The sequence below is a fragment of the Stenotrophomonas sp. STEN022 genome, assembly GCF_056760155.1.
On sequence record NZ_JBRREG010000016.1, the window covers coordinates 1 to 56,612 of the forward strand.

A 56,612-nucleotide genomic window follows, 5' to 3' on the forward strand; every position below is an offset into this window, starting at 1 on the left:
TTTACCCAGTTCCCCTAATCAAAACCGCAGCCTAACGGCCCCTTTTTTAATTCCACCTGTAGGGCCGCGCCAGGCGCGGCAGGGGCTCTACCGGCGATCCATCAGCATTGTTTGTTGGTTGTGGGAGCGGTGTGAGCCGCGAAGCTGACATCGCCGAAATTGCAGGGATCTTGGCGATCTGATTCATTTGTGGCTTCGCGGCTTACACCGCTCCCACAAGGTGGTTATTGCTGGTAAGGCCACTGCCGAGCATGGCTCGGCACTACAGGTGGAATGAAAAACGGAGCCTTTCGGCTCCGTTTTTCATTAGGTCAACTGCTAAAAACTCAAACCACCGGCTCACGCAGTTCTGGCATCTCCCAGCCATTGCGCGGTGCGAAGCGGTCGCCATGGCGTGCCTGCAAGGTCTTCAGTTTCTCAACCAATACGTCTACACCAGTCGCGCGGATGTGCTGGATCGGGCCGCCACGGAACGGGGCGAAACCGGTGCCGAAGATCACCCCTGCATCGAGCAGGTCGGCATCGGCGACAACGCCGTCGTGCAGGCAGGCCACGGCCTCGTTGAGCAGCGGCAGGATCAAGCGGTCTTCCAGATCCGACGGCGGCTGGTAGTCCTTGGCCACCTCCGGCTTCACCGCGCGGCCGTTCTCCCACTTGTAGATGCCCTGGCCATCCTTCTTGCCGCGCTTGTTCGGCTCGACGGTCGCCAGTGCGGCCGGGATCTGCAGGCCGAGGAAGGGAGCCAACTCCTTGCCCACGCCTGCGGCCACGTCCAGGCCAACCGTATCCAGCAGCTCGATCGGGCCCATCGGCATGCCGAACTTGACCGCCACCTTGTCGATCACCGGGCCGGGGATGCCTTCGGCATACGCGGTGGCGGCTTCCAGCATGTACGGGAACAGTACGCGGTTGACCAGGAAACCGGGCGTGCCGGCCACCGGCACCGGGAACTTGCCCAGCGCCTTGCAGAACGCAGCCAGACGCTTCTCGGTTTCCGGCGCCATGCCGTCGTGGTGGATGATCTCCACCAGCGGCATCTGCGCGACCGGGTTGAAGTAATGCAGACCGGCGAATTGTGCCGGGCGCTGGATGTGGTCACGCAGCTCGACCAGCGGGATCGAGGAGGTATTGGTGGTCAGCAGCGCATCGGCCTTCATCTTGGGCTCCAGCGTCTGGTACAGCGCACGCTTGGCTTCCGGGTTCTCGATGATGGCTTCGATGACCAGGTCAGCCTGCGCCACGCCGTCACCGGCCAGATCGGCCTTCAGTCGTGCGGCCACCTCCGGGCGTTTGCTCTCATCGCGCACCTTCTTGTCGAACAGCGCCTGCGCGCGGGTCATGGCCGGGTCGATGAAACGCTGCTCGCGGTCCTGCAGGGTCACGTTGAAGCCCTTGTAGGCCGCCCAGGCCGCAATATCGCCGCCCATCACGCCGGCACCGACCACGTGCACGTGCTTGATGCCCGAGTCCTTGCCGCCCAAGCCCTTGAGCCGTTCGGTCAGGAAGAAGATGCGGATCAGGTTGCGCGCGGTCGGGCTGCTGGCCAGCTTGACCACGGCGCGGCGCTCGGCGTCCAGGCGCTTCTGGATCGGGCTGCCGCCGGTGCGCTCCCAGGTGCTGATCAGCGCGTAGGGCGCCGGGTACTGGTCCTTCTTGGCCTTGCGTGCGACCTGCTTGGCCATCTGCGGGGCGAGGATCTTGCGGGCCAGGAAGGTATTGGTGGCCCAGGCAGTCGCACGCTGCTTGAACGGGCGGGTCAGGCCGGTCTGCAGCAAGGCGATGGCCGCATCGACCAGCACCGCCGGGGCGGCGACCTTGTCGACCAGGCCGATAGCACGCGCGGCCGAGGCCGACAGGGTGCGGCCGGTCAGCATCATGTCCATCGCCGCCGGCGCACCGACCAGCTGTGGCAGGCGTGCACTGCCGCCCCAGCCCGGGAAGATGCCCAGCTGGGTCTCGGGCAGGCCGATACGGGTGGATTGATCGTTGGAGGCCACGCGGTAACGGCAGGCCAGCGCCAGCTCGGTGCCACCGCCCAGGCAGTGGCCGTGGATCGCGGCGACGGTCGGGCAGGGCAGTTCGGCCAGCTTCTGGTAGACGCTCTGGCCGCGGCGAATGGCGTCATTGACGGTGCCGCGGCGGTCGAACTCCTGGAATTCCTTCAGGTCGGCGCCAGCGATGAAGCCGGCTGCCTTGGTCGAGCGCACCACCACACCCTTGGGCGGGTCGATGGCCAGGCGCTCGACGATGTCGCCCAGTTCCAGCAGCACGTCTTGCGACATGGCATTGACCGGGCTGTCCTTGCGGTCGAGGCTGAGCACTGCCACGCCATCCTCGCGCAGCTCGGTTTGCCAATGATTGAAGCGGAGCCCGTCGAAGCCTGAGAGCATGGGACGTTCCATCCGGTTGTGTATGGAGAAGGCCGCTATGATCCAGAGGTTGTTTCCCTGCCGTCAAATCCCAATGTCAGGAAATGTGTTGTGCTTATCTGGTCAACGCCCCTGCAGGTTAGCCGAACGGGAGTTAAAAGCTGGTGCGGTGCCGCTGGGACAGGGTGCTGAACTTTTGCCGCGAACAGCGGTCTTATTGCCCGACGTCGGTTGGGCTGACAGGAGTGCGGCCCGTTATGGCCGAGGTTGAAACACCGCAGGAGCTGGACCTGGAACTGGTCCGGCGTGTGCAGCGCGGCGAAAGCGCGGCGTTCGATGTGTTGGTACGCAAGTACCAGCATCGGATCATCGCGTTGATCGGGCGCTACATCGCCGACTGGAGTGAATGTCAGGACGTGGCCCAGGACACTTTCGTGCGCGCTTACCGTGCGCTCGGGAATTTCCGTGGCGACGCCCAGTTCTATACCTGGTTGCATCGGATCGCAGTGAATACCGCAAAAAACTACCTGGCAGCACACAACCGGCGCCCCCCCACCGACGACATCGAGATCGGTGACGCCGAGCAGTTCGACAGTGGGGTCCGCTTGCGCGACAACGACACGCCCGAGCGTGAGTTGATGCGCCAGGAACTGGAACAGACCGTGATGAAGGCGGTTGATGCGTTGCCCGAAGAGCTGCGCTCAGCCATTACGTTGCGAGAGGTGGAAGGCATGAGTTACGAGGATATCGCGCAGAAAATGGGATGCCCGATCGGCACTGTGCGGTCGCGGATCTTCCGTGCCCGCGAGGCCATCGATACACAGCTGCGTCCCTTGCTGGATACCCCCAGCGCTACCCGTGAACGGAGTCGCGTATGAACCCGCAAGACCGTAACCCGGTGTCGGCCGGTGCTGCGCCGGACAAATTCGAATTGCACTACCGCCAGCAGCTGTCGGCGTTGGTGGATGGCGAGCTGGCTGCCGATGAGGCGCGCTTCATGCTGCGCCGCTTGGAGCACGACAGCGAGCTTTCGGCCTGCCAGGAGCGCTGGCAGGTATTGGGCGACGTGATGCGCGGCCAGGCCTGCGCACCGGCTCCCCTGGATTTCAGTGCGCGCGTGCGTCAGGCCGTGGACGCGGATGCGTTGCAGAATGGGCCGCTCGTGGCTGCGACCGCAGCACAACGTGCGCCGCAACGTGCCGCGCGGACAGGTTGGCGGCGTTGGGGCGGCGGTGCCGCTCTGGCTGCCTCGGTGGCTGCCGTGGCCTTGTTCATGGCCCGCGAACAGCTGCCTGAAACGAATGCACCGACGCCAGTCATCGCGACCACGGCGGAAGTTGCTCCCGCACCTGTGCAGCCTTCGGCCCCTACCGCGGCTGATGCCGGCAATGTCGCCGGTCTGGTTGCGGCGGCACCTGCGGTTGCTGCAGCCGTGACCCGTCGACAGGATGCCAGCGCCCGCCGCGGCAGTGCGACCCGTACCCAGCAGGCAGCGCGGGCCGGTACCGCACGCATGGTCGAGCCGCAGCGGGCGATTGCTTCCGCGCCGGTACTGCCGGCAACCCCGGCGCTGCGCCAGGACCCATTTGCCACCGGCAATGGTGTACTGCATGCACGGCCGTGGCCACGCTCGTCGGTGGCACCTTCGCTGTCGCAGGGGGCGCTCAACGCCAGTTTCCCTGCGCAGGAGCAGGGTGGGGCGACGTTCTACCCGTTTGAACCGCGCATGCCGGCACAGGGTGCCGACGATGCCGAGTCGCGCAGGCTGTTGCCGCGTCAGTGAGTGTTGCTTGCCGGTCGTCCGCCTCAGGGCGACCGGTTTTTCCCGGATTCCAGGTTTGTGCGCTGTTGGCTGGCGTACCGGGCTTGGCTGTTCTTTCCCGCTTTGACTGAATTGGAGGCTCGAAGCTGATGACCCCACGTATCCAAAACAAGGTGTTTGGCCTGCTGGCGATGACCCTGCCGTTGGTGGCCTGCGCGCAGAGCCCGGCACCGGATGCGCCCGCGGCGCAGGCGACCGCTGCCCGTGCCGCCCCCGCGCCGCAGCTGGTGCAGGGCCTGCCTGACTTCACCCAGCTGGTCGACCAGGTCGGCCCGGGCGTGGTCAAGGTCGATACCGTGATCGGCGCGCGCCGCAATCCGCGCGCTGCCCAGCAGGGCCCGGACATGGACCAGATGCCGGAGTTCTTCCGCCGCTTCTTCGGTCCGGATTTCCAGATGCCGGGGCCGGGCCAGCAAGGACCGGACAGCGGGCCGCGTGGGCGCAGTATGGGTTCGGGCTTCATCATCTCCAATGACGGCTATGTGCTGACCAACCACCACGTCATCGACGGTGCCGAGTCGGTCAAGATCACCTTGAGTGATCGTCGCGAGTTCACCGCCAAGGTGGTCGGCAGCGATGCCCAGTACGACGTGGCGTTGCTGAAGGTCGAAGGCCGCAACCTGCCGACCGTGCGGGTGGGCGACTCCAATACGCTCAAGCCGGGGCAGTGGGTGGTAGCGATCGGCTCGCCGTTTGGCCTGGACCATTCGGTTACTGCCGGCATCGTCAGTGCGCTTGGCCGCAATACCGGTGGTAACGAGCAGCGCTATGTGCCGTTCATCCAGACCGACGTGGCGATCAACCAGGGCAACTCCGGCGGCCCCTTGCTGAATACGCGCGGTGAAGTGGTCGGCATCAATTCGCAGATCTTCTCCGCATCTGGCGGCTATATGGGCATCAGCTTCGCAATCCCGATCGATCTGGCGATGAATGCGGTTGAGCAGATCAAGAAGACCGGCAAGGTCAGTCGCGGCCAGTTGGGAGTGATGGTCGGTGCGGTTACTGCCGATGCCGCCGAAGGCCTGAAGCTGCCGGATAGCCGTGGTGCGCTGGTCAATGAGATGGTGGCCGATAGTGCTGCCGCCAAGGCCGGGATCGAGGTGGGTGATGTCATCCGCTCGGTCAATGGCACCCAGATCAATGACGCCAGCGAGCTGCCGCCGATGATTGGTGCGATGGCGCCGGGCAGCAGGGTGCGGATGGGGATCATCCGTGAAGGCAAGCCGCGTGAGATCACTGTGACCCTGAATGAGCTGGCTGAGGATGCGGCGCGGCCGGGTAACACTGCCGCCGCTGGCGATGATGCCAAGCCGCAGGCCGGTGCCAACGCCCTGCTGGGCCTGGAAGTGGCCGATCTCACCGCCGCCGAGCGTCGTCAGCTCGGCCTGGAGTCGGGCGAGGGCGTGCGTATCACCGGCGTCAACAGCCGGTCCGGGCGTGAAGCGCGTCTGGCCCCGGGCATGGTGGTGCTGCAGGTCGGGCGCGCCCCGGTGGGCAGCGTTGCCGCCCTGAACCGGGAGCTGGCCGGCTACAAGAAGGGTGACGTGGTCATGTTGCTGGTCCGCGCCGGCGCCAACAGCGCCTTCGTCCCGGTTCGCGCCGGCGAATAAGCCCGCCAGACCTTGCGATAGCAACGGGAGCCGCCTTCGGGCGGCTCCTTTCGTTCAGCTGCTGGCCAAACCCTGTGCGGGGCTTGGCTCCGGCATGCGATAATGGCCCGTTATCCTGACGACGCAGCGCCGCCGCCGCCACCTATGTCACATGATTCGATGCGGATGATCCGCAACTTCTCCATCATTGCCCACGTTGACCACGGTAAGTCCACCCTGGCCGACCGCATCATCCAGTTGTGTGGCGGTTTGACCGCGCGCGAAATGGAAGCGCAGGTCCTGGACAACAACCCGATCGAGCGCGAGCGTGGCATCACGATCAAGTCGCAGTCGGTGTCGGTGCCGTATACGGCCCGCAACGGCCAGACCTACTTCCTGAACTTCATCGACACCCCCGGCCACGTCGACTTCTCCTATGAAGTCAGCCGCTCGCTGGCCGCCTGCGAAGGCGCGCTGCTGGTGGTCGATGCGGCCCAGGGTGTGGAAGCACAGTCGGTTGCAAACTGCTACACGGCCATCGAGCAGGGCCTGGAAGTGGTGCCGGTGTTGAACAAGATCGACCTGCCGACCGCCGATATCGACCGCGCCAAGGCCGAGATCGAGGCGGTGATCGGTATCGACGCCTCCGACGCGGTTGCCGTCAGCGCCAAGACCGGCCTGAACATGGAGGAGGTGCTGGAGGCCATCGTGCACCGCATCCCGCCGCCGGCCGACCGTGGCAGTGACAAGCTGCAGGCGCTGATCATCGATTCCTGGTTCGACAATTACCTGGGCGTGGTCTCGCTGGTGCGCGTGATGCAGGGCCAGATCAAGGCCGGCGACAAGATCCAGGTCATGTCCACCGGCCGTTGGCACCTGGTCGACAAGGTCGGCGTCTTCACCCCCAAGCGTAAGGAAATGCCTGCGCTGCGTGCCGGTGAAGTGGGCTGGATCAACGCCAGCATCAAGGACGTGCACGGCGCGCCGGTTGGCGACACCCTGACCCTGCAGGCCGATCCGGCTTCCGAGCCGCTGCCCGGCTTCCAGGAAATGCAGCCGCGCGTGTTCGCCGGCCTGTTCCCGGTCGATGCCGAGGACTACCCGGACCTGCGCGAAGCCCTCGACAAGCTGCGCCTGAACGACGCGGCACTGCGCTTCGAGCCGGAAAGCTCCGAGGCGATGGGCTTCGGCTTCCGCTGCGGCTTCCTCGGCATGCTGCACATGGAAATCGTGCAGGAACGCCTGGAGCGCGAGTACAACCTCGACCTGATCAGCACCGCACCGACGGTGATCTACGAGGTGCTCAAGAGCGACGGGACCATCGTGATGATGGACAACCCGGCCAAGCTGCCACCGGTCAACCAGGTGGAAGAAATCCGCGAGCCGATCATCCGCGCCAACATCCTCACCCCCGAGGAATACATCGGCAGCATCATCAAGCTGTGCGAAGAGAAGCGCGGCAGCCAGATCGGCATCAACTACATGGGCAGCCAGGTGCAGATCAGCTATGAGCTGCCGATGGCCGAAGTGGTGTTGGACTTCTTCGACAAGCTCAAGTCGGTCAGCCGTGGCTACGCCTCGCTGGAATACCACTTCGTGCGCTTCGAGGCCGGCCCGTTCGTGCGCCTGGACGTACTGATCAACGGCGACAAGGTCGACGCCCTGTCGCTGATCGCCCACCGCAGCCACGCCGATCGCCGTGGCCGCGAGCTGTGCGAGAAGATGAAGGACCTGATTCCCCGGCAGATGTTCGACGTGGCCATCCAGGCCGCGATCGGCGCGCAGATCATCGCCCGTACCACGGTCAAGGCCATGCGCAAGAACGTGCTGGCCAAGTGCTATGGTGGCGACGTTTCGCGTAAGAAGAAGCTGTTGGAGAAGCAGAAGGAAGGCAAGAAGCGCATGAAGCAGGTGGGCCGCGTGGAGATCCCACAGGAAGCCTTCCTTGCTGTGCTGCAGATGGACAAGTAACAGTGAATCGAGAGTAGGGAATGGGGAGTCGTAATGGCAGAGCGGACCCGCTTTGGACTGCGCGATTCCCTGCTCCCCATTCCCCATTCCCATTCCGAAGGAACTTGAATGAAATGGTTTGAAATCATCCTGGTTGTGCTGACCCTGGGCTCGGGCCTGGTGGTGCTGCTGGACAAGCTGTACCTGCGCAAGCGCCGTGCCGAGAAGGCCAGCCTGCTGGACAGCGAAGAGCCGGCGGTGGTGGATTACTCGCGCGCGTTCTTCCCGGTGCTGGCGGTGGTGTTGATCCTGCGCAGCTTCGTGGCCGAGCCGTACAAGATCCCCTCCAGCTCGATGATGCCCAACCTGCTGATCGGCGATTTCATTCTGGTCAACAAGTTCTCCTACGGCTTCCGCCTGCCGATCACCAATACCAAGATCATCCCGGTAGCCGAGCCCAAGCGCGGTGACGTGGTGGTGTTCAAGCCGCCGCATGCGCCGGACCAGAACTGGATCAAGCGCGTGATCGGCCTGCCGGGTGACCGCATCGGCTTCCACGGTGACACCTTGTCGATCAACGGCGTGCCGATGGTCTACGAAGACCGCGGCGAGTACGTTGGCAAGGGTCCGGGTGCGGAAATGACCGGTGCCTCGCTGCTGACCGAGCAGCTGCCGGGCCGCAGCCATACCGTGCTGGAGCTGCTGGGTCGTGCCGACCCGCGGGGCCAGGGCGACTGGGTGGTGCCGGAAGGCCAGTACTTCGTGATGGGTGACAATCGCGACAACAGCGAGGACAGTCGCTTCTGGACCCAGACCCACTTCCTGCCGGAAGAGAATCTGCGTGGCAAGGCGTTCCTGATCTGGCTGAACTGTGAAGGCTGGTTCTGCAAGGGTAGTTTCGAACCGTCGCGTATCGGGGCGGGCATTCAGTGAGTGGACAACGCGTTTCTGGGGAGATCGCAATGAAGCACAAGCAAGCAGGTATGACGCTGACCTCGTTCCTGATGGTGTTGGCGGTGGTGGGCTTCGGGCTTTACATCGGCATGAAGTTGTTCCCGATGTACCAGGAGTTCTACTCGATCAAGGTGGCGATGAAATCGATGGCCAACGAGTCGACCGGAGAATTCAATCCTTCGACCGCCACCCAGGCGTTTTTCAAGCGCATGGATATGAATTACTCCGACACGGTCAAGCGCGACAACATCAAGTTCGAACGCACCGACGGTGGTTGGCGGATGAACGTGACCTATGAGGTTCGCAAGCCGCTGATCGGCAATCTGGACATCGTAGGCAATTTCACAAACTCCCAGGATTTCACCTCAGGCAGTGCTCAATAAGACGTTCCAACGGGGTGACCTGATCGGTCATCCATTCAAGGACCAGGGTCTGCTGAAGCAGGCCCTGACCCATCGCAGTGCCGGCGCGCCGCATAACGAGCGCCTGGAGTTCCTCGGCGACAGCATCGTCAACATGTTGATTGCCGAGGCATTGTTCACCCGTTGGCCGAAGGCGGACGAGGGCGCGCTGACCCGCGCCCGCTCGGCGTTGGTCTGCGAAAGCGCGCTGGCGGTGATTGCACGTACGCTGCAGCTGGGTGACCGGCTTACCCTGGGCCCGGGTGAGATGAAGTCAGGCGGCCATCGCCGCGACTCCATCCTCGCCGACACCTTCGAGGCCGTGGTTGGCGCCATTTATCTGGACGCCGGTTTTGAAGCCTGCCGCGAGCGGATAATGCCGTGGTTCGAGGCCTCGCTGTCGGCGGTGCCGGCAGGCAAGCCCGAGAAAGATCCCAAGACACGCCTGCAGGAATGGTTGCAGGCCCGGCAGAAGACCCTGCCGGTATACGAGCTGGTATCGGAGACCGGCGACGACCACGCCAAGCACTTCCATGTGCGCTGTTGCGTGGCTGACCCCGCCGTAAGTACCGAAGGCGAAGGCACTTCGCGACGGCTGGCCGAACAACAGGCGGCAGCCGCCGCAATAGAGCAATTGGATTCCAAGTGAACGACACCTCCTCTCATCGCTGTGGCAGCGTCGCGGTCATTGGCCGCCCCAACGTTGGCAAGTCGACCCTGACCAACGCCCTGGTCGGCGCCAAGGTCAGCATCGTCTCCAACCGTCCGCAGACTACCCGCCACCGTCTGCTCGGCATCGCCACCTACCCGGAAGGGCAGCTGGTGCTGGTCGATACCCCCGGATTGCATCGCCAGCAGAAGCGCGCGATGAACCGGGTCATGAACCGTGCCGCGCGTGCCTCGCTGGAAGGCGTGGACGTTGGCTTGCTGGTGATCGAAGCCGGTCGCTGGGACGAAGAAGACACCCTCGCGTTCAACGTGCTGAGCGATGCAGGCGTGCCGGTGGTGCTGATCGTCAACAAGGTTGATCGGCTGAAGGACAAGGGCGCGCTGCTGCCGTTCCTGCAGGAGATCACCGTCGGCCGCGAATTCGCCGCCGTGCATCCGATCTCGGCGCTGAAGCGCAATGGTCTGGACGCGCTGGTGCGTGACCTGATCGGGCTGGTGCCGGAAGGCCCGCCGATGTTCGGCGAAGACGAAATCACCGACCGCAGCCAGCGCTTCCTCGCCGGCGAGCTGGTCCGCGAGCAGCTGATGCGCCAGCTTGGCGAAGAACTGCCGTACGCCACCACCGTGGAAATCGAACGCTTCGCCGAAGACGGCGCGCTGCTGCGTATCGGCGCGGTGATCTGGGTCGAGCGCGAAGGCCAGAAGGCGATTGTCATTGGCAAGGGCGGCACCCGCTTGAAGGAAATTGGTGCCAAGGCGCGTCTGCAGATGGAGCGTCTGTTCGGTGCCAAGGTGTTCCTGGAAACCTGGGTGCGCGTACGTGAAGGCTGGTCCGATGACGAGGCCGCGCTGAAGGCCTTTGGTTACGGCGAGCAGTAAGTTTCCACCCGGGAATCAGGAGTAGAGAATCGGGAATGGAAACTGCCTGGTTCTGCTGCAACTTGCGACCCCGGCTGTTGCCTGACGATGTGACAGGTCAGGTTGCGCGATGAAGGCCTTCGCTGCGACGGCGCAGTTTTGCAGTGAAGGTCGGGCGCCCGGGAGCCTGAAGAGGGCTGCCCAGATCACGGTGACCGGCGATTCCAACTCCCGTTTCTCCATTCCCGATTCCCCGCCTTAGATGCGCATCGAAGACCAGCCCGCTTACGTGCTGCATGCCCGGCCTTGGCGCGAAACCAGTCTGCTGGTCGAGGTGCTGAGTCTGGAGCACGGCCGTTTGGGTCTGCTCGCACGCGGCGTGCAAGGGCCGAAGAAGCAGGCGTTGCGTGCAGCCTTGCAGCCGCTGCAGGCGATTCGCTTTGACGCACGGCAAACCGGTGAGTTGGCGCAGCTGCGCCGCGCCGAGAGTCAGGACGTGGCGCCGCGTCTACACGGCCACGCGATGCTGGCCGGCTTCTATATCAATGAACTGGTGATGCGCTTGACGCCGCGGCAGGACCCGTTGCCTGAGCTGTATGTGGCTTACGGCGAGTTGCGCGGGCAGCTTGATCAGCCTGATGCGTTGGCGTGGTCACTGCGGCGCTTCGAGCGTGACCTGCTCAACGCATTGGGCTTTGGTCTTGACTGGAGTTGCGGCGCCGACGGTGAGCCCATCGATCCGGCTGGACGCTATCGGCTGGATCCGTTGCAGGGACCGCTTCGATTGCTCAGCGAACGTAGTAGCAACGAGCGGCGCACGCTGGCTACCGGCAGCGCGCTGCTGGCATTGGCCGGGGATCAACAGCCAGGCAGCAGCGATGTCGCCAGCCTGCGCCTGCAGATGCGTGCAGTACTGCTGCATCACCTTGGCGGTCGCGGACTCAAATCCTGGGAAATGCTGGGTGAACTGGCCCGTTCGCAACCGTAGTGCCGAGCCATGCTCGGCAAGATGTTTCCCGGTAGAGCCCCTGCCGAGCATGGCTCGGCACTACATCTGATCAGCGAAGCAGGGCGCTGACAGCGCTGCCGAATTGTTGCCGCGCCTGCATCGATGCCGGATCGTGATTCAGCTGGCGCACTGCAACCGCCAAGCGCGAGGCACCAACAAAACCACAGCTGGCCTGCAGTTTGTGCAGCTGTGCATGCAGGGCTTTGTCGTCATGTTCTTCAAGTGCATGGCTGACCGCATCGCGGGTGCCGGGTAACTCGGACAGGAACAGTTCGCGCAGTGCACGTACATGCGCCTGCTGCCCGTTCAAGGCATTCATTGCGGCGGATTCGTCCCAATCCAGGGCAGCCTCGGCAACGTTGCCATCGGTTTTTGCTGTGGACCTGCTCAGCGCACGGCGCACGCTTTTGAGCAGCGCATCGCGACTGATCGGTTTGACAAGGGTTTCGTGGAAACCGGCCTGTTGCAGCGTCGTCTGCATTTCCTGGCTGGTATCTGCGGTATGCGCCAGTGCAATGGTGTGCGGATGGCGTTCACGCAGACTACGCAGCAGGTTGGCGCCGTTGCCGTCAGGCAGGTTCACATCGAGCAGCCACAGGTCGTAGGTGCCGCTCTGTGCCAAGCGCAGCGCGCTGGCACATGATTCGGCGATATCAACCTTGGCCGGTAGCGATTCCAGTACAAACTGGAAGAAGCCCTGGCTGGTCATGTCGTCCTCGACCAACAACAGGCGCGGCAGGTTTCCTTGGTGATGCGTATTCATCTGCTGCCTCCATGTCAGCTACTGCCCGCATATTAGCGATGGCGCTGCGATCTGCAAGTGATCGGGGTGTTCACGTTAAGCATCTGCGACAATGGCCGCCCTTTTGCCCGCAGCCTGTTGCCACGTGGCCCGATCCAGATCCCCCCGCATAGACAAGACCCCGTTCCAGACCGACATCCTCGACCTGAGCCACGACGGCCGTGGCGTTGCACGCCGTGAAGGCGAGGGTGGCAAGGTCACCTTCATCAGCGGCGCGCTGCCGCAGGAGACGGTGATGGCCGAGCAGACCGGCAAGAGCCGTCATTTTGATGAGGCCAAGACGGTCGAAGTGCTCAAGGCCTCGCCGCACCGCGTCGAGCCGCGCTGCCCGCATTTCGGCGTGTGTGCTGGTTGCGTGTTGCAGCACCTGGAGGAGTCGCAGCAGATCGTGGCCAAGCAGCAGGTGCTGACCGACAACCTGACCCGCATCGGCCACGTCAGCCCGGGCGAGGTGTTGCCGGCGCTGGTGGGCGACAGCTGGGGCTATCGCCGCAAGGGCCGCTTCTCGGTACGCCGCGTCGAGAAGAAGGACAAGACGCTGGTTGGTTTCCGCGAGCTGGATCCGCGCTTTGTCGCCGATCTGTCGCAGTGCCTGACGGTGATCCCGGAGATCGGCAGCAAAGTGGGCGTACTGTCCACCTTCATCGAGACGCTGGACGGCAAGCGCGACATCCCACAGATCGAATTCATCGCTGGTGATGCGGCCATCGCCCTGACCGTGCGCCATCTGCAGCCGCTCAGTGATGCTGACAAGCAGGCGTGGATCGCATTCGGCCAGGAGCACGGCTTCGCGATCTACCTGCAGTCGGGTGGCCTGCACACCGTGGCTCCGCTGTGGCCGGCCGAAGGCGTTGCGCTGTCCTTTGCGCTTCCGCAGTGGGATGTGGAACTGGCATTCCGTCCGCTGGACTTCATCCAGGTCAACGCCAAGCTCAACCAGCAGATGATCGCGCATGCGCTGACCTTGCTGGATCCGCAGCCAGATGAGCGGGTGCTCGACCTGTTCTGTGGACTGGGCAACTTCACCCTGCCGCTGGCGCGCAGCGTGCGCGAAGTGGTCGGCGTGGAAGGCGAGGCCGGGCTGGTCGCGCGCGCCAAGGAAAACGCCGAGCGCAACGGTCTGGCCAACGCCGAGTTCCATGCCGCCGACCTGACCCTGGATCAGAGCGAAGCGCCGTGGATGAAGCAGGGCTTCGACAAGCTGCTGCTCGACCCGCCGCGTTCGGGGGCGATCGATGTGCTCAAGCAGTTGCCGCTGGACCAGTTCAAACGCATCGTCTACGTCAGCTGCCATCCGGGTTCGCTGGCGCGCGACGCCGGTTACCTGGTCAACGAGCGCGGTTTCACCCTGGTATCAGCTGGCGCGATGGACATGTTCCCGCACACCGCGCATGTGGAAAGCATTGCTGTCTTCGAGAAGAGGTAAGCGGTGGGTATCGAGATCGAACGCAAGTTCCTCGTCACCAGCGATGACTGGCGTGCTGCTGCGCACGCCGTCATCCCGATGGCGCAGGGCTATATCAACGATACGGCGGCGATGGACAGTGGCGCGCAGAAGGCCTCGGTGCGGGTCCGCATCCAGGGCGACGAGGCTTACCTGAACATCAAGTCGCGCGAGCTCGGCCACACCCGCCAGGAGTTCGAGTACCCGGTGCCGGTGAGCGAGGCGCGTGAGCTGCTGGCGTTGTGTGTTGGCGGCCTGATCGACAAACGCCGGTATCTGGTCCAGCACGACGGCCTGCTGTGGGAAGTGGACGAGTTCCTCGGCGACAACGCCGGACTGGTGGTGGCCGAAGTGGAGCTGGAGAGCGCCGACCAGGTGTTCGCCAAGCCCGACTGGGCCGGTGCCGAAGTCACCGATGAGTTGCGTTATTACAATCTGGCCTTGGCATCCAGGCCGTACACCCAGTTGTGAATTGCCTGTAGTGCCGAGCCATGCTCGGCAGGGGCTTCACAAGCAAACCCTGCAGTGCCGAGCCATGCTGGGCAGAGCCATTACCGGTAGAGCTTCAGTCGAGCATGGCTCGGCACTACAGGGTTTGCTTGTGAAGCCCCTGCCGAGCGTGGCTCGGCACTACATTGATATTAGGAACCCTCATGCGCATCGATATCTGGTCCGACGTGGTCTGCCCCTGGTGCTGGATTGGCAAGCACCGCTTCCAGCGCGGTCTTGAGCTGCTGGGCGCCGACGTGCCCGATATCGAGGTGCGCTGGCATCCGTTCCTGCTCGATCCTGATGCCGATACCACCCCGATGCCGCTGCTGGAGGCCTACGCTGCCAAATTCGGCGGCGCCGAACGTACCCGGCAGATGCTGGCGCAGACCCAGGGCGCCGCCCAGGCCGAAGGCCTGCCGATGGATTTCGGCAAGGGCCAGGTCAAGGTCAGCACCTTGCTGGCGCATCGGCTGATGTGGCTGGCAGGTCAGTATGGGGTGCAGGAACAGGTCGGTGAGGCGCTGTTCCGTGCGCACTTCGCCGAAGGCCGCAACCTGGCCGATCCCCAGGTGCTGATTGCTGCCGCCGCGGCGGGCGACATCCCGGCCGAACGCGTGCAGGCGATGCTGGCCTCGGACGAGGGGCTGGCCCAGGTCCAGGCCGGCATCGGCCAGGCGCAGGCGCTGGGCATCCAGTCGGTGCCGACCTTCGTCATCAATGGCCAATACGCGGTGCAGGGCGGCCAGCCGGCAGAAGTGTTTGCCGACGTGCTGCGCAAGATCGCCGCCGAGCAGGCGCCGCAGGGAGCTGGCAGCCCGGATGAACAGGCCTGCGGCCCGGATGGTTGCAGCGTCTGAACGCAGGCTCTGACGCGGCGGGCGCCATCTGCGACAATATTCCGCTACGCCGCAGTCTGCGGTGGATTGGAGTCCTTGCATGCTTTTGATCGGCGTTGCCGGCACCGAACTGACTGCCCAGGAGCGTGACTGGCTGCAGCACGACGCCGTGGCCGGGGTGGTGCTGTTCAAGCGCAACTTCGCCTCGCGGACGCAGGTGGTGGAGCTGACCGCGGCGATCCGCGCTGCCACCGCACGTCCGCTGCTGATCAGCGTGGACCAGGAAGGCGGGCGCGTGCAGCGTTTCCGCGAGGGCTATGCAGATCTGCCGCCGCTGGAAGGCTTCGGCAAGCTGTATGCGAGCGACCCGGACGGCGCCCTGGCCCTGGCCGAGCAGCACGCCTGGCTGATGGCCAGTGAAATCCGCGCCAGTGGCCTGGACCTGAGCTTCGCGCCGGTGGTGGACGTGGGCCATGGCAACCTGGCCATCGGCAACCGTGCCTTTGGCGAAGACCCGCAGGTCGTCGCCGCCTTGACCGCTGCCTATGTGCGCGGCATGCATTCGGTCGGCATGGCCGCCACGCTCAAGCATTTCCCCGGCCATGGCACGGTCCGAGAGGACACCCATGTGGACACCGCGGTGGACCCGCGGCCCCTGGCAGAAATTGAAGCGCACGACCTGATACCGTTCCGGGCCGGCATCACTGCTGGCGCCGATGCGGTGATGATGGCGCACGTGATCTACCCGCAGGTGGCGCCGGAACCGGCAGGCTACTCGCCGCGCTGGATCAACCAGATCCTGCGTGAGCAGATGGGCTTCCGGGGCGTGGTGTTCTCTGACGATATCGGCATGGCGGCCTCGTTCGCTGCCGGTGGGGTCAAGGCCCGCGTCGATGCGCACCTGGATGCCGGCTGCGACGTGGTGCTGGTGTGCCACCCGGAACTGGTCGAAGAATCACTGCAGGCCGTGACCGGCCGCAGCTTGAATACCGCCGCCCTGTTGAGCCTGATCGGCCGTGGGGCGATGGGCTGGGGCGGCCTGCTGGCCGATGCCCGCCATACTGATACCCGTAATCATCTGTTTGAAAACCTTGGAAGAACCGCCTGATGTCCAAACTCACTCTTGAACAAGCCGTGGCCCAGGCCGACCTGCTGGTCGACCGTCCCACCATCGACACCGCCATCGCCGGCATCGCCGACGCCATCGCGCGTGACTACAAGGGCGAAGTGCCGGTGTTCATCTCGATCATGAACGGTGCGCTGCCGTTCGCCGGCCAGTTGGCGTTGGAGCTGGGTGCGCGCGGTCAGGACGCGCAGTTCGACTACATGCAGGCCTCGCGCTACCACGGCGAGACCGGCGGTGAGCTGGTCTGGAAGCACCGCCCGGTGTCGGCCCTGTTCGGCCGCCGGGTGATCCTGGTCGACGACATCCTGGACGAAGGCTTCACCCTGCAGGGTGTGCGCGAATGGTGCCTGGAGCAGGGCGCGACCGACGTGCGTATTGCCGTGCTGACCGTGAAGAAGCACGACCGTTGCCTGCCGGGCGTGAAGGCCGACTACTCCGGTATCGAACTGCCGGACCGCTTCGTGTTCGGCTTCGGCATGGACGTCAACGAATCGCTGCGTTCGCTGCCGGCCATCTACGCTATGAAGCAGTAATACCGGCGGCCGATGCTTGCCATCGGCTTTCGGTCTGATCGCGGCTGGGCCACGCCAAGGGCGTGGCTTGCGCGTGCCCAACGAGAACATCAGGAATGAGCATGGAACCTATCGCCCTGGCCGTTATTGGCGGCACCGGCGTGTACAAGCTGGCCGCGCTGGATGAAGTCCAGACCCATGAAGTGAAAACCGTCTACGGCGCCCCCTCGGGCCCGGTCCGGGTTGGCCTGCTGAACGGCCAGCGCGTGGCGTTCCTTGCCCGGCATGGCGAAGGCCATTCAATTCCGCCGCACAAGATCAACTACCGCGCCAACTTGGCTGCGCTCAAGCAGCTGGGCGCAAGCCGGGTGCTGGCCTTGAACACGGTGGGCGGCATTGGTGAGGACTTCGGCCCGCGCGTACTGGCCTGCCCGGACCAGTTGATCGACTACACCTGGGGTCGGATTTCCACCCTCAGCGAGGAGGAAGGCAGCGAGGTCCTGCATGTGGACTTTGGCCACCCCTACACGCCGTCGTTCCGTGCCAAGGTGCTGGCGGCGGCCAAGGCCAAGGGCGTGGCCATCCAGGACGGCGGCTGTTACGGCGCCACCCAGGGCCCGCGTCTGGAAACCAATGCCGAGATCGCGCGGATGCGCCGTGATGGCTGCGATCTGGTCGGCATGACCGGCATGCCCGAAGCCGGGCTGGCGCGCGAATTGGGGCTGGAGTACGCCTGTCTGGCGATCGTCGCCAACTGGGCCGCTGGCTGTGGCGATGCCGAGGAGATCACCATGGCCGAGGTTTTGGCGAATGTGGAGGCAGCTTCGTCCGGTTTGCCGACTTTGGTGGGTGAATTGGCCCGGGGGTGATTGTCATCCCGGCTTAAGGTTTGCATACTCCGCCAGTACGCCTCATTCAGCGTGCATCAATCCATTCATCGAACAAGGTCTCGCATCACCATGCCGAACGGTACCGTCAAGTGGTTCAACGACGCCAAGGGATTTGGCTTCATCTCACCGGAGGACGGCAGCGCCGATGTCTTCGCGCACTTCTCCGCGATCAATTCCAAGGGCTTCCGCAGCCTGCAGGAAGGCCAGCGCGTCAGCTATGACGTGACCCAGGGCCCGAAGGGTGCCCAGGCTTCGAACATCACGCCGGCCGAGTGATCCACCCGGTTGTGCGGAAGAACCCCGCTTCGGCGGGGTTTTTTTTTTAGCAATGGCAGTCGGCCCAGGGAGGGACTGCAATGAGCAAGACACTGGATATCGCCATCGTCGGCTATGGCACGGCCGGTCAGGCACTGGCGGTGCTGCTCTCGCGCGACGGACACCGTGTGCAGGTTTTCGAGCAGGCGGCGACCCCTGGACCGGTAGGCGCGGGCTTCCTGCTACAGCCCAGTGGCCTGCAGGCGCTGTGGCAGATGCAGTTGATGCCGCAGGTGCTGGAGTACGGCGCGGTGGTGCGCCGCCTGTACGGCGAGACCCCGTGTGGACGCGCGGTGATGGACATGACTTACGCCGGGCTGGACGCGCAACTGTGCGGCGTTGGCATGCAGCGCGGGGCGCTGTTCTCGCTGCTGGATGCGGCCTGGGATGCCGGCCCGTCGCTGCATGTGGACAGCCATATCAGCGCCATCGATGAATCCCTGCAGCGCGTACAGGACCAGCACGGGCGTTGGCACGGCCCGTTCGACCTGGTGATCGCCACCGACGGTTCGGGCTCCGGCCTGCGCGCGCAGGTGCAGGGCACCAAGCTGGATCGCGTTTACCCCTGGGGGGCGCTGTGGTGCCTGCTGCCGCGTGGTGATTGGCAGCATGGCGATGAGCTGCGCCAGCGCTACGTGGCCGCGCGCAAGATGATCGGCCTGCTGCCCGTGGGCACACGACCGGGCGACAACGAACAGCGCCTGAGCTTCTTCTGGAGCCTGCCGCGCGACGGTTTCCAGGCCTGGGAGCGCGACGGGCTGGAACCGTGGCTGGATGAGATCGCCACGCTATGGCCGGAAGCGCGCGAGCGCCTGGCTGGGGTCAGCGTGCAGGCGCAGCTGGCCCGCGCAAGCTATCGCGATGCGGTGATGGACCGCTGGTACCGCGGCCGCCTGGTATTGGCCGGTGACGCGGCGCACTCGATGAGTCCGCAGCTGGGGCAGGGCGTCAACATGGCGTTGATGGATGCGATGGCACTGCGCGATGCCTTGCGCGCGGAGCAGAGCATTGATGCCGCATTGGCGCGTTACCAGCACCAGCGCAAGGCGCATGTGTGGCTGTACCAGTTCTGGAGCCGCTGGCTGACGCCTATCTTCCAATCCGACCACGATTGGATCGCCAATGGCCGCGACCTGCTGTTCAAGCCGATGGGGCGCATGCCCGGCGGTCGTGGCCATATGCTGCGGGTGCTGAGCGGCACCCAGCATGGCCTGTTCGGCAAGCTCGCGCTGCAGGATGAATTCATCGCTGCGTTGGCCGAGGTCGCGCAGAAACGCTGAGCAGCGCGCGGGCGCAGGGCGCTTGCGGCAGAATCAAGGACGGTCCCCCCCGAGTCGTCGCCATGTTGCCGCAGCCGCCTCCGTTTGAAACCCACGTCGTCGACAACCAGCCGCCGCCGTTTGCAGAGCGTGATCTGTGGCACGACGACCTGGCCTTGCAGCAGTGCGTGCAACGCGAAGGCGCGGAGGCCTTCACGCGGGCAGTGCAGCACTACGGCGTGCTGGCCGGTGGCGAGCTGTACCGGATCGGCTTCGATGCCAACCGCCAGCGGCCGCTGCTGCGCACGCATGACGCGCAGGGCAACCGGATCGATACCGTCGATTTCCATCCGGCGTATCACCGCTTGATGGCCACGGCGAAGACCCGTGGTGTTGCCGGGCTGTCCTGGCGCTCGGCGCAGCCCGGCGCGCATGTCGCGCGTGCGGCCTTGAGCTATCTGCACCATCAGGCCGAGGCGGGTACCAGTTGCCCGTTGACCATGACCCACGCCGCCGTGCCGGTGTTGCGGCACGAGCCTGCGTTGGCGGAATGGGCCGACAAGGCGGCCGCTCCGTTCTACGACGCACGTGATCTGCCCATCGGCGACAAGCCCGGCATCACCGTCGGCATGGGCATGACCGAGAAGCAGGGCGGTTCCGATGTGCGCAGCAATACCACCCTGGCGACGCCGTTGGCGGGCGAGGGCGAGTACAGCCTGGTCGGGCACAAGTGGTTCTTCTCCGCGCCGATGTCCGATGGCTGGCTGGTGCTGGCGCAGGCACCGGGCGGACTGAGCTGTTTCCTGATGCCACGCCGGCTGGCCTGCGGGCGGCGCAACAACTTCCATCTGATGCGCCTGAAGGACAAGCTCGGCGACTGGGCCAATGCCTCCAGCGAAGTGGAGTTCTGCGGTGCCTGGGCGCGGCGCGTTGGCGAAGAAGGGCGCGGCGTGGCCACCATCATCGAGATGGTGATGCTGACCCGGCTGGATTGCATGCTGGGTTCGGCTGCGCAGATGCGCATGGCCCTCGCGCAGGCGCTGCATCATGCACGGCACCGGCGCAGCTTCGGCAAGCTTTTGGTCGAGCATCCGTTGATGGCGAATGTGCTGAGCGATCTTGCAATCGAATCGGAGGCTGCGACCACCTTGGCGATGCGCGTGGCGCGCGCCGTCGATGGCGCGCCGCTGGATGCACATGAAGCTGCCTTCGCACGGATCGGCACGGCGATCGGAAAATTCTGGATATGCAAGCGCGCGCCAGGCTTCGTAAACGAGGCGCAGGAATGCCTGGGCGGCGCCGGCTATGTGGAAGAGTCAATGCTGCCGCGGCTGTACCGGCAGGCGCCGCTGAACTCGATCTGGGAAGGCAGCGGCAATGTGCAGTGCCTGGATGTGCTGCGTGCCTTGCAGCGCGAACCAGAAACGCGTGTGGCCTTGCTGACCGAGTTGCAGCAGGTTGCCGGTCGCAACGACGACTTTGATCGCGCGCTTGAGGCCGCGTTACGCCAACTGCAGGGCGCCGAGCTGGCCCAAGCTGATGCGCGCACACTGGTCAGCGATATAGCGGTGTTGCTGCAGGCAGCGGCGCTACTGCGCGCGGACAGCCCGCTGGCGGCGCTGTACGCACAATCACGGCTGCCGCGCGCGGCCGGTGTCTACGGCGTGCTGCAGGCAGCAATGCCGTTTGCGGACATTCTGGCGCGCGCCTTGCCGCAGGCTTGATCAGCCGGCGCCATCCAGTGCCGGGTCGAAGCGCAGCACCTGGTTGCGGCCGCTGCGCTTGGCCCGGTACAGCGCGGCATCGGCCTTGCGCAGGAGGGTGAGGCCAGCCACGCCATCAACCGGATACGTGGCCACGCCCAGCGAGATGGTGATCGGCGGCAGCGTCTTGCCGGAGAACGGCACGCTCATCTGCGACAGCGCAAGACGCAGTTCCTCGGCCTGGCGCAGGGCATTGCTGCTGTCCGACTCGGGCAGGATCACGGTGAACTCCTCGCCACCATAGCGGCAGGCGATGTCTTCGCCGCGCAGACGCGAGACCAACAGTTGGCCGACGGCTGCAAGCAATGCATCGCCACCGCCGTGACCGTGGGTGTCGTTGAACTGCTTGAAGTGATCCACATCCAGCATGATCACCGACAGCGGGAAGTCGCGGCGACCGCAGCGGGCGATTTCGCGGGTCAGTGATTCTTCCAGATAGCGCCGGTTGTACAGCCCGGTCAGCGGGTCACGGATCGACTGCAGGCGCAGTGACTCGCGCAGGCGCAGGTTGCTCAGTGCAAGCGACAACTGCTCCACCGCCGATTCGGCGATGTTCAAGCGTGGCAGCGGGCCGGGGCCGGCACCGGAAAGAAACAGGAAACCAATCTGCACGCCTTGTGCCGACATCGGGATGCAGGCGGTGGCCACACTTTGACCGTGCTCAGGCCGGCTGATATGCGGGCAACTGGCATCGCGCAGCAGGTCATCGATGACATGCGGTTGCCCACGCCGGATCGCCCAACAATCGCTGGGCGGCAGGAAGGCGCTGGTTTCCACCAAGGGCTTGCCCCAGCTGACGATGTTCTCGACACGATCATTGGAGGCACGCAGTAGATAGACCGAGCCGGCGACATTGGGCATCAGTGCTTCCAGCGTGCGCGCGCTGATTTCCAGGGCTTCTTCCGGGTTGGCGCAGCTCTGCAGCAGGCCGGTATAGCGACCCAGGGTCTGCAGGTCGGCGCTGGAACGTTCGATCTGTTCCAGGTTGCCCGCCAGTTGCTGGCTGGCGCTGGCTGCACGCTTTTCGGCGCGGGTGCGGCGGCGCAGCTCGGACAGCAGGATGCCGTAGACCGATGCGACCACGGCCAAGCCAAAGGGGATGCCGGCAAAGGCGAGCCCCAGCAGCAGGTCGGCGCTGCGGCGCGAACTGGCGGCGCGGTCCACCAGTCGCTCGTGTTCTTCCTCGACCATGGTCCGCACCTGTTCACGGATCGCGCTGGTGGTGCGGAAGGCGCTCTGGTTGATCGCCGCGCGTGCGGCCTCCAGGCCTTGGCTGTCGTAGATGTCGACGACATGCTGGATCTGCTGCAGGCGTCGGTTCACCAGCTCGTTGAGCTTGATTGCATTGCGCGCCTGATCGGGATTGTCGGGGATCGACTTGGACAAGCTGCCCAGCAGCAGCGGCAGCCGTTCCACGCTGACCTGGTAGTCAAGCAGGTAGGCCTGGCTGCCGGTCAGCAGGTAGCCGCGCTCGGCAGACTCTGCATCCAACACCATCGATTGGATTTCATCAATCCGGCTGATGACTTCGTGGGTATGGGCGACCAGTCGTGCATCGGCGATGAACCTGCGTGCGCCAATGAATACACCGACGCCAATGGCGACGAACACCAGCGCCGAAAATATCAGCGCGAATTTGCTACCCGTGTGTTTCCGCATCCGGCCCTTGATTGCATGATCGAGGTGATACGCACGTGCTGCCTACGCGTGCGTGATCACATGCCTGCCCGGATGTGGTGTGCATCCGGCCCCCTGTGGCATCACGCATCCAGCGCGAGCGTCACGCAGCCGTCATTGGCATGACAGCTGCGTGACGAAGTCTATCAATGCTTGGCGGCGTCTGCTTTTTCGCGCGCTTGCTTGGCCGCATCGTGGACGTGGTCGGCAACCTTCTGCGCCGCGTCGGCGGTAGCTGCGCTGGCATCGGCAGCGGCGTCCTTGGCCGCGACGGAGGCATCGTCTGCAGCCTTGGCCGTGGCGTCGGCGGCATTGTCCAATGCCTGCTGCGATTCGGCGGCGGCGTTGCGGGTTGCGGCCGCAGCTTGGTCGGCGGCATCACGGGTTGCGTCGGCAGCGGATTCGGCTGCGTTCTTGGCCGCTTCTGCGGCATGGTCTGCAGCGGCGGCTGCGTCCTGCTTGGCCTGCTCGGCGTTACGGTCATTGCAGCCAGCCAGCGCCAGCACCAAGCCTGCGGTCAGTACGGGGACAAACAGCTTCATTGCACTCTCCTAGGTTGGACCAATGTGGTCACCCTAGAGGCTGCCGTATTCAGATCACGTCAAGACCAGATCGCGCGGTCAAGCAGCGCAGGAGCAATGCGGCGATGGGCTTGTGCGCCACTTCGCACTGCCCATCACGGCAGGCAGGTGGCCGTTTGGCGTGCTGTGCGTGCAGGGGAGCGAGACGGCGAGCTACCCTTGGCCTGCAGCAGGCGGTGGCATTGCGGAAGCAATCCCGGGGCATAAAAAAAAGCCGCTGGCGAACCAGCGGCTTTTCGGTACTAGCTTGGAAGCAGAAGTTATTACTTCTTGGCTTCTTCAGCAGCGTCCTTGGCCTGTGCAGCAACGTCTTCAGCAGCCTTGGCAGCGTCGGTAGCGGTGGCAGCAGCAGCGTCGGTGGTGGCAGCAGCGGCGTCGGTAGCAGCCTGGCCAGCAGCGTCAGCAGCGGTGGCGGCGGTGTCAGCAGCAGCCTGGGCAGCGTCAGCGGTAGCAGCGCCAGCGGTGGCAGCAGCGTCAGCAGCGCCCTGGGCTTCGGTTGCAGCGGTGTCAGCGGCAGCGGCGGCGTCAGCAGCCTGCTCCTGCTTCGAGCAGGCGGTCAGGGCCAGACCCAGGGTCATTGCGATCAGCAGCTTGTTGATGCTCATTTGTGAATCCTCGTCGTGAAATTAGGCAACGCGCCATTGCGCGCCGGGAACATGATGACAAGCCCATTTCGACTGTCAAGCGGTCCCGCATTCAGGTTTGAAAATTTCTGAAATTTTCCAATCAAATCAATTCAATGGCGATGGCGGTTGCTTCGCCGCCGCCGATGCAAAGCGACGCAACGCCACGCTTGAGGCCGCGCGTGCGCAATGCATTTACCAGCGTAACCACCAAGCGGGCACCGGACGCACCGATGGGATGACCCAATGCGCAGGCACCGCCATTGACGTTGATCTTGGCGTGTGGAATGCCCAGCTCGCGGATAGGTGCCATCGCCACCACGGCAAAGGCCTCGTTGACCTCGAACAGGTCGACGTCGGCGATGGTCCAGCCAGCCTTTTCGAGCACCTTGGAGATCGCGCCGATCGGGGCGGTGGTGAACCACTCCGGTTCCTGCGAGTGGGTGGCGTGTGCAGCAATGCGGGCCAGCGGCTGCACGCCGCGCTTGGCAGCATCGTCGGCGGACAGCAGTACCAGCGCTGCGGCGCCGTCGGAAATGCTGGAGGAGCTGGCGGCGGTGACGCTGCCGTCCTTCTTGAACGCCGGGCGCAGGGTGGGGATCTTGCTGACGTCCGATTTGCCAGGCTGCTCGTCCTGGTTGAACTCGACGTCGCCCTTGCGGGTGGCAACCTTGACCGCAACGATTTCATCGTCGAACGCGCCGTTGGCCTGGGCGGCCTGTGCACGGGTCACCGATTCAATGGCGTAGGCATCCTGCTCTTCGCGGGTGAAGCCGAACTTGGCCACGGTGGCCTCGGCGAACACGCCCATGGACTGGCCGTCATAGGGGTTGGTCAGGCCATCCCATGCCATGTGGTCCACCGCCTGGAAATTGCCGTAGCGGTTGCCGGTACGCGAGTTGGGCAGCATGTGCGGGGCGTTGGACATGGACTCCATGCCGCCGGCAACCACGATGCTGGCCGAGCCGGCCTTGATCAGGTCGTGGCCGAGCATGATGGCCTTCATGCCCGAGCCGCAGACCTTGTTGAGCGTGGTGGCGCCGGCGCTGGTCGGCAGGCCGGCGGCAAGTGCGGCCTGCCGAGCCGGTGCCTGGCCCAGGTTGGCCGGCAGCACACAGCCCATGATGACCTCGGACACATCCGCGGCGGGGATGCCGGACTGCGCCATGGCGGCGCTGATGGCAGTGGCGCCCAGGGTCGGGGTGGGGACGCCGTTGAACTGGCCAAGGAAGGAGCCAATGGCGGTACGCTTGGCGGCGGCGATGACGATGTCAGACATGAGCAATCTCGGTTATACCTTGCGGCAATTATCGAACGTCTGCGGGATCGGGCACATTGGACCAACGGCACATCCCCACAGGCAGTGGATTGTCGTTGCAGTATAGAAGGTAGCCGGAGTGCTACCGGGATCAGGTAATACCTGAATTGGCAAATCATCCATAGGAAGGGGAGCAGGGGCATGAGTAGTGCAGCGGTGAGCAGCAATTTGGCGCGCGGTGTGTTGGCCAGTTCATTGGCGCTGGCGTTGGCAGCCTGCGGGAGTGGTGGCGGACCCAAATCCGATCCGCCGCCGGTCACTCCGCCACCTACGACGCCTCCAGTAACCCCGCCGGTGACCCCGCAGCCAGCGTTTGATGCGCATCTGGCCTTGACCAACACGCCGGCGGCGCACGCCATGGGCTTGACCGGTGCAGGTTACCGGATCGGCGTGATCGACTCTGGGGTGATGCGCAACCATCCGGCGCTGGCAGGACGCGTGCAGGCCAACTACAACTATCTCAACCCCGCACAGAACAACCTGTCGGTGGACGATGTGGTTGGGCATGGCACCACGGTTGCACAACTGGCCGCTGGCGCGCCGACCGGGCGATGGCCGGGAGGTATCGCGCCGGGTGCGCAGATCCTGTCCGCGCGCATCATCGCCGACAAATCGCCTACCGATGATGGTTCCGGCAATGGCAATGAAGTGACCGGTGCATTGGGCATGGCCTCGGTGCATGCGGACCTGATCCGCGATGGCATGCGCATCATGAACAACTCCTGGGGCGGCCTGTACTGGACCCGGGCGAACGTAACGGCGGAGATTGCCAACGAGTACCGTCCTTTCATCAACAACAATGACGGGCTGGTGGTGTTCGCCACCGGCAACGAATCAAAGCCCAATCCTTCCGACATGGCGGCGTTGCCGAGCAAGGTTGGCAGCCCCGGCAGCTATCCGGCGGCCGACCTGGAACGCGGCTGGTTGGCAGTGGCCGCCTTGGATACGGCCAAGCCGACGGCGTTGGCGTCCTATTCCAACGCCTGCGGCGTCGCCAAGAACTACTGCCTGGTAGCGCCGGGCACTGCGGCGTTCGTTGGACATGACAGCACGGCCAACAACCTGACGTATTACTACGGTAGTGGTACTTCCTATGCGGCGCCCTTGGTCTCGGGTGCGGCAGCGCTGGTGTGGCAGGCATTCCCTTACTTCAACAATGACCTGGTCCGGCAGACCCTGCTGGGGACTGCGACCGACCTGGGTGAGGCCGGGCCGGATGCGGTGTTCGGCTATGGCCTGCTCAATGTCGGCAAGGCGGTGAAGGGGCCGGGCAAGGCTGATTGGGGGGACATCAAGGTCAATGTGAGTCAGCTCGGGCTCAATTCGGTATGGAGCAATCCGATCAGCGGTGCCGGCGGCTTGGTGAAATCCGGCAGCGGATCATTGGGCTTGTCCGCCGCCAACACCTACGCCGGTGCTACTCGTATCCAGCAGGGCACGCTTGCGCTGCGTGACGGCGGTTCGATCCGTTCGAATGTCAGCATCGATGCGCAGTCCAATCCTTCGGCTGCGGCACTTCAGTTCATGGGAGGCACCACGCGGGTGGTGGGCAACGTGGACAACGGCGCCAGCGTGATCGTGCTCAGCAATGAGGGCTCGGCAACGATCGAGGGCAACTACGTGCAGCGCTCCGGCGCGCGCTTGATGGTTGCGCTCGGTTCCAATGCCTTGCAGGTCACAGGAACGGCGAGCCTGGATGGTGGGGTAATGGTAAATGGCGCGGTCGCCGGCTACGTGCCACAAGATGGTCGCCGTCAGGACCTGCTGCATGCCGGCGGCGGTATCAGCGGGCAGTTCGCAACCCCGGCGACTGGCAGCACCGGGGTTACCTTGCTGCAGACCCAATATGGCTATGACGCCAACAACGCCTGGCTGCAGTTGGACCGGGTGAGCGTTACGGCGGCGGCAAGCAGCGCCAGTGTTGGCTTGCGCGCGATGTCGGCGGCACAGCGGGTGGAGCAGGCGTTCGAACTGCTGGATTCCGATGATGGCCTGCAGGCCACGGCGTTCGGCTCGGCTGCGGCATCGGTGCAGGGCGTCGGCGGCGGCTTTGCCGGCCTGGCCCAGAGTCTGGAGAGTCTGTCCGGGCAAGCCCATGCCACCGCCACCGCGATGACCTTTGACAGCATCGATATGAATCGGCGTGCACTGTCCAGCCAGTTCGCCGAAGGCGGTGCGGGCCCGGCAGCCAGCGGAGTATGGATGCGCAGTCTGGGTGGTGGCGGGCAGGGCGGTTACCTGGGCAGTGACTACAGCGTCGGCGGGTGGATGATGGGCGGTGAAACCGCGTTGTCCAGCAATGCCGTGCTGGGTTTCGCGTTCGGCGAAACCCGCGCCAATGCCAGCGGCGGTGTGGCGCAGGACCGGAGCCGTGATCGTCAGACCCAGTCGCAGCTCTACGCCGGTTGGCAGCGCGGTGACGCCTATGTGTTGGGCCAGGCCGGATTTGGTCAGTACCAGCGCGAGCTGGATCGCGGGCTGTTGTTGGGTTCCGAGCGCGCCGGTGTGCAGGCGCGTTACAGCGGCAACTTCCTGTCCAGCAGCATCGAGGCTGGTTATCGGCTGGGTCACGGTGCGGCGCAGCTGACGCCGTATCTGGGTGCCGACTACACACGTATCGACGGTGGTGCGTTCAACGAGCAGGGCGGCTATGGCTTCGGCCTGCGCGCTGACGATTGGAGCAGCGGCCGGGTGCAGGCTTTGGCTGGCTTGCGTGGCCAGTACCTGTGGAAACAGGTGGCGTTCAATGCCTATGCCGAATGGCAGCAGGCGCTGGGTGGCAATGGCCTGAGTCTGGATGCCAGCTTTGTGGGCGTGGATGCCTGGGCGCCGATTACCGGGCTGCAGCCGTCGCGTTCGGGCGGTTTGTTTGGGCTGTCGGTGGAGTCGTGGCTGGCCCGTAATACCCGGTTGTCGCTGGGCTATGACCAGCGCTTCGGCCCGCGCGGTGACAACCGGCAGGTGTCGCTGCGTCTGCAGCAAGCGTTCTGATCTGGGCGCGGTTTCGGGCTGCTGAGAAGCAGAAGGCGGGCGAGATGACCGCCCGCCTTCTGTGTTCCAGGTTGTGGCTTACTCGCCGCGCAGGCGGTTCATGCGCGGGGTTGCCCGGCCCATCGGCATCTTCAGCTTGCCGATCGCTTCCAGCCGGCTTTCGGCGATGCGGTCGGCCGCGCGCTGCGGCGAGACGTCATCGCGCTCGGACTGGTCGAAGATCTTGCCGAGGTTGTGGTAAATGCTGCGGATCAGGCGCATCGCACGCTCGCGGTTGTAGCCGTCGATCTCCAGCGACACGTTCATCACACCGCCGGCATTGACTGCATAGTCCGGTGCCCACAGCACGCCGCGCTTGTACAGCTCATCGCCCACGGCATGGCTGGCCAGCTGGTTGTTGGCGGTGCCGCAGATGACCTTGGCCTTGAGCCGCTCCAGCGTGCTCATGTCGATGGCGCCTTCCATTGCGCAGGGTGCGAACACGTCTGCTGCGACGTCGTAGATGGCATCGGGCTTGACCGCTTCGCAGCCGTATTCAGTAACGGCTTTCTGCACCAGCACCGGGTCCAGGTCGGTGACGTAGAGCTTGGCGCCGCGCTCGCGCAGCAACTTCACCAGCTCCATGCCGATATGGCCCAGGCCCTGCACGGCGATGCTGAGCTTGCCGATTTCCTCATGGCCGAACTTGCGCTTGACCGAGGCCATCAGCGCCTGCAGCGCGCCGTAGGCGGTAAACGGAGCCGGGTCGCCGGAGCCGCCATGGACCTGGTGCACGCCGGTGACGAAGCCGGTTTCCAGGTAGATGTTTTCCATGTCGTTGACGTCGGTGCCGACGTCCTCGGCGGTGATGTAGCGGCCAGCCAGTGCCTCGACCTGACGGCCGAAGGCGCGGAACAGCACTTCACTCTTGGCGGTCTTGGGGTCGCCGATGATCACTGCCTTGCCGCCGCCGACATTCAGCCCGGCCAGGGCGTTCTTGTAGGTCATGGTGCGGCTCAGGCGCAGGACGTCGCGCAGCGCATCGTCGGTGTTGGCATAGGGGCGCATGCGCACGCCGCCCAGGGCGGGGCCCAGGGTGGTGTTGTGGATGGCGATGATCGCCTTCAGGCCGGCGTCGCGGTTCTGGCAGAACACGACCTGCTCATGGCCGGAAGTCTCGAGGGTTTCGAAAAGCATGCAAGCTCCGATGGCGTATCTGCCACAACGTCAGTGATCGTGTAGCCAAATGGCTGGCCGGAAAACAAAAAATGCGACTTCGTCATTGGCAGGGACGGGGGTCGCGGAGCGCCATTCTAATCCATTCCCGGTAGGGGAGTGTTCAGCCCGGCGTGCCGCCCGCGGCGTCTGGTTTCGCCGACACGGGCGGTGCCGTGCCTGGCGATAGCGCAAACCGGCAAAAGGTCACGCTGCGCTGCAACCTGACCTGCGGGGGGCCGCGGTTCTATTATCGGTTGCAATAGAAACCGGATGTTGCACGGCCCATGAGTACCCCCGCCTCCCAGCTCCCGCAGGCGCAGCCTGAGACCACCCCGCTGCGCTTTGTCACCGCCGCCAGTCTGTTCGATGGCCACGATGCGGCGATCAACATCATGCGCCGCCTGATCCAGGCGCAGGGCGCGGAGGTGATCCACCTCGGCCACAACCGCAGCGTGGAAGACGTGGTGCGCGCGGCATTGCAGGAAGACGCCGACGCCATCGCGCTGTCGTCCTACCAGGGCGGACACGTGGAGTACTTCAAGTACATGGTCGACATGTTGCGCGAACGCGGCGCCGGTCATATCAAGGTCTTCGGCGGTGGTGGTGGCACCATCACCCCGGAAGAGATCCGCGAGCTGCAGGCCTATGGCGTGGAGCGCATCTACCACCCCAACGACGGCATGAAGATGGGGCTGGTGGAAATGATCGAGGACGTGGTGGCGCGTGCTGGCAAGGCCCGCGAAGCGGCCGCCCGCGAAGTGCATGCGGAAGCGCCATCGATCGAGGATGAGATCGGCATCGGCCGGGTGCTCTCGCAGTTGGAGGACGGCAAGCACGGTGAGGCCGAACTGGGCCTGCTGCGCAAGCAGTGGCAGCTGGCTGCCGGCAAGACGCCGGTGATCGGCATCACTGGCACCGGTGGTGCCGGCAAGTCGTCGGTCACCGATGAGCTGCTCAACCGCTTCCTTGCCAGCTTCCCGCAGATGCGCATTGCGGTGATTTCGGTCGACCCGACCCGGCGTCGTACTGGCGGCGCGCTGCTGGGCGATCGTATCCGCATGAACTCGCTGCGTTCCAAGCGCGTCTACATGCGTTCGATGGCGACCCGCCGCCAGCATGCAGCGATCAATACCGTGCTGCGCGATTGCATTGGTTTCCTGAAGTCGCTGCACTTCGATCTGGTGATCGTCGAGACCGCCGGCATCGGCCAGAGTGATTCGGAGATCGTCGATCTGGTCGACTTCCCGATGTACGTGATGACCAGCGACTTCGGCGCGCCAAGCCAGCTTGAAAAGATCGACATGCTCGATTACGCCGAGCTGGTGGTGTTGAACAAGTTCGACAAGCGCGGTGCCGAAGACGCGCTGCGCGATGTACGCAAGCAATGGAAGCGCAACCGCGTCGCCTTCGCCATGAAGGACGAGGACGTACCGGTGTACCCGACCATTGCCAGCCAGTTCAATGATCCGGGCATCAGCTGGATGTTCGCCAACCTGTGCCGTCTGCTGCGCGAGAAGGCCAAGGCTGATGCCGCGCTGCAGCCGCAGATCGACACCACTCTGAAGGAACCGCGTGCGACGGTGCTGATCCCCGGTGCGCGTGTGCGCTACCTGGCCGAAATCGCCGAGCAGGGCCGCGGCATCAATGCCCGCATCGATTCGCAGGCAGAAGTGGCCGAGCGTGCGCAGAGTCTTTGGCAGGCACTGAAAGAGCTGGGTGATGCAACGCAGCCGGGTGCCCTGGATCTATACGCAGGTGATGCACTGACCGATGCAGGCGTCGACAACAGCATCCGCACCCTGCGCCAGCGCTACAACGATGCGGTGCAGTTGCTGGATTCGGAGGCCCTGCGCCTGCTGCGTGAGTGGCCGGCGCGGCTGAAGTCGATCACCGATCCGGTCAACGAGTATCAGGTGCGCGGCAAGACCATCCGCGTCGAGAACTACCGCGAATCGCTAAGCCACCAGCAGATCCCCAAGATCGCCGCGCCTACCTATCGCAGCTGGGGCGAGCTGCTGGTGTTCCTGCAGAAGGAAAACCTGCCGGGTTCCTATCCGTATACCGGTGGCGTCTACCCGTATCGTCGCAGCGGCGAAGACCCGATCCGCATGTTTGCCGGTGAAGGTACGCCCGAGCGTACCAACCGTCGCTTCCACTACCTGAGCGTTGGCCAGCCGGCCGCGCGTCTGTCCACTGCCTTCGACAGCGTCACCCTGTATGGCGAAGACCCGGCGCCGCGCCCGGACATCTACGGCAAGATCGGCAATTCCGGCGTCAACATCCCCACCCTGGACGACATGAAGAAGCTGTACTCCGGCTTTGACCTGTGCGCGCCGACTACCTCGGTGTCGATGACCATCAATGGCCCGGCACCGATGATCCTGGCGATGTTCATGAACACCGCTGTCGACCAGCAGATCGAGAAATACCTGCAGGAAGACCCCGCGCGCTGGGCCGAGGCGGAAGAGAAGATCGCGAAGCTCTTCGAAGGCCGCTCACGTCCGCAGTACCACGGCGAGTTGCCGCCGACCAATAATGGCTTGGGCCTGGCGCTGCTGGGCGTCACCGGCGACCAGCTGGTGGACGCAGAGACCTATGCGCGAATCAAGGCCGAGACCCTGTCCACGGTGCGCGGCACCGTGCAGGCCGACATCCTCAAGGAAGACCAGGCGCAGAACACCTGCATCTTCTCCACCGAGTTCGCGCTGCGGATGATGGGTGATATCCAGCAGTACTTCGTCGACCACAAGGTGCGCAACTTCTACTCGGTGTCGATCTCCGGCTATCACATCGCCGAGGCCGGCGCGAACCCGATCAGCCAGCTGGCTTTTACCCTGTCCAATGGCTTCACCATCGTCGAGTACTACCTGGCGCGTGGGATGAAGATCGATGACTTCGCGCCCAACCTGTCGTTCTTCTTCTCCAACGGCATGGACCCGGAGTACACGGTGATCGGCCGCGTGGCCCGCCGTATCTGGGCACGTGCGATGCGTGAGCGCTATGGCGCAAATGAGCGCAGCCAGATGATGAAGTACCACATCCAGACATCGGGTCGCTCGCTGCACGCGCAGGAAATCCAGTTCAACGACATCCGTACCACGCTGCAGGCGCTGTACGCGCTGTTCGACAACTGCAACAGCCTGCACACCAACGCCTACGACGAAGCGATCACCACGCCGACCGAGGAAAGCGTGCGCCGCGCGGTGGCGATCCAGATGATCATCAACAAGGAGCTGGGGCTGAACTTCTGCGAGAACCCGTGGCAGGGCAGCTTCATCGTGGACAAGCTCACCGATATCGTCGAAGAGGCGGTGTACAAGGAGTTCGAGGCGATCAGCGAGCGTGGCGGTGTGCTTGGCGCGATGGACACCATGTACCAGCGCGGGAAAATCCAGGAAGAGTCGCTGTACTACGAGCACAAGAAGCACGACGGCAGCCTGCCGCTGGTCGGCGTCAACATGTTCCTGCCCAAGGAACACGCCGGCGAAGTGGCGACCGAGATCGAACTGATCCGTTCGACCGAGGAAGAGAAGGGCCAGCAGATCGAGAACGTGCATACCTGGCAGCGCAATCGCAACGCCTTGGCACCGGCGGGCGAGACCTCGCATGCGCATGAGGTTGAAGGCGCAGTGGCGGATGGCGAAGCGCACGACGGCCATGGCCTGGGCTACCTGCAGAAGACCGCACGTGATCGCCGTAACGTGTTCGAAGCGCTGATCGAAGCGGTGAAGACCCACAGTCTCGGCCAGATCAGCCACGCCCTGTATGACGTGGGCGGTGAGTACCGCCGCAACATGTAATTAGTGCCGAGCCACGCTCGGCAATGGTTTTCATGTAGTGCCGAGCCATGCTCGGCAATGGTCTTCCAAGCAACCCTGACATATGGTGCCGAGCCATGCTCGGCAGAGGCCTTGCCGGTACAGCCCCAGCCGAGCATGGCTCGGCTCTGCCGGGTCGGGCGTTGCCAGCTTCGCGGCTTATGCCGCTCCCACAAATTGTAGTCATCCAGCGTTCCAGTGGGCCTGTTCCCGATCGTTGGTGGCTGGCTGCTAGTCTTGGGCCAATCCATGACTGGCCCGTGCAGGTGAAGCATGTCTGACCAATCAAATGATCTGTCTCCGGTTGGTTGGTACGTGGGCTCCTATCAGCTGCGCTTTGTCGAGCTGGAGGAGGCCGGAAACGACGATCCCCGAGGGGAGTTTCTGGTCTGGGAGAATACGGTCATCGTCAAGGCGGACAGCTTCGAACAGGCCTACGAAAAAGTGGTTGCCATTGGAGTCGATGCAACTGAGCCTTATCGGGGCGGTGAATCGGGGATTCCGGTTCAATGGCTCTTTGAGGGTGTGACCGAGTTGCTACCGATCCATGACCCGCTGGAAGACGGCGCGGAGATCATGTGGGCCGAGCTCCCTTCCGTCGAGTTGGCAAGGGTGCGACTGCGTGCAAAATCTCTGGAAGAGCTGAGGCAACACTTGGATAAGGACGCTCAGTAGGGAATCATCGGATACGGCTCCCGTCCGGGAGCATCTCCCTAGATCACAGGTAGCAACATGGATCGACGTCGTTTTATTGGCGGTACTGCATTGGCGGCGGCCTTGCCGCTGATCAGTACGCAGGGCGCATTGGCGGCCGCGCGCGGGCAGCTGCTGGCGGCCGGGCTCAACAAGGGCGACACGGTGGGGTTGGTCAGCCCGTCCTCGGCCAGCAGCGAGCGGCTCAGCCTGCAGCTGGCGCGCGAGGCGATGGAAGCGCTGGACTTTGTGGTCAAGACCGGCGCGCATTACGCCGCGCGCCATGGACACCTGGCCGGCACCGATGCCGAGCGCGCGGGTGATCTCAATGCCATGTTCGGCGACAAGCAGGTCAAGGCCATCATCTGCGTGCGCGGCGGCTCTGGCGCCGCCCGGCTGTTGCCGCTGCTCGACTACGAGCGGATCCGCGCCAACCCCAAGGTGCTGCTCGGCTATTCGGACATCACCGCGCTGCACTGCGCGATCCAGGCCAAGACCGGCCTGGTGACCTTCCACGGCCAGATCGGCGCAGGCAGCTGGAATCGCTTCAACGTCGATCAGTTCGATCGGCTGTTCTTCAAGCGCGAGCTGATGCAGTACCAGAACCGCAGCGAGAGCGACGACGAACTGGTGCCGCGCGACAACCGCACGCTGACCATCCACGGTGGCAAGGCAGGAGGGGAGTTGATCGGCGGCAACCTGACCGTGCTCACCGCACTTGCGGGCTCGCCTTATCTGCCGGATTTCACGGGCAAGATCCTGTTCCTGGAGGACGTGGCGGAAGCGCCGTATCGCATCGACCGCATGTTCAGCACCTTGAAGCTGATGGGTGCGCTGGACAAGATCAACGGCTTCATCTTCGGTGAGTGCACCGATTGTTCGCCGGGTGACGGCTATGGGTCCTTGACCCTGGACCAGATCTTCGATGACTACATCCTGCCCTTGAAGATTCCAGCCTACCGCGGCGCGATGATTGGCCACATCAAGGAGCAGTTCATCGTGCCGGTCGGCGGCAAGGTCGAGATGGATGCCGACGCCGGGACCTTCCGTCTGCTGGCGCCCGTGCTGAGCGGGGCGTGATGCGCGCGACGACGTGGCGCGGTGCGCGTACGTCGTCCTTGCACCGGGCTTATTCTTCTTCGTCGCCCTGCGCGTCCTCGTCGTCATCCTCATCCTCGGGCGACAGCCACCAGGCATGGCCGTCCTCGCGCACCGGCTGCGGACACTCGCGGGTTTCGATCGCGTCCAGGTGACGGCCGCTGCCGCCGGCAACCCAATCCTTCAACAGCTTCTCGACGGATAGCCGGCTCTGTGCCGCAACGCCGAGGTTGCGCTCACGCTGCCATGCCGTGTCTTCATCCGGCTTCGCGGCATGGTTGTGGGGCGCGCCGTAACTGCAACGCAGACAGTAGTGGCGGATGCTGCGGGTCCAGTCTTCGGCGTAGCCGATGCCGGGTGCGCTGGCGCGCAGCAGCGCGTCGATGTCGTCGGTGCTGTCCGCGCGCACGAACACCACGAAGGTCTGGAACTCGGACGGCTGCAGTCGCTCCAGTTCGTTGAACACATGCACCTCGCGCTCGCCATCGAAGCGTGCGCCGGTGGGGGCGCCGTCGTGCAGCACGATGTCACCGAAGCGGTGGCCGCTTTCCGGCAGTGGCACGTTGAGGATGCGTGCGCGCACCGGGTCGATACGGCGCATGAACACCGTTTCGCCGGTGCTCCAAGGGTTCAGGCGCACCACGGCGACACCGAAGTCGGCATCGATGGGGCCAGCACCTTCAGGAAGGGTGATGTCGCACGCAGCCCAGAGTTTGCGCACTGTGTTCCACTGGCCAAGACCCGTGGCAGCGATGGCTGCGTTCCAGTGTTGGGCTTGGCTGAACTCTTCTGCCAGTTCAATCGCGCGCAGGTTGTCGCGCAGCGAGCCGGTCCAGTCCATCTGGTACTTCAGCGCCAGTCCGCGCATGTAGTGATAGAAGGGGTTGTCCGGGTGGTGCTGCAGCAACACGTCGAAACTCTGCGCGGCGCTTTGCAGTTCGCCGTCGTCAACTGCGGCGTACGCATGGTTGTGGACGCTTTCAAGATCGGGCTGTTCGATGGTCATTGCGCGCGGCAGCATTGGGGGACGGCAGATGATCGCATGCGGACTGTGTCTCCGAGTCGGGCATACAGCCATGTGATCGATATGCCGAATGGTTGTCAGCGCGGGCAGGGTGCAGTCCGCGTTTTTTCAGAGCTACTCGTTAACATGCCAATAACAGGAATCTTGCCAGCATCGGCACCGAAGCGTGGTCGTGCGCCGTTGGCTGGATGCACCGCGCACAATGAATCCCTGTCTTTGGTTTTCTGGAGCAGCGTAATGAGCAGCAGAAGCATGCGGTACACAGCATCGGCAGCAGTGTTGGCACTGACGGTGGCGTTGGCAGGCTGCGGGAAGCAGTCGACAGCCGATGGCCCCGCAACGTCGGCTCCGGCGGTAGCGACGCCAGCAATGGATGATCTCCCGCAAACCGCCCAGCAGGTGCTCAAGGTAGAGGTGTTCAACCCGGGCGACAGCGGTATCTTCGCGGTGTCTTCCGAGCTGCTCACAGGTGCAACTGACGCGGTGCTGGTCGATGCGCAGTTCTCCAGGGCTGATGCGGCCAAACTGGTCGAGATGATCAAGGCATCGGGCAAGAAGCTGACCACGATCTACATCAGCCACGGTGATCCGGACTACTACTTCGGCCTGGAGACCCTGCACGCCGCTTTCCCCGATGCGCAGATCCTGGCCACCCCTCAGACCATCGCGCATATCCAGGCAAGCAAGGATGAGAAGCTGAAGATATGGGGGCCAAAGCTGGGTGCCAATGCGCCCAAACAGTTGCTGGTGCCTTCCCCCCTGCAGGGCAACAGCTTGCAGTTGGAGGGGCAGGAGTTGAAGGTGATCGGCCTGGACGGCGCCAGCCCGCAGCGCACGGCCTTGTGGGTGCCATCGATCAGTACGGTGATGGGCGGGGTACTGGTGGATGCCGGTTCGCATGTGTTCATGGCCGATACGCAGACGCCGCAGTCGCATCAGGATTGGCTGGCCGCGCTGCAGCAGATCAAGGACCTGGCGCCGGCGCGGGTGATTCCCGGCCACTATGCCGAAGGTGCGCCACAGGACCTGGCGGCGGTTGAGTTCACCGCCAACTACATCCGTGCCTTCGACGAGGAAGCGGCAAAGGCCAAGGATTCAAGCGCGCTGATTGCGGCGATGAAGCAGCGCTACCCGGGCTTGCAAGGCGATGCATCATTGGAGCTCAGCGCCAAGGTTGCCAAGGGTGAAGTGCCTTGGAAGTAGCCGCGTAGTGCAGAATGGGCGTCATGCCAATCGTCAAGGAGGATCATTGTGAAACATCGCTTTCTTGCTGTTCTCATCATCAGCGTTCTGGCTATAGGTATCGCCTGCGCCAAAGAGCCCATTCGCCTGGATGCGTCTTCGGATGCCGCAGCTGAGTCCAGCTGGAACAGAATGACTGAATCAGTCACTCCCGCGAAAAAGCAGAAACTGCTGGTGGCCATGCTTCAGATCAATCTGGCCGGGGTGAATTCGGCGTATGAGGTGGCGGGCAATCCTGAGCTGCAGCGCCTTGGCATTGCCAGGATAAAAGACAAGGTTGCCAACCTGAATGCCGACGAGATCATCGAGTTGGGAAATCGGACAGCCAGCGCCCAGATCTCGGTCCAGTCGGTCCAGTAAAGTCCAGCGACGTTTGCAAGCAGAGTCCATTCCGTAGATGGAATTGGTTCTGGTGATGCCGTGCTTGTCGCAGCGGGACAGCGCTCAGTCTTGGACCGGATGGCTGTTGGAACTTTTCGGGGTCATCTTTGGCCTGGGAAGCGCCGCCTGGATCAGGAAATCGGGTTGGAGGCGCGATCCGCGGCAGAGTTGGCAAGGCGCTTCTTCGCCTTGGCGGCATACATGGCGGCATCGGCATGGCGCAGCAGGGCATCTGCGTCATTGCCGTCGGCGGGGAAGCAGGCCACGCCGACGCTGGCGTCTATCTGCGGGGTATCGCTGCCCAGGCTCTGCAGCAGGGCCAGCCGCGCACGCAGGGCAGTAGCGATGTTCAGGGCATCACTGGGGCTGGCGCAGGCCGGCAGCACGGCAACGAACTCGTCGCCGCCGACGCGGGCTATCAGGTCGTTCTGCCGCAGGCCGTCGCGTAGTTGGCGGGCGGCATCACGCAGCAGGCGGTCGCCGGCTTCATGCCCGTAGTGGTCGTTGGCAGCCTTGAAACCATCCAGATCGATGTAGAGCAGCGCAAGCCCGCTGCCATCGCGCGTGGCGCGCTCCAGTGCCGCTTCCAGCTCGCGCCGCAGGTGGTAGCGGTTGGGCAGGCCGGTCAATGCGTCGTGGCTGGCCAGGTGCTCCAGCTGTCGTTCGATGCCACGCAGGGCGGTTACCTCATGGCCGACGCCGATGCGGATGCCGTATTCCGGCAGCCATTTGGCCGACCATTGGATGTCGACCACGCTGCCATCCTTGCGGATGTAGCGGTTGCGGAAGTTGGAGCGTGGCCGGCCAGCCATCACGTCCAGTGCCGACTGCTCGGTGGCGGCGCGGTCCTCCGGATGCACCAGGTCCATGATCTGCCGGCCTTTGGCCTCGGCGGGGGTGTAACCGAAGATGGTCTCGAAAGCGGCATTGACCATCAGCAACTCGCCATCGGGGGCAACCATGCATACCGCGTCGGGCAGCAGATCCAGGACTTCGCCGAGCAGTGGCAACTTGAAGGGCATGGGCAATACGACAAATACGAAGGCTGGAATTATGCCGCGTCCAGATTACTGCGTATGTCAGGGCGCGACCCACTCTGGCCGACGCGCAGAAGCTCGGGGGACAGGGGAGGGGGCCGGCCGTCGGCGGCGGACAAGCGCTGAATACGGGTAGCCAATGGCGCGCTCGCCACTGTCTGTTGGATTCGTTGACGCGGCTGACTGATGTGCCGGGCGGCCGACCGTGGGAACTGCCACGGCCTCCCAGCAGGCATTCGCTACGGCAGTTGAGGGCGCTTGAGGCGGGAATCGAGCACGCCATCGAGCAGTGCTTGCGCAAGAACATGCGGCTCAGGCTTCGGACGGGCAACCCGCACTTGGTCGATGCAGGCAATCGGGTTCGGGGGCAGGCCAATCTGCGGCGTCTGCCGGATGCAGCTGCCGGAGGGGGATTCCACGCCGGTGAGCGCCTCGATATCGGCTGCTGCCGGGGCGGAAATGGCGGTGAATGCCGTGCGTTGAGCGATGTTGCCGGGTCCTGCCAACCGTTCGGGATGAAACCTGACGCGACGGTTTTGCTACCCTGTGCTTCTTTGGGTTCTGGGGTTGTTCCCCGCGGTTACTCCATGGTGTGGTTGCGCGTTGCTCTGATTTTCCCGTTGATCGTGATCAATACGCTGGCCCATTGCCTGCCGTTGTTCGTGGTCGCGCTGTTCAAGGCGGTGCTGCCGCTGAAGTCGGTGCGCCGGGCCTGCAATCCGCTGCTGACCGGGCTGGCTGAAAGCTGGATCGCGGTGAACAGCGCAATGATCCATGCCTTTACCGCGACCCGTTTCACTGTCAGCGGAACCGAGGGACTGGACCGCGATGGGCACTACCTGGTGCTGGCCAACCACCAGAGCTGGGTGGACATCCTGGTGCTGCAGAAGGCGTTCAATCGCCGCATCCCGCTGCTGCGCTTCTTCCTGAAGCGCTCGCTGTTCTGGGTGCCGGTGCTGGGCCTGGCCTGGTGGGCGCTGGATTTCCCCTTCATGGGCCGCTATAGCCGCAAGCAGATCGCCAAGAACCCGGAGCTGGGGCGGCGCGACATGGAAGTGACCCGCAAGGCCTGCGAGAAGTTCGCCAGCATTCCGGTGTCGGTGATGAACTTCGTCGAAGGCACCCGCTTCACGGCTGCCAAGCACGCAGCGCAGACCTCGCCGTTCAAGCACCTGCTCAAGCCAAAGTCCGGCGGTGTGGCCTTCGTACTGGACGCGATGGGCAAGGGCCTGCATGCCTTGCTCGATGTGACCATCGTCTATCCCAAGGGCATCCCCTCAATGATGGACCTGATGGCCAATCGTCTGCCGGAAGTGAAGGTGCTGGTACGCAAGCTGCCGATCCCTGCCGAGTTCATCGGCCGCAATTACCAGGAAGATCGCAACTTCCGTGCCCAGTTCCAGCAATGGATGAATGGCTTGTGGCTGCAGAAGGATGCGGATATCGCGCGTCTGCTTGAGGGCAAGGCCTGATCGGTCCCGTTGGGTTTCGCGGGAACCCCGTGGATTCTGTTGTGGCAGCGGCGTAAGCCGCGAAGCCGGCATCGCTGAAACACCAGTTTTTTGCTGCCCGATGATGAGGGAGCTTCGCGGCCTACGCCGCACCCACAAACTTCGCGCGCGCCTGAAGTCAAGGCAGCATAGGTGTAAAGTGCGCGCCAACATCCGTATTGAAGAGACCTGCGCATGAGCATTGATGCCGCTTTCTATCCCATTGGTACCCCCGGCCAGGCCTGGGGGGCACCGGAGCGCGCACAGTGGCTGGCCCAGCAGAAAGTGCAGCGCAGCTATGCCGAAGAAGTGCTGGTCAAGATCGACGCGCTGCGTGATCGGTTTGAGGTGACGCAATACGGCGAGCTGGATTACCCGTCGGGTCGCTACCCGCTGTTTGCGATCCGCAGCCAGGGCTGGGACGAGGCCTTGCCGGTGATGTTGGTCACTGGCGGCGTGCACGGCTATGAGACCAGCGGCGTGCAGGGCGCGCTGCAGTTCGTCGACCAGCATGCGGACAGCTATGCTGGCCGCTGCAACCTGCTGGTCGCCCCCTGCGTCAGTCCGTGGGGTTATGAGCGTATCCAGCGTTGGAATGCCTTGGCGTTGGACCCGAACCGCTCTTTCGTGGACAACAGCCCGGCACAGGAATCGGCGGCGCTGATGGCCTTGGTTGCCCCTGTGCAGGGGCGTGTGCTGATGCATATCGACCTGCACGAAACCACCGACACCGACGAAACCGAGTTCCGTCCGGCGCTGGCCGCGCGCGACGGCAAGCCGTTCGAGCCGGGCGAGATTCCTGACGGCTTCTATCTGGTGGATGACACCGAGAACCGCCAGCCGCAGTTCCAGCAGGCGGTGAATGCCGAAGTAGTCAAGGTGACTCATCTGGCCCCGGCCGACGAGCGTGGTGAGATCATCGGTTCCAAGGTGGTTGCCGAAGGCGTGATCGAGTACCCGCTCAAGGCCCTGGGCCTGTGCGCCAGTGTCAGCGGTGCGCGCTACACGACCACCACTGAAGTCTATCCGGACAGTGCCAAGGCGACCCCGCAGCAGTGCAATGATGCCCAGGTGGCGGCGGTGATCGGCGCTCTGGATTACGCGCTGGTGCATCGCTGAGGTTTTGGCTCGGCAGGTTTGATGAAAGCCCACCCGGCGCAAGCGGGTGGGCTTTTCATTTGTGGCCTCGCCGCCAACCAAGGGGACCTACCCGGAGCATCCGTAGCCCGGGTAAGCGAAGCGCACCCGGGAGGCGCACGCTGCAACAGCCCGAACGGACCATCGCGCACTGTTGCGCTCTCTGCCATGCCGGTAGCAGCCATGATCTTTCACATCGCCACCCAGCCACGTATGGAACATGGCGGGCATGAAAACCTCGCCCCTGCTGCTTGCAGTGCTCGCTTTGGCCAATGGTCAGGCCCAGGCCGAAGACGCGCCGGAGTTCGACCGTCCAGGCATTGGCTTTTCAACCAGTACGGTCGGCAAGCACGTCGTTGTCTGGGAGCAGGGCTTGCCCGATGCCAGCCGTGATCGCAGCGATGGCTTGACCACCACCACATGGACCGCAGACACGCTGTTGCGCGTTGGGCTTGCCGATACGCTGGAGTTGCAGCTCGGCGCAGATAGCTGGAGCGGGCTGCGGCAGCGCGGTCCCGGTACTCGCGTACAGGACAGCGGCGGCGGTGACGGCAGCGCGGCACTCAAATGGGCGCCAGCGCTGGCCAACGAACAGCTGTCAATGGCATTCAAAGCAGGGGCCAGCCTGCCTTGGGGCAGGGCGCCGCTGGGTGATGCGGGGCATGACTACGACCTGGGCATGACGGTGGCATGGGCGCTGCCGCGCGACAGCAGCCTGGCGTTCTACATCGACCGGCAATGGGGCGACGGTGGCAATGGCTGGTTGTTCTCGCCCAGCTATGGTTTCGCCTTGCGGCCGCAGTTGTCGGCCTATGTCGAAGCCGGCTATGGCACCGGCGCGCAGCATATGCGTGCGGCCGGTGCCGGGGTGACCTGGATGGTGAGCCCGCGCGTGCAGTTGGATGCATCGTTCCTGCGCGGGCTGGATGCCGATACCACCGATTGGCAAGGCGGTGTCGGCGTGTCGATGTACTTCAATTGAGCACAGGGTTCAGCGATTGACCGCCGGCCCATACACCCCGCTGTAGCCGGCTGCACAATTGCTGGTGCAGTCAGTGGTCAGCATGTTGCGCACGATCAGCCCAGCATTGTTCTTCGAGCGGAAATGGCCGACGCCGCTGCTGGTGTCACCACCGCCGAAGTTGTAAGGGCTGCCGTCGCTCCAATCCCAGTCGAAGCTGTAGGCGCTGCTGCCTGCGCCGATGTCGATCTGCGCGTAGACATTGGTGGCGCTGTTGAACAGTGCGCCATCGGCACAGCCGGCGCTGTAGCTGGTGGTGAAGCAATGCACCTGGTCACGCGAGCCGGCGGTGATGGTGTAGAAGCGGATGCCGGTGTACGTGGCTGGGAACGTGCGTAGGCTGCCGCTGCCACTGCCGGTCCAGCGGTTGTAGCCGTAGTAGGCAACGCCGGTGCTCGGGTACAGGCCGAAGGTGTAGTAGTTGTACGGGAAGACATAGGCCTCGGCGTTGCAGGTGGGTGCCAGGGTCGATTGATAACCGGTGCTGCGGCAGGTCTGCAGGCCGCGCAATCCGCCAGCGATGTTGATGAAGCGGCGCACGCTGCCTTGATTGGCGTTGTACTTGATCGAGGCCAGGGCCATGGTCGCGCCCAGCGAGTGGGTGACGATGTCCACCTGGCTCTTGCCGGTATAGGCCTTGACCTTGTCGATGAAGGTCTTGATCGTCTGATAGGTGGCCGGTGCGTGGTAGTTGTACTGCGGCGCCGCGCGCTCGCTGGCGCTGAGGTAGGTGATGCCGAACAGTTCGCAGTCGTTGTAGCCGGCAGCCTTCAGTTCGGCATAGATCGAGCGCGGCGGGGTGCTGTAGCCGGCCACCGCGCCGGCGGGCATGTCGAAGCTGATGGCGCTGTCGCCATTACCGGGAATGAACACCACCGGTGTCTTGCTGGCGACACAGCTGCCGCCGCCAAAGCCGCCCTGGCCGACACCGGGATTGAACCCGCCAGCGTATTGGTTCGCCGTGCCGGTGCAGGTGTAACCGTTGTTGCTGCCGCACTCCAATGCCTTGGCGCTGGAAGGTGCCAGCATCAGCATGGCGCCTGCCAGCGGCGCGGCCAAGGCGCTGAACAGCCATGAGCAAATGACGGGGACAGATCGCGTGTTCGACATCTGACAGCTCCGGTAGGTGTGCGTGGTGATTCACGCAGCATCCGCCTGGGCTGCCGGGGCAGGCAGTGTCCTTTAGGGAAACTTGCAGTGCAGCACCAGCGGCAGGGTTATTTGCGCTTGCGTATGAGCATGGTGGAGGCCTGCAGGATGGCGCGGGTCAGCAAGGCCATGGTTTTGACCTCGCCCTTCCAGTGTTGCCAGTACAACGGCACGTCCTCCCAGGCGCGCGCCTTGACGTAGACCAGGCGCCCGCTCTCCAGGTGCCGACGCACCAGCGGCAGCGGATTCATGGTCCAGCCCAGTCCGCCGAGGTTGGCGTGGACGAAGGCGCGGGTGGAGGGGATCCACCAGGTTGGCGCGTTGTGCGCCTGCTCCACACCGGCCAGGCGCCGGGCGTAACGGGCCTGCATATCGTCCTTGCGGTTGAACACCAACACCGGTGCCTGCGCCAGCGCCTGTGCGGTCACGCCCTTGGCGAAGTGGCGGGCATGGAACTCGGGTGTACAGGTGGCGGCGTAGCGCATGCTGCCCAGTGCATGGATCTGGCAGCCCTGTACCGGCTCGGACAAGGTGGTGACCGCACCCATCACCGCGCCCTGGCGCAACAGGGCAACGGTGTGGTCCTGGTCTTCGGTGTGCAGGTCCAGGGTGGTGGAGGTGGTCTGCGAGAACGCCTCCACGGCCTCGGGGAACCAGGTTTCCATGCTGTCGTGGTTGACTGCCACCGGGATGCTGGCCCGAGGCAGCTCGGCATCGCTGAGGCCGATCCGCTCGAAGGCATCGCGCTCGAGCAGGGCGGTCTGTTCGGCCAGCTGTACCAGCACCTGGCCTTCCAGTGTTGCCTCGGTAGGGATGGTGCGCTTGATCAGCAGTTTGCCGACCCTGTCCTCCAATGCCTTGATCCGCTGCGATACCGCCGAGGCGGTGACGTTCAGTGATAGCGCCGCGCGTTCGAAGCTGCCTTCGCGGATGACGGCGGCCAGCGCCCGCAACTGGGAGTGATCGATGCGCATATTAAGTTTTGCTAATGATGGTTAACGAAGTTTAGCTCTACTTTTCCGTGCTGCATTGCGACAATTGCTGCGTCCGGACGTAACCGGTGGGTTTTCCCGCTACGTCCTTCCCCCAGTTACAAGGTTTTTCCTCATGTTTTCGGTTATTTCCGCCCAAGCTGCCGGCAGTGCCTGGCTCAGTGGTGCCGGTATCGGTATCGGTCTGTTCGCCATCGTCGGCGCGCAGAGTGCGTTCATCCTGCGTCAGGGCATCATGCGCCAGCACGTGATTCCGATCATTGCGACGTGTTTTGCCATCGACGCGGTGTTCATCATGGCCAGCGTGGCTGGCCTGCGTCAGCTGACCGCGCAGTTGCCATGGCTGACCACCGTGCTGCTGTGGGGCGGTGTTGCCTTCCTGACCTGGTACGCGGCGCAGTCGGCTCGGCGCGCAGTGGTGGGCGGCGGCGGCATGAACCTGGATGACAACGGTGAGCAGTCGCTGCGCACGGCGCTGATGGCAGCGGCTGGTTTCTCCATCATCAACCCGCATTTCTGGCTGGACATGATGGTGATTGGCTCGATCGCTGACAACTTCGGTGAATCGCGCATGGCCTTTGCCATCGGCGTGGTGACCGCCAGCGGCGTGTGGTTGACGGTGCAGGGCCTGGGCGCACGGATGTTGGCACCGTTGTTCACCAAACCGTCCACCTGGCGCATTCTGGACGGCACCATCGCGGTGATCCTGAGCGTGCTGGCCTTGACCTTGGCGATCCGTGGGGTCAATTGAGGCCAGGCTTCATCCGGACAGGTTGGGCGTGCCCGGGTGATACCCGGGCTACGACCCCGCATGCGTTAGCGGCTACGTGGCCGGGTTCCAGCGTGCCGGCCACTGGAGGATGAAGTCCTCCACCTTTGCCAACGGCATTGGGCGTCCAAACACATAGCCCTGGCCCTCGGCACAGTGCTCTTCCTTCAGTTGGTCCAGCTGCGCCTGGGTTTCGACACCTTCGATGGTGGTGCTGATGCCCAGCTTTTCGCATAGGTGCGATACCGCGCCGATGATGGCACTGCCCTGGCTTTGTTCGCCCAGGTCGCGGACGAAGGACTTGTCGATCTTGACCTTGTCGAACGGGAACGCACGCAGGTAGCCGAGCGAGGAATAGCCGGTGCCGAAGTCATCCATCACGATCGACACGCCGGCCATCTTCAGTCGCAGCAGCTGTGCCGATGCCGCCTCGATGTTGGCGATCAATGCGTTTTCGGTGATCTCCAGTTCCAGCCTTGCTGGCGCCAGGCCGGTTGCTGCCAATACCTGCTCGACGCCTTCGGCCAAGGTGGGCTGGGCCAGCTGCGATACCGACAGGTTCACCGCGATCTTCATCTGCTGCGGCCACTGGCTGGCATCCTGTGCGGCCTGGCGCAGCACCCATGCGCCCAGCGGCAGCATCATGCCGATATCTTCGGCCAAGGCCAGGAACTCACTGGGTTCGAGCAGGCCACGTTGCGGGTGGTTCCAGCGCAGCAGCGCTTCAAAGCCGGCTACCTGACGCAGCCTCAGGTCCACCAACGGCTGGTAGTGCAGTTCAAACTGCTGCTGTTGCAGGGCCGCGCGCAATTCGGTCTCCAGTTGCCGGCGGCGCTGCATGCGGGTGTCCATCTCCGCCTCGAAGAAGCGATAGCAGCCTCGGCCTTCGTCCTTGGCCCGGTACAGCGCGAGATCGGCATTGCGCATCAAGGTGTCGGCGGCGTTGGCTTGGTTGTCGATAAGGACGATGCCGACGCTGGTGCTGATCGCGAACTGGTGGTTCTCCAGTTCGACGCTGCGGCCCAGTTCCTCCACCAACCGTGCAGCCAAGGACAATGCTGCCTCGGGCGCGCGGCTCTCGGGTGCCATCAGGATGGCGAATTCGTCGCCGCCCAGTCGTGCGACCAGGTCGTTGCCGCGTACGCAGCCGAGGATGCGCTGGGCGACTTCCTGCAGCAGTCGGTCGCCGGTGGGATGGCCGAGGCTGTCATTGACCTCCTTGAAACGGTCCAGGTCGAGCAGCAGCAGGGCACTGTGGTGGCCGCGGCGTGCGGCGATCAGGGCCTGGTCGAGCTTCTCGAACAACATGTTGCGATTTGGCAGCGAGGTGAGCGGATCGTGCTGTGCCAGGTAGGCAATACGCGCCTGTGCCTGGCGCCGCGCGTCCACGTCCTCCAGCACGCCGGCCCAACTGCTCAGGCTGTGGCCGATGCGGGCGCCGCGTGCGCGCAGCCAGCGCCACTTGCCGTCCAGGTCAAGCACGCGGAACTCCACGTCCAGTGAGGCGGCGTTGGTGGCGGTGAAACTCTGCTCCAGTGCGATCTCTATCTGTGGCAGGTCGTCTTCGTTGACCCGTCGCAACCAGCCTTTGCCCAGTGCATGGTCATCGGGTTGCCCGGTCAGCTCGCGCCAACCGGTGGCCGAGAGCACCGTTCCATTGCGGTCAGATTGCCAAAGCACCAGTGCGCCGGCTTCGGCGACGGCGCGGTAACGCTGCTCACTGGCTTTGAGGTCACGGGCCAGGTCGCGCGCTTCATCGGCGCTCTTCTTCAATGCATCGACGGTGCCGCTGAGGCTGCTCTGCAGGCTGCGAACTTCGCGGATGCGGGAGGGGTGCGGGTCGGGCAGGGTGGCGACATTGTCGGCGACGCTGTGACTGCGCTGGGCCAAAGCCCGGATCGGCAGCAGGATGCTGCGGGCAACGGCGTTGGCCCAGAGCAGGGCGATCACCGCAGCGACGATGCCGCCGAAAATGATCCCCAGCAGCGGTTGTTGCCAACGGGCCTGGAAGCTCTGTTGTGGTTCTCCAACCACCAAGGTCCAGCCCGGCGCCGCCTGCAGCCTGTGGAAGGCGAAGATCACCGGCGTGCCCTCGTTGCTGCTGGCATCGAACAGCCCTTGCTTGCCGCCGCTGCGTTGCAGCACCCTCCAGTCGGGCACCTGCTTGCCGATGTAACGTTCCGGTGACAGTGATCGCGCAGCGATGACGCCATTGTTGTCGACCACCGCAGCCAGCAGTTGTTGGTCGTTCCCGGTACCCATGATGCTGGCGATCAGGCGATTGGAGGGTTGCACCATGGTCAGCACACGGACATTGTCGGCATCGCCGAAAGGCAGGGCGATGGCCACTTCCGGGGTATTGGTGATGGCGTTGGTGAACAGGTCCGAGACCTTTACCTTGTCTTCGCGGCGGGCGTCGTCCAGCAAGCCCGGCGGCAACGTACGGGCCTGCTCGCTGTTGTCCTGGATCAGCCGGATGTCCGGATTTTCGCGTGCCCATGCCCGCAGCTCCGGGGCGGTTTCCTGCAGTTGCGGTGCCAGCAATGACAATAGACGCAGCTGGTTGACGTTGTCTTCGATGCCTTGATCGACCCCGCGTGCCAGTGCGGTGGCGGTTTCCTGCAGGCGTTGCTCGGAGCTGTGGCGGTAGTCGCGGGCAGCGTTCCAGACGGCGAAGGCACCGATCACCAGCAGCGGCAGCAGGGTGGCAAGGATCAACAGATGCAGTCGGGAGTGGAGACCACGGGTACGCGGCAACTGCTCAAGCGCTGCCGATGCGGTAGTTGCCAAGCCTCAGTCTCCGGTTGCCGTTGCGGCGTAGTGCAGTTGGCAGCCGCCCCCAAGTGGCTGCCGCGGGCGGGGTGGCGCTGTTATGGCACGAACCCGGTACGGTTGGAAAGTACGGCTGGAGCCAGAAGGGAGGGCTGAGTACTGGTCCCCACTGTCCAATTCAAGCCGTGCAGGGCGGGTGTAGGCGGCAGCATTCGATGCGTGATTGCGGTCACGCTATCGCATCGCGTCGACTACCAGGGTTCCCGCGTCGTCTGCCAAGGCAGCAAACGGCGCAGATGGAGTCATTCGTGGTCCTTCTGGCAAGCGATATTGATTCCACTGTCAGGGGCGCTTCTGGCTCCACATCCATTCCCACATTGCCGGGTTGCGATAGGTGGGATCCCAGGCGTTGTGCTGGACATCCGGGTACTCGGTGTAGCGGAAGCCTGCCCCCAACTGCTGGCTGGCAGCGGCGATTGCGCGATCGTCGGTGGTCGGCACCAGCGCATCGAGGGCGCCGTGGAATATCCAGGTGGGTACATCGCGCAGGCGGCTGACGGCGCTGTGATAGGGGTCGGCAGCATTGGCCACCTGGTCGACCATCAGTCCGGGCCGGTCTGCACGCGGCGCTCTAAGTGCGCCGCAGATCGGCACCATTGCGGCGAATTGGCTGGGCCGGGTCAGGGCCAGCTCCCAGCTGCCATAGCCACCCATCGAGATGCCGGTCAGATAGATGCGTCGTGGATCGGCGGCGAACTCCTTGCTGGCCGCGTCCAGGACCGCCAACGCCATGCGTGCGTTGCGGCCACGCCATTCTTCACCCTCAGGAACCTGCGGGAACACCACCAGTGCCGGGAAGGTGTCCATGTTCTGGGTGAGCCAGGGACCAATCCCGGCCAAGGTAGGTTTGAGTCCGTCATCGCCGCGCTCGCCGGAGCCGTGCAGGAACAGCACCAGTGGCCGCGCGCCAGGCGAGGTGGCGGTAGTGGCGGGCACAAACACCTGGTAACGGAATTGGCGGCCCTCGAATTCGAGCTGTCGTGCGACGAACTGCCCCGTGGCCGGTGCGTTGTTGGTGGTTGAGGGCAGGCTGTTGCAGCCCATGAGCATACCCAGTAGACATAGCGACAGCAGAATGCGACCCATTGCGTCCGGCTCCATGGCAGAAGCCGCCAGCCTAGCGTGATTTTGCGTGTGCCAGAATGCTTGCGGATACACCGCTGTGGCGGTCTGCGCTGTTACTGGGAGTTGTGGATGAAAAAACTGCTGATCGTTGCGATGGCAACTTTGTTGGCCGCCTGCAGCCAGGGCCTGAGCGGCACCTGGAACGATGACGTGGGAACGCTGAGTTATACCTTTGATTCCGATGGCAAGGTAACGGTTGAAATGCTGGGAAAATCGCAGCAGACCCGCTATGCCCGCGATGGCAATATGCTGAAGGTTGCAGTGCCAGGCACCGAAGCAGAGTCGGTCGATTTCACCATCAATGAGGATGGCTCTTTGCAAGGCCCGATGGGCGTGCGTCTGCACAAGCAGGAAAAGTGAGGCATCCCCCGGCGGATTGATCCGCGCTGATGGTCCCAGCTCAGCCGCGCGCTGGCAGCTGAGCTGGAGACGTAGGGCCAAGCAATCGCGGCGGCCGACGTTTCCGGCATCAGCAGATGGCACAGGGGATGTGCTGGAAGGTGCTCATGACGCCTGCAGGAAGCCTTCGATCTCGCGCGCGGCTTTCCCTACCTGTGCGCTCAGCGATGCTTTCATATCTGCTGGCAATACCGAACGCGGGACCATGATGCTGATCGAGGCCAGTACGTTGCCGTCACCGTCACGCAACGGGTAGGCCACGGTCGAGACTCCGGGTTGGTAGAACGATTCGCTGATGGCATGGCCGCGCGCACTGTCGTCACCCAGCAGCTCGAACAGCTCATTTGGTGTTTTTGGCCCCTGTTCGGAGGTGAGTGCAAATGCCGGTTCCGGGTACAGCGAACTCAATTCCTGCTCGGGCATCGCCATCAACAGCACGCGACCAGTCGCGGTGCAATGTGCGGGTCGGCGTGCGCCGACGCTGACGCCTGAAGGGAGTTCGCCGATGGCGCTGGCATGGGCAACATAGACGACTTCGCGTCCGTCCAGCACGCTCAGCTGGGCTGAGTGGCTGGTGGTGTCACGTAACCGTTGAATGACGGGTTGCCCGATCTGCACGATGTCCATCGATGACAGATAGTCAAAGCCAAGACGCAGAATGCTGATGCCGAGGTTGTAGCCACCACTTGCGCTGTTGCGATCCAGGAAGCGCATCTGTTCCAGCGTCTGTACGGCACGGTAGACCGAGGCCTTGGGCATGCCGGTGCGCTGACAGACCTGGGTGAAGCTCAGTTCGCCACGTTGCCGTCCAAACAGCAGCAACATGTTCAGGCCTCTCTCCAATGCCGGCACCATGTAGCGATTGGGTTCTTTTGCCGGTGTTGCTTGGGGCGTCGACATATCCGTCCTCCCTCTAGTTGAAGACAAAGCCGTCATTGGCGGGCAGGTTCTGCCCGCTGACGGGGTACGAAAGGGCTGACCACTTGTCCATCGCAATGCTGTCGATGTCGGTGAGGTATTGCGATCGTTGCGGGATGCGTGTGCTTTTGTATGAAGCTTGCGTTTCGGTAGGCGCGTATTTGCTCGCCTGGTACTGGGTCAGTCTCGGCGTGATTGCGTTGAGACAGGAATTTTCTTTGAAAAAATCAGGCGTCATTGACCTCGAAGCTGCCGACCGATTTATCGGCCAGCTTGGTCGCGTGGAGGTGTTCATTCCGTATTTTTGGTTGTGTGTAATTGGTTCTCAGGCTCATGTTGCTTTCGTGCCTGCGGCTGGAGAGGTTGAGGTTTTATGATTGAAACTGAATGTCATTGCAGAAGCTGTAATTGAACATAGCAGTGTCAAAGGTACTGGCAATCAGGAAAATCGCCATTTGCGTGTGCTGTTATTCACAGATTTGATGCTCAATGCGAACTGTCTGTTGATTGCAGTGGCGGGATTTTGGTCTGCTCAACCGTTGAATCTAAATTTTGTTTAGCGAGTGAAACTGAGGCGTTCTTTTGGGTTGTCTGTGTTTGCTCAACGCCTGATGGCTGGGTGCTGACCATGCGCGGAAATCCGGTATTTGGTGTTGTGTTGGCGGGTGCCGATGATGAGGGTCTGCTGGCTTTATCGATTTGTTTATTTCTAGTTGAATATGTCGTGGCCGCCGTTTTTTGGGTTCTTCCTGCAACGCCGGAACGGCGAACAAGTTGAAATCGGCGTGGCAGCGGTGGCATACACATTTCTGCGTACAAGGCGGAGCGGGCTAAAGAAATGTGCGCGCTGGCCGATATACAAGGCAGCTTTCCGTGTGGGCCATTTTGTACTTGTCATGGTGATTATCTCGGCGGTGTTTGCAGCAGTAGTTGCCGGAGGCTTGGTTTGGCTCTGGCAGCGGCGCAATGGCGATGCTGCACGTCCGCAACGGCGGCTCCGTGTGCCGCCGTTGGCTGGCGCAGCGCCAGTCGAGGATGCTGCGGTCGTCGTCAGCGTTGATGATCTGCAGCGTCGCTTTCTGCTCAGCGCGCTGGGCGCCGCCGATACGCCTGCCGATGCGCTGCGCGTACAGCGGGCGGTGGTGGACGATGTGATCGCGGCATTGAGTCGTGCGGACATGTCCTCGCGCTATACGCCGCGTCGGCCGAACCTGCTGCCACAGCTGATCCAGAGTGTGAATGACAGTACTGCCTCGTCGCGCTCCATCGCCCGCATTATTGGTAGTGATGCGGTACTGGCGGCAACGCTGTTGCGTATCGCCAACAGTTCCCTGTATCGCCTGCAACGGCAGGACATCCAAAGCATCGAGCGGGCAGTGACGCTGATCGGCAACGATGGTATCCGTCAGATCATTTCCGCCGCGTTGGTGCAGCCGGTCATGGAGTCGGCCAGCGGCGTTGACGCGGAGTTCTCGCGCTTGCTCTGGGAGTACACCTTGCGGGTATCGCTGGCTGCTGCCGACCACGCGCGCAGCGTGGAACGCGAGGATGGCTTCGCTGCCCAGCTGGCTGGTCTACTGCTGGGCCTGAGCGCGGCAATGGCAATGCAGGCCGCCGCCGATGTGCTGGCGCGGCCGCCGCTGCGGGTACGTGAGCCGGGCACCTTGTTGGAAGTATTGGAGCGTTGCAGCGCACCGACCGCGGTGCGGATTGCCGGGCATTGGAAGTTGTCAGCGCCGATCGTGCAGGCGCTCAAGCAGGTGAACGCGCCCGCTGCTGCTGGTTTGGCACGTTCGCTGCAGATCGGGCAGCTGGCCGCGAGCGCAGCGATGCTGCATGCGCAGGGCCTGATGAGCGAGGTGGAGGCCAATGCGGCGCTCGCCAGCCAAATGCCCGAACACGTGGCGGCATGGTTGTGGAAGCGAATGACGCAGGCAGACGGCACATTGGAGTGAGGCGGGCAGCGCCGGGATACGGCGCGCCGTGTCTGTGCCCGGATGTCTGGTAGGGCATCGCCCCGCAATGTCGACTGCTCGGGCTAGAGCTGCGACTCCAGTGGCAACCAGCTGATCACCTGGGTGCTGGCGCGCTGCATCAGTCCGGTGTCCGGTTCTGTGCGCAGGCTGATCGGCGGCGTGCTGGCACGGTCCAACCAGCGCAGCTCGTGATCCTTGTTGAGATACACCCAGTAACTCAACTCAGCACTGGACAGGCGCAGGTATTCCTCGCGCAGGCGTGCGGCCAGTATCGGGTCATCGAACAGTGCGCCCATTTCGGTATTGAGGTAGGCCGAGCGCGGGTCGAGGTTGAACGAGCCGACGAAGCCGCGGCGATCGTCCACCACGAAGGCCTTGGTGTGCAGGCTGGCACCGCTGCTGCCGAAGGTGGATGCCTTCTCGATGTGGCCACGGGCTTTGAGTTCGTACAGCTGCACGCCGCCGGCCAGCAACGGGCGCCGGTAGTGCATATAGCCGCTGTGCACGGCGGGCACGTCGTTGGCTGCCAGCGAATTGGTGATGATGCCAACCTGCACGCCGTTCTCGGCCTGCTGGATCAGACCCTTGGTGCCAACCGCACCGGGCACGAAGTAGGGCGAGATCAGCAGTGATTTGTGTTTGGCGCTGCTCAGCACCTCGACCAGCCGGGTGACCAGCCATTGGCTGCTGTCGCCGCCACTGGGCTTGCGTGGCGGGTCGGAGCGGATCCTTACGCCGTCGGTCCAATGCAGGTCCAACTGCTTGCTGAGATAGGCATCGGTGAGGTGAGCGCGTACTCGCTGCAGGTAGGGCGCGGCTTCCTGTTGGCGTGCGTCCAGCTCGGCCTGGCTGATGAAGTTGGCCATCTGCTGGTCGGTGCTTTGATGCAGGGCGGCGATCGGAACCACCGCGTCGCTGTTCCAGAAGTCGTCGAAGATGCTGCTGGCATCGTTGGCGACCGGGCCGGCCAGCAGCAGATCCAGATCGCGGAAGTTCACGTCCGGTCGGGCGTCGAAATATTCGGCGCCGATATTGCGGCCGCCAACGATGGCAACGCGGCCGTCAGCGATCCACGCCTTGTTGTGCATGCGGTGGTTGATGCTGAAAACCCGCTGCACCATCTCGACCAATCGCCACAGACCGTCGCGGTTGCGGAAGGGGTTGTACAGGCGGATCTCGATGTTGGGATGCTGGTCCAGCGCCAGCATCTGCGGGTCCAGCCCGGCAGCATTCATGTCGTCCAGCAGCAGGCGTACGCGCACGCCACGTTCGGCGGCCTGGTAAACGTCATGCGCTAGCAGGTGGCCGAGCAGATCGTCGTGCCACATGTAGTACTGCAGGTCCAGGCTGCGCCCGGCCTGGCGGGTGATGATGGCGCGCGCGGCGTAGGCCTCGAGCCCATCAGACAGATACACCGCACCGCTTTTGCCCGGGTGCTCGGCCAGCAAAGGCTGCAGTTGGCGGTCGATCAGGGTCTGCTGTGCCTGCAGTGGCAGGGCCTGGGAAGGCGTGCCGACTGCCTTCGGGGTGAGGTGATCACCCAGCAGCAGGCCGCTACCGATCAGCAGCAGTACCACGGCCAGCAGATAGGCCAGGAATCGCAGCAGGCGTCTGGGGCGGTGCTTGTTCTCCATGCGCGCATCCTAGCCGTGTTCGTGGCTTGGCGGCAGTTTGTCCTGATTCCATGACGTTCCGGGGGTGCGGGGGACGGCTCCGGTGGGCGAGAATCGGGGTTTGCGTTTGCCGCGAGCCCTGTAATGACCGAACGTTCTTCCCCTTTCCGAGCGCCCAGTCTGGTGCTGCAGATTGTCATTGGCCTGATTGCCGGCATCGTGCTGGCGATGGTCTGGCCAGCCGGGGCGACCGCCGTTGGCCTGCTCGGCACGGTATTCATTTCCGCGCTGAAGGCCGTCGCGCCGATTCTGGTGCTGGTGCTGGTCACCGCCTCCATCGCCAATCATCAGCAGGGGCAGAAGACCCATATCCGGATGATCCTGTTCCTGTACGTGATCGGCACCCTGGCCGCGGCCATGGTTGGCGTGGCAGCCAGTTTCCTGTTCCCCAGTACGTTGACGCTGAAGGCCGTCGAGACCGGCATGAGCGCGCCGGGCGGTATTGGCGAGGTGCTCAAGACCTTGCTGATGCAGATCGTCGACAACCCGGTGCACGCGCTGCTCAACGCGAACTACATCGGTTTGCTGGCCTGGGCGGTTGGCCTGGGCCTGGCGCTGCGCCACGCCAGCCAGACCACCCGCACTCTGGTGGGTGATTTCTCCGATGCCGTCACCTGGGTAGTGCGGCTGGTGATCAAGCTGGCACCGCTGGGCGTGTTCGGTATCGTTGCCTCGCTGTTGGCCGAGTCCGGTCTCGGCGCATTGAAGGACTACCTGCATCTGTTGGCCGTGCTGATTGGCGCGATGCTGTTCATGGCCTTCTTCGGCAACCCGCTGATCGTGGCCGTGGTTACCCGCCGCAACCCCTATCCGCTGGTGCTGCGCTGCCTGCGCGAGAGTGGCATCACCGCGTTCTTCACCCGTTCCTCGGCGGCCAATATTCCGGTCAACATGGAGCTGTGCCGCAAGCTCGGTCTGCATGAGGACACCTATTCTGTAGCGGTGCCGCTGGGCGCGACCATCAACATGGCCGGTGCGGCGATCACCATCTCGGTGCTGACGCTGGCGGCGGTGCACACCTTGGGCTACGCGGTGGACCTGCCGACTGCGCTGCTGCTCAGTGTGGTTGCAGCCATTGGCGCCTGCGGTGCGTCCGGCGTGCCCGGTGGTTCGCTGTTGCTGATTCCGTTGGCCTGCGGCCTGTTCGGCATTCCCAATGAGATCGCCATGCAGGTGGTCGGTGTCGGTTTCATTGTCGGCGTGGTGCAGGACTCGGCTGAAACCGCCTTGAACTCGTCCACCGACGTGGTATTTGTCGCGGCGGCCGAACAAGCACGCGGACGCGCCTGATGGCCATGGCCGGGCGCATTACGCCCGCTGTACGCATCGGCGTTTCGATAGCGATTGCGACTGGCCTGTATGGCATTTCGTTTGGTGCGCTGGCGGTGGCATCGGGTTTCAGCGTGGCGCAGACCGCCGCGCTGAGCCTGTTGATGTTCACCGGTGGCTCGCAGTTCGCCTTCATCGGCGTGATCGGCGCTGGCGGCGCAGGCGCCGCGGCGTTTGGCGCGGCTACGCTGCTGGGCATCCGCAACGCGGTGTATGGGGCGCAGATCAACCGCATGCTACGCCCGCGCGGTTGGCTGAGGCCGCTGGCGGCGCAGGTCACCATCGATGAATCGGCGGCTACTGCAGCCAGCCAGACCGACCCGCAGGAGCAGCGTCGCGGTTTCTGGGTGGCTGGGCTGGGTGTTTACCTGTGCTGGAATCTCTTCACTCTGGTCGGGGCGCTGCTTGGTGATGCGCTGGGTGATCCGCGCCAATGGGGATTGGATGGCGCCGCCGTCGCCGCCTTCCTCGGTTTGCTGTGGCCACGCCTGCGTTCGCGTGAGCCGGTGGCGATTGCGGCGGTCTGCGCGTTGGTGACGGTGCTGGCGCTGCCACGGGTACCGCCGGGTGTGCCGATTCTTTTGGCTGCTGCGGTGGCCGCGGTTTGGGGTTGGTTTGGCAGGGGCCCGGCGGATGAAGGGCTGGAGCCTGATGTTGCGCCCAAGGTCGAGCAGGAGTCGGCACCATGACGCTGTGGGCGTGGATCATCTTGGGCTGCGCCGCCGCTTGGGCGATCAAGTTCACCGGTTACCTGGTGCCGGTGCGCTGGTTGGAATCGCCGCGCATGAACCGCGTTGCAGGCTGCCTGACGATAGGCCTGCTGGCCTCGTTGACGGCTATGAACACGGTTTCAGCCGGGCAGGGGCTGGCCTTCGATGCGCGCATTGGCGCGCTGTTGGCCGCGGCGGTCGCCTTGATGCTGCGGCTGCCGTTTCTGCTGGTGGTGATTGTGGGGGCGGCGGCAGCGGCGCTAATCCGACTGCTGTGAACCAGCTGCCGGCTGTGGGGGGCGGGGGCGCGCCCCCACCCCCCCCCCCCCCGCCCCCCCCCCCCCCCCCGCCG

General features: G+C 63.9%; 52 protein-coding genes. 36 read left to right on the forward strand and 16 right to left on the reverse strand.

The features are described 5' to 3' along the window. Nucleotides 1-326: 326 nt before the first annotated feature. Complete coding sequence (locus ACVOMF_RS05315) at nucleotides 327-2,390, reverse strand: 3-hydroxyacyl-CoA dehydrogenase NAD-binding domain-containing protein (RefSeq protein WP_481508331.1); 2,064 nt, start codon at nucleotides 2,388-2,390, stop codon at nucleotides 327-329. 236 nt (nucleotides 2,391-2,626) lie between these two features. On the opposite strand from ACVOMF_RS05315, the gene rpoE reads away from it, so the two are divergent. From rpoE to recO, 9 genes are all read left to right on the forward strand, one after another. After that, nucleotides 2,627-3,247, forward strand: a complete 621-nt coding sequence (gene rpoE / locus ACVOMF_RS05320; RefSeq protein WP_296250849.1) for an RNA polymerase sigma factor RpoE — start codon at nucleotides 2,627-2,629, stop codon at nucleotides 3,245-3,247. Continuing rightward, complete coding sequence (locus ACVOMF_RS05325; RefSeq protein WP_481508332.1) at nucleotides 3,244-4,152, forward strand: sigma-E factor negative regulatory protein; 909 nt, start codon at nucleotides 3,244-3,246, stop codon at nucleotides 4,150-4,152. Before rpoE ends, ACVOMF_RS05325 begins: the two co-directional genes overlap by 4 nt. Before the next feature lie 128 nt (nucleotides 4,153-4,280). Further along, on the forward strand, nucleotides 4,281-5,801 hold the full coding sequence (locus tag ACVOMF_RS05330; protein WP_481508333.1) for a DegQ family serine endoprotease: 1,521 nt from the start codon (nucleotides 4,281-4,283) through the stop codon (nucleotides 5,799-5,801). 159 nt (nucleotides 5,802-5,960) lie between these two features. Next, a complete protein-coding gene (lepA, locus tag ACVOMF_RS05335) occupies nucleotides 5,961-7,751 on the forward strand; it encodes a translation elongation factor 4 (protein WP_296250907.1) in 1,791 nt (596 codons plus the stop codon). Nucleotides 7,752-7,859: 108 nt separating this feature from the next. Next, nucleotides 7,860-8,663 carry a signal peptidase I gene (gene lepB / locus ACVOMF_RS05340; protein ID WP_481508334.1) on the forward strand — a complete coding sequence of 268 codons (804 nt, stop codon included), beginning with the start codon at nucleotides 7,860-7,862 and terminating at the stop codon, nucleotides 8,661-8,663. 29 nt (nucleotides 8,664-8,692) lie between these two features. Next, the gene (locus ACVOMF_RS05345; RefSeq protein ID WP_481508335.1) at nucleotides 8,693-9,067 is read left to right on the forward strand and encodes a DUF4845 domain-containing protein; all 375 of its coding nucleotides are present in this window, start codon (nucleotides 8,693-8,695) and stop codon (nucleotides 9,065-9,067) included. Beyond that, on the forward strand, nucleotides 9,057-9,734 hold the full coding sequence (gene rnc, locus ACVOMF_RS05350) for a ribonuclease III (RefSeq protein WP_481508336.1): 678 nt from the start codon (nucleotides 9,057-9,059) through the stop codon (nucleotides 9,732-9,734). Before ACVOMF_RS05345 ends, rnc begins: the two co-directional genes overlap by 11 nt. Then, entirely contained in the window at nucleotides 9,731-10,633 is a 903-nt protein-coding gene (era, locus tag ACVOMF_RS05355; RefSeq protein WP_282269633.1) for a GTPase Era, read from the forward strand. Before rnc ends, era begins: the two co-directional genes overlap by 4 nt. Nucleotides 10,634-10,874: 241 nt before the next feature. Next, the gene (recO, locus tag ACVOMF_RS05360) at nucleotides 10,875-11,600 is read left to right on the forward strand and encodes a DNA repair protein RecO (protein ID WP_481508337.1); all 726 of its coding nucleotides are present in this window, start codon (nucleotides 10,875-10,877) and stop codon (nucleotides 11,598-11,600) included. Between the two features lie 70 nt (nucleotides 11,601-11,670). On the opposite strand, the gene ACVOMF_RS05365 is transcribed toward recO, so the two are convergent. Then, nucleotides 11,671-12,384: an Hpt domain-containing response regulator gene (locus ACVOMF_RS05365; protein WP_481508338.1), complete on the reverse strand. Its 714-nt coding sequence runs from the start codon at nucleotides 12,382-12,384 to the stop codon at nucleotides 11,671-11,673. 124 nt (nucleotides 12,385-12,508) lie between these two features. On the opposite strand from ACVOMF_RS05365, the gene rlmD reads away from it, so the two are divergent. The 9 genes from rlmD to ACVOMF_RS05410 all read left to right on the forward strand — a co-directional run bounded on the left by rlmD (nucleotide 12,509) and on the right by ACVOMF_RS05410 (nucleotide 21,021). After that, on the forward strand, nucleotides 12,509-13,849 hold the full coding sequence (rlmD, locus tag ACVOMF_RS05370) for a 23S rRNA (uracil(1939)-C(5))-methyltransferase RlmD (protein WP_481508339.1): 1,341 nt from the start codon (nucleotides 12,509-12,511) through the stop codon (nucleotides 13,847-13,849). A gap of 3 nt (nucleotides 13,850-13,852) precedes the next feature. Beyond that, entirely contained in the window at nucleotides 13,853-14,338 is a 486-nt protein-coding gene (locus ACVOMF_RS05375) for a CYTH domain-containing protein (protein WP_481508340.1), read from the forward strand. A gap of 182 nt (nucleotides 14,339-14,520) precedes the next feature. Then, nucleotides 14,521-15,216 carry a DsbA family oxidoreductase gene (locus tag ACVOMF_RS05380; protein ID WP_481508341.1) on the forward strand — a complete coding sequence of 232 codons (696 nt, stop codon included), beginning with the start codon at nucleotides 14,521-14,523 and terminating at the stop codon, nucleotides 15,214-15,216. Nucleotides 15,217-15,295: 79 nt separating this feature from the next. Beyond that, nucleotides 15,296-16,303, forward strand: coding sequence for a beta-N-acetylhexosaminidase (gene nagZ / locus ACVOMF_RS05385; RefSeq protein WP_481508342.1), 1,008 nt, complete (start codon nucleotides 15,296-15,298; stop codon nucleotides 16,301-16,303). Next, nucleotides 16,303-16,854, forward strand: a complete 552-nt coding sequence (locus tag ACVOMF_RS05390) for a hypoxanthine-guanine phosphoribosyltransferase (RefSeq protein ID WP_481508343.1) — start codon at nucleotides 16,303-16,305, stop codon at nucleotides 16,852-16,854. Before nagZ ends, ACVOMF_RS05390 begins: the two co-directional genes overlap by 1 nt. Nucleotides 16,855-16,949: 95 nt before the next feature. Further along, a complete protein-coding gene (locus ACVOMF_RS05395) occupies nucleotides 16,950-17,702 on the forward strand; it encodes an S-methyl-5'-thioinosine phosphorylase (RefSeq protein ID WP_481508344.1) in 753 nt (250 codons plus the stop codon). A gap of 90 nt (nucleotides 17,703-17,792) precedes the next feature. After that, the gene (gene cspE / locus ACVOMF_RS05400) at nucleotides 17,793-17,999 is read left to right on the forward strand and encodes a transcription antiterminator/RNA stability regulator CspE (protein WP_057506519.1); all 207 of its coding nucleotides are present in this window, start codon (nucleotides 17,793-17,795) and stop codon (nucleotides 17,997-17,999) included. 80 nt (nucleotides 18,000-18,079) lie between these two features. Beyond that, on the forward strand, nucleotides 18,080-19,318 hold the full coding sequence (locus ACVOMF_RS05405; protein WP_481508345.1) for an FAD-dependent oxidoreductase: 1,239 nt from the start codon (nucleotides 18,080-18,082) through the stop codon (nucleotides 19,316-19,318). A gap of 62 nt (nucleotides 19,319-19,380) precedes the next feature. Beyond that, a complete protein-coding gene (locus tag ACVOMF_RS05410) occupies nucleotides 19,381-21,021 on the forward strand; it encodes an acyl-CoA dehydrogenase family protein (RefSeq protein WP_481508346.1) in 1,641 nt (546 codons plus the stop codon). On the opposite strand, the gene ACVOMF_RS05415 is transcribed toward ACVOMF_RS05410, so the two are convergent. From ACVOMF_RS05415 to ACVOMF_RS05430, 4 genes are all read right to left on the reverse strand, one after another. After that, on the reverse strand, nucleotides 21,022-22,719 hold the full coding sequence (locus ACVOMF_RS05415; RefSeq protein ID WP_481508347.1) for a diguanylate cyclase: 1,698 nt from the start codon (nucleotides 22,717-22,719) through the stop codon (nucleotides 21,022-21,024). A gap of 164 nt (nucleotides 22,720-22,883) precedes the next feature. Continuing rightward, a complete protein-coding gene (locus ACVOMF_RS05420) occupies nucleotides 22,884-23,279 on the reverse strand; it encodes a hypothetical protein (RefSeq protein ID WP_481508348.1) in 396 nt (131 codons plus the stop codon). Between the two features lie 302 nt (nucleotides 23,280-23,581). Next, on the reverse strand, nucleotides 23,582-23,923 hold the full coding sequence (locus tag ACVOMF_RS05425) for a hypothetical protein (protein ID WP_481508349.1): 342 nt from the start codon (nucleotides 23,921-23,923) through the stop codon (nucleotides 23,582-23,584). Nucleotides 23,924-24,044: 121 nt separating this feature from the next. Further along, nucleotides 24,045-25,220, reverse strand: a complete 1,176-nt coding sequence (locus ACVOMF_RS05430) for a thiolase family protein (protein WP_481508350.1) — start codon at nucleotides 25,218-25,220, stop codon at nucleotides 24,045-24,047. Nucleotides 25,221-25,400: 180 nt separating this feature from the next. Here ACVOMF_RS05430 and ACVOMF_RS05435 point away from each other — a divergent pair, with 180 nt between their 5' ends. After that, nucleotides 25,401-28,250 (forward strand): S8 family serine peptidase, encoded by a 2,850-nt coding sequence (locus ACVOMF_RS05435; RefSeq protein WP_481508351.1) that lies wholly within the window; start codon nucleotides 25,401-25,403, stop codon nucleotides 28,248-28,250. A 78-nt stretch (nucleotides 28,251-28,328) separates the two neighbouring features. Here ACVOMF_RS05435 and ACVOMF_RS05440 read toward each other — a convergent pair whose 3' ends face one another. Then, nucleotides 28,329-29,426, reverse strand: coding sequence for a Glu/Leu/Phe/Val family dehydrogenase (locus ACVOMF_RS05440; protein ID WP_481508352.1), 1,098 nt, complete (start codon nucleotides 29,424-29,426; stop codon nucleotides 28,329-28,331). Between the two features lie 305 nt (nucleotides 29,427-29,731). Between ACVOMF_RS05440 and ACVOMF_RS05445 the strand changes: the two genes are divergently transcribed. The 3 genes from ACVOMF_RS05445 (at nucleotide 29,732) to ACVOMF_RS05455 (ending at nucleotide 35,038) form a co-directional block, all read left to right on the forward strand. Further along, entirely contained in the window at nucleotides 29,732-33,247 is a 3,516-nt protein-coding gene (locus ACVOMF_RS05445) for a methylmalonyl-CoA mutase family protein (protein WP_481508353.1), read from the forward strand. A gap of 291 nt (nucleotides 33,248-33,538) precedes the next feature. Next, nucleotides 33,539-33,940: a DUF4288 domain-containing protein gene (locus ACVOMF_RS05450; RefSeq protein ID WP_481508354.1), complete on the forward strand. Its 402-nt coding sequence runs from the start codon at nucleotides 33,539-33,541 to the stop codon at nucleotides 33,938-33,940. 57 nt (nucleotides 33,941-33,997) lie between these two features. Beyond that, complete coding sequence (locus tag ACVOMF_RS05455; protein WP_481508355.1) at nucleotides 33,998-35,038, forward strand: S66 peptidase family protein; 1,041 nt, start codon at nucleotides 33,998-34,000, stop codon at nucleotides 35,036-35,038. 49 nt (nucleotides 35,039-35,087) lie between these two features. Here ACVOMF_RS05455 and ACVOMF_RS05460 read toward each other — a convergent pair whose 3' ends face one another. Beyond that, nucleotides 35,088-36,062, reverse strand: coding sequence for a hypothetical protein (locus ACVOMF_RS05460; protein ID WP_481508356.1), 975 nt, complete (start codon nucleotides 36,060-36,062; stop codon nucleotides 35,088-35,090). Nucleotides 36,063-36,332: 270 nt separating this feature from the next. Here ACVOMF_RS05460 and ACVOMF_RS05465 point away from each other — a divergent pair, with 270 nt between their 5' ends. Continuing rightward, nucleotides 36,333-37,283 carry an MBL fold metallo-hydrolase gene (locus ACVOMF_RS05465; RefSeq protein WP_481508357.1) on the forward strand — a complete coding sequence of 317 codons (951 nt, stop codon included), beginning with the start codon at nucleotides 36,333-36,335 and terminating at the stop codon, nucleotides 37,281-37,283. Between the two features lie 48 nt (nucleotides 37,284-37,331). Beyond that, nucleotides 37,332-37,682, forward strand: a complete 351-nt coding sequence (locus ACVOMF_RS05470; protein ID WP_481508358.1) for a hypothetical protein — start codon at nucleotides 37,332-37,334, stop codon at nucleotides 37,680-37,682. 152 nt (nucleotides 37,683-37,834) lie between these two features. Here ACVOMF_RS05470 and ACVOMF_RS05475 read toward each other — a convergent pair whose 3' ends face one another. After that, a complete protein-coding gene (locus tag ACVOMF_RS05475; RefSeq protein WP_481508359.1) occupies nucleotides 37,835-38,725 on the reverse strand; it encodes a diguanylate cyclase domain-containing protein in 891 nt (296 codons plus the stop codon). Between the two features lie 254 nt (nucleotides 38,726-38,979). After that, complete coding sequence (locus ACVOMF_RS05480) at nucleotides 38,980-39,246, reverse strand: hypothetical protein (protein WP_481508360.1); 267 nt, start codon at nucleotides 39,244-39,246, stop codon at nucleotides 38,980-38,982. 81 nt (nucleotides 39,247-39,327) lie between these two features. Here ACVOMF_RS05480 and ACVOMF_RS05485 point away from each other — a divergent pair, with 81 nt between their 5' ends. From ACVOMF_RS05485 to ACVOMF_RS05495, 3 genes are all read left to right on the forward strand, one after another. After that, on the forward strand, nucleotides 39,328-40,212 hold the full coding sequence (locus ACVOMF_RS05485; protein ID WP_481508361.1) for an acyltransferase: 885 nt from the start codon (nucleotides 39,328-39,330) through the stop codon (nucleotides 40,210-40,212). Between the two features lie 213 nt (nucleotides 40,213-40,425). Next, a complete protein-coding gene (locus tag ACVOMF_RS05490) occupies nucleotides 40,426-41,349 on the forward strand; it encodes a M14 family metallopeptidase (protein ID WP_481508362.1) in 924 nt (307 codons plus the stop codon). 247 nt (nucleotides 41,350-41,596) lie between these two features. After that, nucleotides 41,597-42,349 carry a transporter gene (locus ACVOMF_RS05495; protein ID WP_481508363.1) on the forward strand — a complete coding sequence of 251 codons (753 nt, stop codon included), beginning with the start codon at nucleotides 41,597-41,599 and terminating at the stop codon, nucleotides 42,347-42,349. Between the two features lie 9 nt (nucleotides 42,350-42,358). Here ACVOMF_RS05495 and phaZ7 read toward each other — a convergent pair whose 3' ends face one another. Next, the gene (gene phaZ7 / locus ACVOMF_RS05500; protein ID WP_481508364.1) at nucleotides 42,359-43,498 is read right to left on the reverse strand and encodes an extracellular native short-chain-length polyhydroxyalkanoate depolymerase PhaZ7; all 1,140 of its coding nucleotides are present in this window, start codon (nucleotides 43,496-43,498) and stop codon (nucleotides 42,359-42,361) included. A gap of 107 nt (nucleotides 43,499-43,605) precedes the next feature. Next, nucleotides 43,606-44,511, reverse strand: a complete 906-nt coding sequence (locus ACVOMF_RS05505; RefSeq protein WP_481508365.1) for a LysR family transcriptional regulator ArgP — start codon at nucleotides 44,509-44,511, stop codon at nucleotides 43,606-43,608. Between the two features lie 133 nt (nucleotides 44,512-44,644). Here ACVOMF_RS05505 and ACVOMF_RS05510 point away from each other — a divergent pair, with 133 nt between their 5' ends. After that, nucleotides 44,645-45,280: a LysE/ArgO family amino acid transporter gene (locus ACVOMF_RS05510; RefSeq protein WP_481508366.1), complete on the forward strand. Its 636-nt coding sequence runs from the start codon at nucleotides 44,645-44,647 to the stop codon at nucleotides 45,278-45,280. Nucleotides 45,281-45,352: 72 nt separating this feature from the next. Here the strand turns inward: ACVOMF_RS05510 and ACVOMF_RS05515 are convergent, their stop codons facing one another. Continuing rightward, complete coding sequence (locus tag ACVOMF_RS05515; protein WP_481508367.1) at nucleotides 45,353-48,088, reverse strand: bifunctional diguanylate cyclase/phosphodiesterase; 2,736 nt, start codon at nucleotides 48,086-48,088, stop codon at nucleotides 45,353-45,355. Between the two features lie 324 nt (nucleotides 48,089-48,412). Then, the gene (locus ACVOMF_RS05520; RefSeq protein WP_481508368.1) at nucleotides 48,413-49,216 is read right to left on the reverse strand and encodes a carboxylesterase family protein; all 804 of its coding nucleotides are present in this window, start codon (nucleotides 49,214-49,216) and stop codon (nucleotides 48,413-48,415) included. 108 nt (nucleotides 49,217-49,324) lie between these two features. Between ACVOMF_RS05520 and ACVOMF_RS05525 the strand changes: the two genes are divergently transcribed. Then, entirely contained in the window at nucleotides 49,325-49,615 is a 291-nt protein-coding gene (locus tag ACVOMF_RS05525) for a hypothetical protein (protein ID WP_481508369.1), read from the forward strand. A gap of 144 nt (nucleotides 49,616-49,759) precedes the next feature. On the opposite strand, the gene ACVOMF_RS05530 is transcribed toward ACVOMF_RS05525, so the two are convergent. Beyond that, nucleotides 49,760-50,554, reverse strand: a complete 795-nt coding sequence (locus tag ACVOMF_RS05530) for an IclR family transcriptional regulator (RefSeq protein ID WP_481508370.1) — start codon at nucleotides 50,552-50,554, stop codon at nucleotides 49,760-49,762. A gap of 83 nt (nucleotides 50,555-50,637) precedes the next feature. Between ACVOMF_RS05530 and ACVOMF_RS05535 the strand changes: the two genes are divergently transcribed. From ACVOMF_RS05535 to ACVOMF_RS05550, 4 genes are all read left to right on the forward strand, one after another. Next, entirely contained in the window at nucleotides 50,638-50,949 is a 312-nt protein-coding gene (locus ACVOMF_RS05535; RefSeq protein ID WP_481508371.1) for a hypothetical protein, read from the forward strand. Next, nucleotides 50,950-51,132, forward strand: coding sequence for a hypothetical protein (locus ACVOMF_RS05540; RefSeq protein WP_481508372.1), 183 nt, complete (start codon nucleotides 50,950-50,952; stop codon nucleotides 51,130-51,132). It begins immediately after the preceding gene. A 59-nt stretch (nucleotides 51,133-51,191) separates the two neighbouring features. Further along, entirely contained in the window at nucleotides 51,192-51,350 is a 159-nt protein-coding gene (locus ACVOMF_RS05545) for a hypothetical protein (protein WP_481508373.1), read from the forward strand. A 118-nt stretch (nucleotides 51,351-51,468) separates the two neighbouring features. Further along, nucleotides 51,469-52,527, forward strand: a complete 1,059-nt coding sequence (locus ACVOMF_RS05550) for an HDOD domain-containing protein (RefSeq protein WP_481508374.1) — start codon at nucleotides 51,469-51,471, stop codon at nucleotides 52,525-52,527. An 83-nt stretch (nucleotides 52,528-52,610) separates the two neighbouring features. Here the strand turns inward: ACVOMF_RS05550 and ACVOMF_RS05555 are convergent, their stop codons facing one another. After that, a complete protein-coding gene (locus ACVOMF_RS05555) occupies nucleotides 52,611-54,182 on the reverse strand; it encodes a phospholipase D family protein (RefSeq protein ID WP_481508375.1) in 1,572 nt (523 codons plus the stop codon). A gap of 123 nt (nucleotides 54,183-54,305) precedes the next feature. Between ACVOMF_RS05555 and sstT the strand changes: the two genes are divergently transcribed. The 3 genes from sstT to ACVOMF_RS05570 are packed head-to-tail and all read left to right on the forward strand — an operon-like array spanning nucleotide 54,306 to nucleotide 56,538. Continuing rightward, on the forward strand, nucleotides 54,306-55,511 hold the full coding sequence (gene sstT / locus ACVOMF_RS05560) for a serine/threonine transporter SstT (protein WP_481508376.1): 1,206 nt from the start codon (nucleotides 54,306-54,308) through the stop codon (nucleotides 55,509-55,511). Continuing rightward, a complete protein-coding gene (locus ACVOMF_RS05565) occupies nucleotides 55,511-56,239 on the forward strand; it encodes an AzlC family ABC transporter permease (protein WP_481508377.1) in 729 nt (242 codons plus the stop codon). Before sstT ends, ACVOMF_RS05565 begins: the two co-directional genes overlap by 1 nt. After that, the gene (locus tag ACVOMF_RS05570) at nucleotides 56,236-56,538 is read left to right on the forward strand and encodes an AzlD domain-containing protein (RefSeq protein ID WP_481508378.1); all 303 of its coding nucleotides are present in this window, start codon (nucleotides 56,236-56,238) and stop codon (nucleotides 56,536-56,538) included. Before ACVOMF_RS05565 ends, ACVOMF_RS05570 begins: the two co-directional genes overlap by 4 nt. Nucleotides 56,539-56,612: the final 74 nt, after the last annotated feature.

Coding starts and splice junctions, on each gene's coding strand:
- ACVOMF_RS05315 (WP_481508331.1), bottom strand. CDS start 2,390: ATGCTCTCAGGCTTCGACGGGCTCCGCTTCAATCATTGGCAAACCGAG.
- rpoE (WP_296250849.1), top strand. CDS start 2,627: ATGGCCGAGGTTGAAACACCGCAGGAGCTGGACCTGGAACTGGTCCGG.
- ACVOMF_RS05325 (WP_481508332.1), top strand. CDS start 3,244: ATGAACCCGCAAGACCGTAACCCGGTGTCGGCCGGTGCTGCGCCGGAC.
- ACVOMF_RS05330 (WP_481508333.1), top strand. CDS start 4,281: ATGACCCCACGTATCCAAAACAAGGTGTTTGGCCTGCTGGCGATGACC.
- lepA (WP_296250907.1), top strand. CDS start 5,961: ATGCGGATGATCCGCAACTTCTCCATCATTGCCCACGTTGACCACGGT.
- lepB (WP_481508334.1), top strand. CDS start 7,860: ATGAAATGGTTTGAAATCATCCTGGTTGTGCTGACCCTGGGCTCGGGC.
- ACVOMF_RS05345 (WP_481508335.1), top strand. CDS start 8,693: ATGAAGCACAAGCAAGCAGGTATGACGCTGACCTCGTTCCTGATGGTG.
- recO (WP_481508337.1), top strand. CDS start 10,875: ATGCGCATCGAAGACCAGCCCGCTTACGTGCTGCATGCCCGGCCTTGG.
- ACVOMF_RS05365 (WP_481508338.1), bottom strand. CDS start 12,384: ATGAATACGCATCACCAAGGAAACCTGCCGCGCCTGTTGTTGGTCGAG.
- ACVOMF_RS05380 (WP_481508341.1), top strand. CDS start 14,521: ATGCGCATCGATATCTGGTCCGACGTGGTCTGCCCCTGGTGCTGGATT.
- nagZ (WP_481508342.1), top strand. CDS start 15,296: ATGCTTTTGATCGGCGTTGCCGGCACCGAACTGACTGCCCAGGAGCGT.
- ACVOMF_RS05390 (WP_481508343.1), top strand. CDS start 16,303: ATGTCCAAACTCACTCTTGAACAAGCCGTGGCCCAGGCCGACCTGCTG.
- ACVOMF_RS05395 (WP_481508344.1), top strand. CDS start 16,950: ATGAGCATGGAACCTATCGCCCTGGCCGTTATTGGCGGCACCGGCGTG.
- cspE (WP_057506519.1), top strand. CDS start 17,793: ATGCCGAACGGTACCGTCAAGTGGTTCAACGACGCCAAGGGATTTGGC.
- ACVOMF_RS05405 (WP_481508345.1), top strand. CDS start 18,080: ATGAGCAAGACACTGGATATCGCCATCGTCGGCTATGGCACGGCCGGT.
- ACVOMF_RS05410 (WP_481508346.1), top strand. CDS start 19,381: ATGTTGCCGCAGCCGCCTCCGTTTGAAACCCACGTCGTCGACAACCAG.
- ACVOMF_RS05415 (WP_481508347.1), bottom strand. CDS start 22,719: ATGCGGAAACACACGGGTAGCAAATTCGCGCTGATATTTTCGGCGCTG.
- ACVOMF_RS05420 (WP_481508348.1), bottom strand. CDS start 23,279: ATGAAGCTGTTTGTCCCCGTACTGACCGCAGGCTTGGTGCTGGCGCTG.
- ACVOMF_RS05425 (WP_481508349.1), bottom strand. CDS start 23,923: ATGAGCATCAACAAGCTGCTGATCGCAATGACCCTGGGTCTGGCCCTG.
- ACVOMF_RS05430 (WP_481508350.1), bottom strand. CDS start 25,220: ATGTCTGACATCGTCATCGCCGCCGCCAAGCGTACCGCCATTGGCTCC.
- ACVOMF_RS05435 (WP_481508351.1), top strand. CDS start 25,401: ATGAGTAGTGCAGCGGTGAGCAGCAATTTGGCGCGCGGTGTGTTGGCC.
- ACVOMF_RS05440 (WP_481508352.1), bottom strand. CDS start 29,426: ATGCTTTTCGAAACCCTCGAGACTTCCGGCCATGAGCAGGTCGTGTTC.
- ACVOMF_RS05445 (WP_481508353.1), top strand. CDS start 29,732: ATGAGTACCCCCGCCTCCCAGCTCCCGCAGGCGCAGCCTGAGACCACC.
- ACVOMF_RS05450 (WP_481508354.1), top strand. CDS start 33,539: ATGTCTGACCAATCAAATGATCTGTCTCCGGTTGGTTGGTACGTGGGC.
- ACVOMF_RS05455 (WP_481508355.1), top strand. CDS start 33,998: ATGGATCGACGTCGTTTTATTGGCGGTACTGCATTGGCGGCGGCCTTG.
- ACVOMF_RS05460 (WP_481508356.1), bottom strand. CDS start 36,062: ATGACCATCGAACAGCCCGATCTTGAAAGCGTCCACAACCATGCGTAC.
- ACVOMF_RS05465 (WP_481508357.1), top strand. CDS start 36,333: ATGCGGTACACAGCATCGGCAGCAGTGTTGGCACTGACGGTGGCGTTG.
- ACVOMF_RS05475 (WP_481508359.1), bottom strand. CDS start 38,725: ATGCCCTTCAAGTTGCCACTGCTCGGCGAAGTCCTGGATCTGCTGCCC.
- ACVOMF_RS05485 (WP_481508361.1), top strand. CDS start 39,328: ATGGTGTGGTTGCGCGTTGCTCTGATTTTCCCGTTGATCGTGATCAAT.
- ACVOMF_RS05490 (WP_481508362.1), top strand. CDS start 40,426: ATGAGCATTGATGCCGCTTTCTATCCCATTGGTACCCCCGGCCAGGCC.
- ACVOMF_RS05495 (WP_481508363.1), top strand. CDS start 41,597: ATGAAAACCTCGCCCCTGCTGCTTGCAGTGCTCGCTTTGGCCAATGGT.
- phaZ7 (WP_481508364.1), bottom strand. CDS start 43,498: ATGTCGAACACGCGATCTGTCCCCGTCATTTGCTCATGGCTGTTCAGC.
- ACVOMF_RS05505 (WP_481508365.1), bottom strand. CDS start 44,511: ATGCGCATCGATCACTCCCAGTTGCGGGCGCTGGCCGCCGTCATCCGC.
- ACVOMF_RS05510 (WP_481508366.1), top strand. CDS start 44,645: ATGTTTTCGGTTATTTCCGCCCAAGCTGCCGGCAGTGCCTGGCTCAGT.
- ACVOMF_RS05520 (WP_481508368.1), bottom strand. CDS start 49,216: ATGGGTCGCATTCTGCTGTCGCTATGTCTACTGGGTATGCTCATGGGC.
- ACVOMF_RS05525 (WP_481508369.1), top strand. CDS start 49,325: ATGAAAAAACTGCTGATCGTTGCGATGGCAACTTTGTTGGCCGCCTGC.
- ACVOMF_RS05530 (WP_481508370.1), bottom strand. CDS start 50,554: ATGTCGACGCCCCAAGCAACACCGGCAAAAGAACCCAATCGCTACATG.
- ACVOMF_RS05550 (WP_481508374.1), top strand. CDS start 51,469: ATGGTGATTATCTCGGCGGTGTTTGCAGCAGTAGTTGCCGGAGGCTTG.
- ACVOMF_RS05555 (WP_481508375.1), bottom strand. CDS start 54,182: ATGGAGAACAAGCACCGCCCCAGACGCCTGCTGCGATTCCTGGCCTAT.
- sstT (WP_481508376.1), top strand. CDS start 54,306: ATGACCGAACGTTCTTCCCCTTTCCGAGCGCCCAGTCTGGTGCTGCAG.
- ACVOMF_RS05565 (WP_481508377.1), top strand. CDS start 55,511: ATGGCCATGGCCGGGCGCATTACGCCCGCTGTACGCATCGGCGTTTCG.
- ACVOMF_RS05570 (WP_481508378.1), top strand. CDS start 56,236: ATGACGCTGTGGGCGTGGATCATCTTGGGCTGCGCCGCCGCTTGGGCG.